The sequence below is a fragment of the Herbaspirillum aquaticum genome, assembly GCF_002213425.1.
GTDB lineage: Bacteria > Pseudomonadota > Gammaproteobacteria > Burkholderiales > Burkholderiaceae_D > Herbaspirillum > Herbaspirillum aquaticum.
The window spans coordinates 1-55,622 of sequence record NZ_NJGV01000009.1 but is presented as its reverse complement, the minus strand read 5'-3'; the positions used below and the strand labels follow the sequence as shown (position 1 = coordinate 55,622).

General features: G+C 63.7%; 53 protein-coding genes (1 of these 53 running past the window's edge). 38 read left to right on the top strand and 15 right to left on the bottom strand.

Annotated elements, in window-relative coordinates; genetic code table 11:
- From CEJ45_RS11480 to CEJ45_RS11470, 3 genes are all read right to left on the bottom strand, one after another.
- On the bottom strand, positions 1-932 hold the 5' portion of the coding sequence (locus CEJ45_RS11480) for an acyl-CoA dehydrogenase family protein (protein WP_088755245.1). The gene continues 265 nt to the left of window position 1, outside the view; only the first 932 of its 1,197 coding nucleotides appear in the window; the start codon lies at positions 930-932; the stop codon falls past the left edge of the window.
- Positions 933-971: 39 nt separating this feature from the next.
- Positions 972-2,162 (bottom strand): acetyl-CoA C-acyltransferase, encoded by a 1,191-nt coding sequence (locus tag CEJ45_RS11475; protein WP_088755392.1) that lies wholly within the window; start codon positions 2,160-2,162, stop codon positions 972-974.
- A 77-nt stretch (positions 2,163-2,239) separates the two neighbouring features.
- A complete protein-coding gene (locus CEJ45_RS11470; RefSeq protein WP_088755244.1) occupies positions 2,240-4,381 on the bottom strand; it encodes a 3-hydroxyacyl-CoA dehydrogenase NAD-binding domain-containing protein in 2,142 nt (713 codons plus the stop codon).
- A gap of 361 nt (positions 4,382-4,742) precedes the next feature.
- On the opposite strand from CEJ45_RS11470, the gene CEJ45_RS11465 reads away from it, so the two are divergent.
- The 6 genes from CEJ45_RS11465 to CEJ45_RS11440 all read left to right on the top strand — a co-directional run bounded on the left by CEJ45_RS11465 (position 4,743) and on the right by CEJ45_RS11440 (position 10,347).
- Positions 4,743-5,543, top strand: coding sequence for an IclR family transcriptional regulator (locus CEJ45_RS11465; protein WP_088755243.1), 801 nt, complete (start codon positions 4,743-4,745; stop codon positions 5,541-5,543).
- A gap of 310 nt (positions 5,544-5,853) precedes the next feature.
- Positions 5,854-7,038 (top strand): ABC transporter substrate-binding protein, encoded by a 1,185-nt coding sequence (locus CEJ45_RS11460; protein ID WP_088755242.1) that lies wholly within the window; start codon positions 5,854-5,856, stop codon positions 7,036-7,038.
- 64 nt (positions 7,039-7,102) lie between these two features.
- On the top strand, positions 7,103-7,975 hold the full coding sequence (locus CEJ45_RS11455) for a branched-chain amino acid ABC transporter permease (protein ID WP_034340218.1): 873 nt from the start codon (positions 7,103-7,105) through the stop codon (positions 7,973-7,975).
- 4 nt (positions 7,976-7,979) lie between these two features.
- Complete coding sequence (locus tag CEJ45_RS11450; protein ID WP_088755241.1) at positions 7,980-8,954, top strand: branched-chain amino acid ABC transporter permease; 975 nt, start codon at positions 7,980-7,982, stop codon at positions 8,952-8,954.
- Positions 8,941-9,645: an ABC transporter ATP-binding protein gene (locus CEJ45_RS11445; RefSeq protein WP_088755240.1), complete on the top strand. Its 705-nt coding sequence runs from the start codon at positions 8,941-8,943 to the stop codon at positions 9,643-9,645. The genes CEJ45_RS11450 and CEJ45_RS11445 overlap by 14 nt, the downstream gene beginning before the upstream one ends.
- Complete coding sequence (locus CEJ45_RS11440; RefSeq protein ID WP_088755239.1) at positions 9,646-10,347, top strand: ABC transporter ATP-binding protein; 702 nt, start codon at positions 9,646-9,648, stop codon at positions 10,345-10,347. It begins immediately after the preceding gene.
- A gap of 112 nt (positions 10,348-10,459) precedes the next feature.
- Here the strand turns inward: CEJ45_RS11440 and CEJ45_RS11435 are convergent, their stop codons facing one another.
- On the bottom strand, positions 10,460-12,736 hold the full coding sequence (locus CEJ45_RS11435) for an NADP-dependent malic enzyme (protein ID WP_039786011.1): 2,277 nt from the start codon (positions 12,734-12,736) through the stop codon (positions 10,460-10,462).
- Positions 12,737-13,260: 524 nt separating this feature from the next.
- On the opposite strand from CEJ45_RS11435, the gene CEJ45_RS11430 reads away from it, so the two are divergent.
- On the top strand, positions 13,261-13,998 hold the full coding sequence (locus tag CEJ45_RS11430) for a DUF2076 domain-containing protein (RefSeq protein ID WP_088755238.1): 738 nt from the start codon (positions 13,261-13,263) through the stop codon (positions 13,996-13,998).
- Between the two features lie 81 nt (positions 13,999-14,079).
- Here the strand turns inward: CEJ45_RS11430 and CEJ45_RS11425 are convergent, their stop codons facing one another.
- On the bottom strand, positions 14,080-14,781 hold the full coding sequence (locus CEJ45_RS11425; protein ID WP_088755237.1) for a M24 family metallopeptidase: 702 nt from the start codon (positions 14,779-14,781) through the stop codon (positions 14,080-14,082).
- A 243-nt stretch (positions 14,782-15,024) separates the two neighbouring features.
- Between CEJ45_RS11425 and CEJ45_RS11420 the strand changes: the two genes are divergently transcribed.
- The 4 genes from CEJ45_RS11420 to CEJ45_RS11405 all read left to right on the top strand — a co-directional run bounded on the left by CEJ45_RS11420 (position 15,025) and on the right by CEJ45_RS11405 (position 19,560).
- On the top strand, positions 15,025-16,005 hold the full coding sequence (locus CEJ45_RS11420; protein WP_088755236.1) for a GlxA family transcriptional regulator: 981 nt from the start codon (positions 15,025-15,027) through the stop codon (positions 16,003-16,005).
- A 134-nt stretch (positions 16,006-16,139) separates the two neighbouring features.
- Complete coding sequence (locus tag CEJ45_RS11415; RefSeq protein ID WP_088755235.1) at positions 16,140-16,577, top strand: MarR family winged helix-turn-helix transcriptional regulator; 438 nt, start codon at positions 16,140-16,142, stop codon at positions 16,575-16,577.
- A gap of 103 nt (positions 16,578-16,680) precedes the next feature.
- On the top strand, positions 16,681-17,982 hold the full coding sequence (locus CEJ45_RS11410) for an MFS transporter (RefSeq protein WP_088755234.1): 1,302 nt from the start codon (positions 16,681-16,683) through the stop codon (positions 17,980-17,982).
- A gap of 159 nt (positions 17,983-18,141) precedes the next feature.
- On the top strand, positions 18,142-19,560 hold the full coding sequence (locus CEJ45_RS11405) for a S1C family serine protease (protein WP_241517328.1): 1,419 nt from the start codon (positions 18,142-18,144) through the stop codon (positions 19,558-19,560).
- Between the two features lie 124 nt (positions 19,561-19,684).
- Here CEJ45_RS11405 and CEJ45_RS11400 read toward each other — a convergent pair whose 3' ends face one another.
- From CEJ45_RS11400 to CEJ45_RS11390, 3 genes are read right to left on the bottom strand one after another with little or no spacing between them, the layout of a single operon-like run.
- Entirely contained in the window at positions 19,685-20,104 is a 420-nt protein-coding gene (locus CEJ45_RS11400) for a GtrA family protein (protein ID WP_088755232.1), read from the bottom strand.
- Positions 20,097-21,083, bottom strand: coding sequence for a glycosyltransferase family 2 protein (locus CEJ45_RS11395; protein WP_088755231.1), 987 nt, complete (start codon positions 21,081-21,083; stop codon positions 20,097-20,099). Before CEJ45_RS11395 ends, CEJ45_RS11400 begins: the two co-directional genes overlap by 8 nt.
- Positions 21,084-21,093: 10 nt before the next feature.
- Positions 21,094-22,494: a DUF6056 family protein gene (locus CEJ45_RS11390; protein ID WP_088755230.1), complete on the bottom strand. Its 1,401-nt coding sequence runs from the start codon at positions 22,492-22,494 to the stop codon at positions 21,094-21,096.
- A gap of 103 nt (positions 22,495-22,597) precedes the next feature.
- Here CEJ45_RS11390 and CEJ45_RS11385 point away from each other — a divergent pair, with 103 nt between their 5' ends.
- The 4 genes from CEJ45_RS11385 to CEJ45_RS11370 all read left to right on the top strand — a co-directional run bounded on the left by CEJ45_RS11385 (position 22,598) and on the right by CEJ45_RS11370 (position 27,876).
- Positions 22,598-23,713 carry a LacI family DNA-binding transcriptional regulator gene (locus CEJ45_RS11385; RefSeq protein ID WP_088755229.1) on the top strand — a complete coding sequence of 372 codons (1,116 nt, stop codon included), beginning with the start codon at positions 22,598-22,600 and terminating at the stop codon, positions 23,711-23,713.
- A gap of 164 nt (positions 23,714-23,877) precedes the next feature.
- On the top strand, positions 23,878-25,257 hold the full coding sequence (gene gudD, locus CEJ45_RS11380) for a glucarate dehydratase (protein ID WP_088755228.1): 1,380 nt from the start codon (positions 23,878-23,880) through the stop codon (positions 25,255-25,257).
- 113 nt (positions 25,258-25,370) lie between these two features.
- Positions 25,371-26,726 carry an MFS transporter gene (locus tag CEJ45_RS11375; protein WP_088755227.1) on the top strand — a complete coding sequence of 452 codons (1,356 nt, stop codon included), beginning with the start codon at positions 25,371-25,373 and terminating at the stop codon, positions 26,724-26,726.
- Positions 26,727-26,952: 226 nt separating this feature from the next.
- Positions 26,953-27,876: a DedA family protein/thiosulfate sulfurtransferase GlpE gene (locus CEJ45_RS11370; RefSeq protein ID WP_088755226.1), complete on the top strand. Its 924-nt coding sequence runs from the start codon at positions 26,953-26,955 to the stop codon at positions 27,874-27,876.
- Here CEJ45_RS11370 and CEJ45_RS11365 read toward each other — a convergent pair.
- Both CEJ45_RS11365 and CEJ45_RS11360 read right to left on the bottom strand, forming a co-directional pair.
- Positions 27,858-28,244, bottom strand: coding sequence for an OsmC family protein (locus CEJ45_RS11365; RefSeq protein WP_088755225.1), 387 nt, complete (start codon positions 28,242-28,244; stop codon positions 27,858-27,860). The genes CEJ45_RS11370 and CEJ45_RS11365 overlap by 19 nt on opposite strands.
- Before the next feature lie 54 nt (positions 28,245-28,298).
- A complete protein-coding gene (locus CEJ45_RS11360; protein WP_088755224.1) occupies positions 28,299-29,090 on the bottom strand; it encodes an IclR family transcriptional regulator in 792 nt (263 codons plus the stop codon).
- A 345-nt stretch (positions 29,091-29,435) separates the two neighbouring features.
- On the opposite strand from CEJ45_RS11360, the gene CEJ45_RS11355 reads away from it, so the two are divergent.
- The 4 genes from CEJ45_RS11355 (at position 29,436) to CEJ45_RS11340 (ending at position 32,988) form a co-directional block, all read left to right on the top strand.
- The gene (locus CEJ45_RS11355) at positions 29,436-30,203 is read left to right on the top strand and encodes an ABC transporter substrate-binding protein (protein ID WP_088755223.1); all 768 of its coding nucleotides are present in this window, start codon (positions 29,436-29,438) and stop codon (positions 30,201-30,203) included.
- Positions 30,204-30,297: 94 nt separating this feature from the next.
- Complete coding sequence (locus CEJ45_RS11350; RefSeq protein WP_088755222.1) at positions 30,298-30,954, top strand: amino acid ABC transporter permease; 657 nt, start codon at positions 30,298-30,300, stop codon at positions 30,952-30,954.
- Positions 30,951-31,679: an amino acid ABC transporter ATP-binding protein gene (locus tag CEJ45_RS11345; protein ID WP_088755221.1), complete on the top strand. Its 729-nt coding sequence runs from the start codon at positions 30,951-30,953 to the stop codon at positions 31,677-31,679. The genes CEJ45_RS11350 and CEJ45_RS11345 overlap by 4 nt, the downstream gene beginning before the upstream one ends.
- A gap of 16 nt (positions 31,680-31,695) precedes the next feature.
- Positions 31,696-32,988: an NAD(P)/FAD-dependent oxidoreductase gene (locus tag CEJ45_RS11340; protein WP_088755220.1), complete on the top strand. Its 1,293-nt coding sequence runs from the start codon at positions 31,696-31,698 to the stop codon at positions 32,986-32,988.
- A gap of 102 nt (positions 32,989-33,090) precedes the next feature.
- Here the strand turns inward: CEJ45_RS11340 and sodB are convergent, their stop codons facing one another.
- Positions 33,091-33,669, bottom strand: a complete 579-nt coding sequence (gene sodB / locus CEJ45_RS11335) for a superoxide dismutase [Fe] (RefSeq protein WP_088755219.1) — start codon at positions 33,667-33,669, stop codon at positions 33,091-33,093.
- Positions 33,670-34,006: 337 nt separating this feature from the next.
- A complete protein-coding gene (gene xseA, locus CEJ45_RS11330; protein ID WP_088755218.1) occupies positions 34,007-35,413 on the bottom strand; it encodes an exodeoxyribonuclease VII large subunit in 1,407 nt (468 codons plus the stop codon).
- A gap of 171 nt (positions 35,414-35,584) precedes the next feature.
- Here xseA and CEJ45_RS11325 point away from each other — a divergent pair, with 171 nt between their 5' ends.
- The 16 genes from CEJ45_RS11325 (at position 35,585) to CEJ45_RS11250 (ending at position 50,633) form a co-directional block, all read left to right on the top strand.
- Positions 35,585-36,190, top strand: coding sequence for a MotA/TolQ/ExbB proton channel family protein (locus CEJ45_RS11325; RefSeq protein WP_034339345.1), 606 nt, complete (start codon positions 35,585-35,587; stop codon positions 36,188-36,190).
- 21 nt (positions 36,191-36,211) lie between these two features.
- Positions 36,212-36,640, top strand: a complete 429-nt coding sequence (locus tag CEJ45_RS11320; protein WP_034339343.1) for an ExbD/TolR family protein — start codon at positions 36,212-36,214, stop codon at positions 36,638-36,640.
- Positions 36,641-36,753: 113 nt separating this feature from the next.
- Complete coding sequence (gene lpxK / locus CEJ45_RS11315; protein WP_088755217.1) at positions 36,754-37,782, top strand: tetraacyldisaccharide 4'-kinase; 1,029 nt, start codon at positions 36,754-36,756, stop codon at positions 37,780-37,782.
- Positions 37,763-37,951 (top strand): Trm112 family protein, encoded by a 189-nt coding sequence (locus CEJ45_RS11310; RefSeq protein WP_088755216.1) that lies wholly within the window; start codon positions 37,763-37,765, stop codon positions 37,949-37,951. Before lpxK ends, CEJ45_RS11310 begins: the two co-directional genes overlap by 20 nt.
- Positions 37,952-38,007: 56 nt before the next feature.
- The gene (gene kdsB, locus CEJ45_RS11305) at positions 38,008-38,823 is read left to right on the top strand and encodes a 3-deoxy-manno-octulosonate cytidylyltransferase (RefSeq protein ID WP_088755215.1); all 816 of its coding nucleotides are present in this window, start codon (positions 38,008-38,010) and stop codon (positions 38,821-38,823) included.
- A 283-nt stretch (positions 38,824-39,106) separates the two neighbouring features.
- Complete coding sequence (gene adk, locus CEJ45_RS11300) at positions 39,107-39,763, top strand: adenylate kinase (protein ID WP_008326404.1); 657 nt, start codon at positions 39,107-39,109, stop codon at positions 39,761-39,763.
- 276 nt (positions 39,764-40,039) lie between these two features.
- Positions 40,040-42,079 (top strand): sodium-translocating pyrophosphatase, encoded by a 2,040-nt coding sequence (locus tag CEJ45_RS11295; protein WP_088755214.1) that lies wholly within the window; start codon positions 40,040-40,042, stop codon positions 42,077-42,079.
- 204 nt (positions 42,080-42,283) lie between these two features.
- Entirely contained in the window at positions 42,284-43,042 is a 759-nt protein-coding gene (locus CEJ45_RS11290; RefSeq protein WP_088755213.1) for an SDR family NAD(P)-dependent oxidoreductase, read from the top strand.
- Positions 43,043-43,103: 61 nt separating this feature from the next.
- Positions 43,104-44,309: a patatin-like phospholipase family protein gene (locus CEJ45_RS11285; protein WP_088755212.1), complete on the top strand. Its 1,206-nt coding sequence runs from the start codon at positions 43,104-43,106 to the stop codon at positions 44,307-44,309.
- Positions 44,310-44,434: 125 nt separating this feature from the next.
- Entirely contained in the window at positions 44,435-44,830 is a 396-nt protein-coding gene (locus CEJ45_RS11280; protein ID WP_088755391.1) for a guanyl-specific ribonuclease, read from the top strand.
- On the top strand, positions 44,827-45,360 hold the full coding sequence (locus CEJ45_RS11275) for a barstar family protein (protein WP_420913290.1): 534 nt from the start codon (positions 44,827-44,829) through the stop codon (positions 45,358-45,360). The genes CEJ45_RS11280 and CEJ45_RS11275 overlap by 4 nt, the downstream gene beginning before the upstream one ends.
- A gap of 100 nt (positions 45,361-45,460) precedes the next feature.
- Positions 45,461-46,072: a phosphoribosylglycinamide formyltransferase gene (gene purN, locus CEJ45_RS11270; protein WP_154133723.1), complete on the top strand. Its 612-nt coding sequence runs from the start codon at positions 45,461-45,463 to the stop codon at positions 46,070-46,072.
- 66 nt (positions 46,073-46,138) lie between these two features.
- Positions 46,139-47,398 carry an RsmB/NOP family class I SAM-dependent RNA methyltransferase gene (locus CEJ45_RS11265; RefSeq protein WP_088755211.1) on the top strand — a complete coding sequence of 420 codons (1,260 nt, stop codon included), beginning with the start codon at positions 46,139-46,141 and terminating at the stop codon, positions 47,396-47,398.
- The gene (locus CEJ45_RS11260; protein ID WP_088755210.1) at positions 47,395-47,967 is read left to right on the top strand and encodes a phospholipase D family nuclease; all 573 of its coding nucleotides are present in this window, start codon (positions 47,395-47,397) and stop codon (positions 47,965-47,967) included. The genes CEJ45_RS11265 and CEJ45_RS11260 overlap by 4 nt, the downstream gene beginning before the upstream one ends.
- Positions 47,968-47,995: 28 nt before the next feature.
- Entirely contained in the window at positions 47,996-49,354 is a 1,359-nt protein-coding gene (locus CEJ45_RS11255; RefSeq protein ID WP_088755209.1) for a mechanosensitive ion channel family protein, read from the top strand.
- Between the two features lie 82 nt (positions 49,355-49,436).
- Positions 49,437-50,633 carry a DesA family fatty acid desaturase gene (locus CEJ45_RS11250; RefSeq protein WP_088755208.1) on the top strand — a complete coding sequence of 399 codons (1,197 nt, stop codon included), beginning with the start codon at positions 49,437-49,439 and terminating at the stop codon, positions 50,631-50,633.
- Between the two features lie 227 nt (positions 50,634-50,860).
- Here the strand turns inward: CEJ45_RS11250 and rpmG are convergent, their stop codons facing one another.
- The 3 genes from rpmG to radC form a co-directional block, all read right to left on the bottom strand.
- Entirely contained in the window at positions 50,861-51,028 is a 168-nt protein-coding gene (rpmG, locus tag CEJ45_RS11245; protein ID WP_006463731.1) for a 50S ribosomal protein L33, read from the bottom strand.
- Between the two features lie 24 nt (positions 51,029-51,052).
- The gene (gene rpmB, locus CEJ45_RS11240; protein ID WP_006463730.1) at positions 51,053-51,289 is read right to left on the bottom strand and encodes a 50S ribosomal protein L28; all 237 of its coding nucleotides are present in this window, start codon (positions 51,287-51,289) and stop codon (positions 51,053-51,055) included.
- A 206-nt stretch (positions 51,290-51,495) separates the two neighbouring features.
- Positions 51,496-52,170, bottom strand: coding sequence for a RadC family protein (radC, locus tag CEJ45_RS11235; RefSeq protein WP_167386296.1), 675 nt, complete (start codon positions 52,168-52,170; stop codon positions 51,496-51,498).
- Positions 52,171-52,439: 269 nt separating this feature from the next.
- On the opposite strand from radC, the gene CEJ45_RS11230 reads away from it, so the two are divergent.
- The 3 genes from CEJ45_RS11230 to CEJ45_RS11220 all read left to right on the top strand — a co-directional run bounded on the left by CEJ45_RS11230 (position 52,440) and on the right by CEJ45_RS11220 (position 55,468).
- A complete protein-coding gene (locus CEJ45_RS11230) occupies positions 52,440-52,895 on the top strand; it encodes an FKBP-type peptidyl-prolyl cis-trans isomerase (protein ID WP_088755206.1) in 456 nt (151 codons plus the stop codon).
- A gap of 59 nt (positions 52,896-52,954) precedes the next feature.
- Positions 52,955-53,923, top strand: coding sequence for a 4-hydroxy-3-methylbut-2-enyl diphosphate reductase (gene ispH / locus CEJ45_RS11225; RefSeq protein WP_088755205.1), 969 nt, complete (start codon positions 52,955-52,957; stop codon positions 53,921-53,923).
- A gap of 615 nt (positions 53,924-54,538) precedes the next feature.
- Positions 54,539-55,468 (top strand): branched-chain amino acid ABC transporter permease, encoded by a 930-nt coding sequence (locus tag CEJ45_RS11220; RefSeq protein ID WP_088755204.1) that lies wholly within the window; start codon positions 54,539-54,541, stop codon positions 55,466-55,468.
- The last annotated feature ends 154 nt before the right edge of the window (positions 55,469-55,622 follow it).

Sequence of the window (55,622 nt, the reverse complement as noted above, 5' to 3'; positions counted from 1 at the left end):
GCACCACCGCCGGCGACCGCCGAGATGACCCGCAGGTTGGTGGTCTTCATGTTCTCCAGATCGATTTCCACGCGGGCCATGCGGGCCGCGAAGAGCGGGTCTTCGGCCAGCGGACGGCCATGGCTGCGTTGCGTGGCGGCGATCTTCTTGAGCCGTTGCAGTGCGGCCACCGAGAAGCCGATGCCGGCGATGTTGGTGCGCTCATAGGTCAGCAGGTACTTGGCGCAGCTCCAGCCGCGATCTTCCTCGCCGACCAGGTTTTGTACCGGTACGCGCACATCGGTGAAGAAGACCTCGTTGACTTCGTGCTCGCCGTCCAGCGTGATGATGGGACGCACTTCCACGCCCGGTGCATTCATGTCGATCAACAGGAAGCTGATGCCTTCCTGCTTCTTGGCTTCGCGATTGGTGCGCACCAGGCAGAAGATCATGTTGGCGTAGTGGCCCAGCGTGGTCCAGGTCTTCTGGCCATTGACGATGTAATGGTCGCCATCGCGGACCGCATGCGTCTTTACGGCAGCCAGGTCGGAGCCCGCGCCCGGTTCCGAATAGCCCTGGCACCACCAGTCCTCGCCACTGAGGATGCGCGGCAGCCAGTATCGCTTCTGCGCTTCATTGCCGTACTTGATCAGCACCGGTCCCAGCATGTTGACCCCGAACGGCACCACGCGCGGCGCATGCGCCAGGCAGCATTCGTGTTCGAAGATGAATTTCTCGATTACGGTCCAGCCGGTGCCGCCATATTCGCGGGGCCAGTGATTGGCCAGCCAGCCGCGTTCGTTGAGGATGGCGTGCCATTGTTCCATCTCGTCGCGGCTCAGGTGCTTGCCGCTGGCCACCTTGTCCGACAAGGCCTTGGGCAGCTTCTCGGCGAGGAAGGCGCGCACGCTGTCGCGGAAGGCTTCTTCGGCCGGGGTGAAATTCAGATCCATTCCAGTCTCCTTGGGGATGCAGTGCAGCGATGCTGCGCTTCAATAGATTTCAAACAGGCCGGCCGCACCCATGCCGCCGGCGATGCACATGGTCACCACGGCGTAGCGCACACCGCGCCGCTTGCCCTCGATGAGCACGTGCCCGGCCAGGCGCGCGCCGGTCATGCCGAAGGGATGGCCGATGGAAATGGCTCCGCCGTTGACGTTGAGCCGTTCGTCCGGAATGCCCAGGCGGCGCTGGCAGTAGAGGGCTTGCGAAGCGAAGGCTTCGTTGAGTTCCCACAGGCCGATGTCTTCCATGCGCAGCCCGTGACGCTGCAGCAGGCGCGGCACCGCGAAGACCGGGCCGATGCCCATTTCATCGGGCTCGCAGCCAGCCACGGCAAGGCCTCGGAAAGCGCCCAGCACCGGCAGTCCCGCCCGTTCAGCAGCGCGGGCTTCCATCATCACGCAGGCCGAGGCCCCGTCGGAGAGCTGGGAGGAATTGCCTGCGGTGATGAACTTGTCCGCACCCATCACCGGGGCCAGCTTGGCCAGCGCCTCATCAGTGGTGCCTGGGCGATTGCAGTTGTCGGCCTCCACCGTTACCTCGCGCAGGCTGGTCTGGCCGCTGGCCTTGTCGGTGACTTGCATGGTGGTGGTGCAGGCCACGATCTCGTCACGGTAGCGTCCGGCTTCCTGTGCCTCGGTGGTCTTGCGCTGGCTGGCTGCGGAGAAGCGATCCTGGTCTTCGCGCGAGATGCCGTAGCGTGCGGCCACGATGTCGGCGGTCTCGATCATGGGCAGGTAGAGGTCGGGCTTGTGCTCGACGATCCACGGGTCCATGCCGCTGTCGCCGCTGTCGGTGGCGCTGCGGCTGCGGATCTGCGAGATGCTTTCCACACCGCCTGCGATCATGGCGTCAGCACCATCGACCACGATGCGGCCGGCCGCCATCGCAATGGCTTGCAGGCCCGAGGCACAGAAGCGGTTGACGGTGGTGCCGGCGATGCTGATGGGCAGCCCCGCGCGCACGATGGCCTGGCGCGCGATGTTGCGCCCGGTAGTGCCTTCCGGATAGCCGCAGCCGAGGATGGCGTCCTCGATCTGGCCCGGATCGATGCGCGCACGCTCGACGGCCGCGCGCACCGCAAAGGCTGCCAGGGTCGGACCGGGCGTGACGTTGAATTCGCCGCGATGGGCCTTGGTCAAGGGGGTACGCGCAGTGGATACGATGACGGCTTCCCGCATCATGGAATTCTCCTGGAAGGATGGTGCAAGGTGGAGACCGGCGATGCGCGCGGTCTCCGGCGATTCCGGGTTGGCGATCAGCCGGCCTGGTTCAGCGATTCAAAATTGGCACCGCGTTCGACCAGCTCCACCAGCAGCGGCGAGGGTGTCCAGAACAGCGGATCTTCGGCGGCGAAGGCGCGGATGTCGGCCAGCACATTGGGCAGGCCGACCATGTCGGCGTATTTCATGGGACCGCCACGATGGCGCGGGAAACCGTAGCCGTACAGGAAGGTGACATCCACATCCAGCGGACGCAGCGCAATGCGCTGATGGACCACATTGGCACCTTCATTGATCATCGCGGCCAGGTAGCGGCGCTGGATGTCTTCCTTGCTGAAGCTGCGCGGCGTGATGCCGGCGCGTGCACGTTCCTCGTCGATGAGCGCCAGCACTTCCGGATCGGGTGCGCCGCTGCGCGGACCATCGGGATAGCGATAGAAGCCGCGTCCGCTCTTCTGTCCAAACCAGCCGCGCTCGCACAGGCGGTCGGCAATGTGGACGTAGCGCGCACGCGGATCGCGGGTGGCGGCGCGGCGCTTGCGGGTGGCCCAGCCGATGTCGCCACCGGCCAGGTCCACTACCTGGTACGGCCCCATGGCAAAACCGAAGTCACGCACGGCGGCATCGATCTCATAGGGTGAAGCGCCATCTTCCATCAAGTAATCGGCTGCCTGGCGATACACGGCCAGGATGCGGTTGCCGATGAAGCCATCACAGACCCCGGCGCGCACCGGCACCTTGCGCAGGCGCTTGGCCAGTTCGAAGGCGGTAGCCACAACCTCGCTGGCGACCTGGCGCGGTACCACGATTTCCAGCAGCTTCATCACATTGGCGGGGGAGAAGAAGTGCAGGCCGATCACGTCCGCAGGACGGGAGATGCTGGCGGCAATCGCATCGATGTCGAGGTAGGAAGTGTTGGTCGCCAGCACGGCACCAGGTTTGCAGACGCGGTCCAGTTCCGCGAAGACGGCTTGCTTCACGTTCAGATCTTCGAACACGGCTTCGATCACCACATCGGCGGCGGACAAGTCTTCATAACGGGTGCTGCCGTGCAAGCGCGCCAGCACGGCATCGCGGGCCTCTTGCGTGAGGCGGCCCTTGGCCACCTGGGCGTCGTAAGTTTTTTCCACATGGCCGCGTCCACGTGCCAAGGCTTCGTCGTCGCGTTCAATCATGGTTACCGGCAAACCGGCATCGAGCACCGCCACCGCGATGCCCGCACCCATGGTGCCACCGCCGACCACGCCGATCTGTTCAATGCGGCGCGGCTGGGCGTTGCGGGTCTCGGGGGCTTTCTGCACTTCGCGTTCGGCGAAGAAGGCGTGGATCAGGCCGGCGCGTTGCGGGCTGTCCAGGCATTGCAGGAAGAACTGGCGTTCCAGTGCGAGTCCTTCCTCGAAGGGCAGGGTGGTGGCGGCTTCCACGGCATCGATGATCTTGTGCGGGGAGAACAGGCCGCGTGATTTCTTGCCAGCCTCGGCGCGTGCGGCCGCAATGGCCGCCTGGGTGGCGGCGGTATCGGCCAGCCCCTTGCCATCGCGGCTGCGGCGTACCGGGGCGTGCTTGTCCAGCAGGGCCTGCAGTTCGCGCAAGCCGGCCGCGCGTGCGTGGTCGGCGCTGTCGCCTTCGACCAGTTGATCCACCAGGCCGAGCGAGAGGGCTTCCTTGGCGCCGAGATGTCGTCCGGTCAGCATCATGTCCAGCGCGGCCTGCGCACCGATGAGGCGCGGCGTGCGCTGGGTGCCGCCGGCACCTGGCAACAGGCCCAGTTGTACTTCGGGCAGGCCCAGGCGGGCGTTGCCGAGCGCCACCCGGTAATGCGCAGCCAGCGCCACTTCCAGCCCGCCACCGAGGGCCGCGCCGTGGAGGGCGGCCAGTACCGGCTTGCTGCAAGCCTCGATGCGATTGCACAGTTCGGTCAGCAGGGGCGATTGCGGCGGCTTGCCGAATTCGCGGATGTCGGCCCCGCCGATGAAGTTGCGCCCGGCGCCGGTCACCAGGATGGCGGCTACGCCGGCATCGGCTTCGCCCTCCTCGATGGCCGACATCAGGCCCCGGCGCACCGCCACCCCCAGCGCATTGACCGGCGGGTTGTCGATGGTCACCACCAGGATGGCGCCTTCGCGCGCCAGATGGACGGGGGGCGTTTCGCCCGCAGCCGTGGATGGCTTGGACATGCAGCAGTCTCCTGTTCTAGTTGGTTCGCATAGCGAAACTCAAGTTCGCAAATGGCTTTTGTCGGCAACGATACCGCATTTGCGCCGGATGTGTAAACCGTGCATACCGCAGCGCTCCAATCTGCACAATTGTCAGCAAGGGTCAGGCAGGGCGGGCGTTTGCGGCCGATGGGCAAAAGGGCAGGCTGAGCCGGGGGCCGCTGTTGACGCTGTTGAAACGCCACATTGGGCGCATGTGTTTTGCACAGCGGAACACGCGTTCGCAAATAATTGACACTGCGATTTCAGGTGTGTACATTCCACAGCCAATGAGGGGCGACGTGACCATGCGGCACGGCCCTGCCACGCGGAGAAGTGACGGATGGATGAGATTGTGTCGTTCAAGGGTGAGGATGAGAGCCACGACCGGCAGTTCGTCAATGCCCTGGCGCGTGGACTGGAGATCCTGCGGTGCTTCCGCCCCGGGGAGATCTACCTCACCAACACCGAACTGGCCAAGCGTACCGGCCTGCCCAAGCCGACCATCTCGCGCCTCACGCACACCCTGACCCGGCTGGGCTATCTCGAATATTCCGAAGACCAGGGCCGCTATCAGCTCGGCTCCGGCGTGCTTGCGCTGGGCTACTCGCTGCTCTCCGGCATGGATGTGCGCAAGCTGGCGCGTCCGGCCATGCAGGAGCTGGCCGACTATTCGCAATGCAATGTGGCGCTGGGCATCCGTGATCGCCTGAGCATGGTCTACATCGAAGCCACGCGCGGCCAGTCCGCCGTGACCTTGCGCCGCGATGTCGGCTCGCGCATTCCGCTGGCCACCACCTCCATGGGCCGCGCGCTGCTGTGCGCCTTGCCCCAGAACGAACGCGATTTCCTGATGGACCACATCCGCTTGCGCAATGAAGAGCAATGGCCCAAGGTCAAGGCCGGCATTGAACAGGCCTTCAAGGATTACCAGGATCATGGCTTCTGCATTTCGGTTGGCGAATGGGAAAAGACCATCAGCGCCGTGGGCGTGCCCATGATCGATGCCAACGAAGAAAAGCTCATGGCCTTCAACTGCGGTGGCCCGGCCTTCATGTTGACGCGCGAGATGCTGATGGAAGACCTCGGCCCGCGCCTGGTCAACGTGGTGCGCACGGTGGAAGCGAGCATGGGCCGCCACTGAGCGGCAGGCAGCAAAGCACGAGCAAAGAACGAGCAACAACGAGCACGGAGACAGACGCGCCGCCATGCCGCAGGCATGAGCGGTGCGCAGCAAGGCAGTACCGCAGGTCCATCACAAAAACAAAACCAGAAGTCAGCGCCATCGGGGTCATGCAGGCCCGTTTCAGCCATGGGTGTCCGGTGCGGTCCGGCCGGGATGCGCACGTTCGCAGGCAGCGTCGTGCGCCTGGCATCCATCGCTGAACCGGGACGTCCCCGGCCAGGACACAGCAACATCACTCAGATTCACTCAGATGAAAAAGGTGGAGACAATGACGAACAAGCATCAAGGCATCAAGCGACTGGCCCTGCTGGCCTGCATCGCCTCGGCACTGGCCGGTGGCGCGGGCAGTGCGGCCGCCGACGAACTCAAGATCGGCGTGGAAATCCCGCTGACCGGCAGCCTGGCACGCGTGGGCTCGGGCATGCAGGAGGGTATCAACGTGGCGGCTGACGTCTTCAACAAGACCAACGGCAAGCACAAGATCAAGCTGGTCACCATCGATGACGAATCCGCACCGGCCAAGGCCATTGCCGCCGTCGAGAAACTCGCTGGCGAAGGCGTGCTGGCCATCACCGGTGGCTACGGCTCCAACAACATCGCACCGGCTGCCGATGCGGCGGGCAAGGCCGGGCTGGTCTACATGACCTCCGGCGGCGTGGACGACAACCTGGTCAACAGCGGCCGCAAGAACTTCTTCCGCATCAACAACGTGGCCGGCTACCAGAAGGCCATGGTGGGCCTGCTCGACGACATGAATGCGCGCTCGGTCTCCATCGTCTATTCCACCAAGGAAGCCACGGCAGCGCTGGCCAAGGACCTGGAAAAAGCCTGGGGTGCCAAGGGCCTGAAGGTCACTTCGCACGCCTTCGATCCGGCCATCAGCGACTTCAAGCCCATCGTCAACAAGATCAAGCTGCAGGACAAGCCGGAAGTCATCGCCATGATCGGCTACGAGAATGACTACGTCGGCATCCTGCGCGCAGCGCGCGTGTTGAAGCCTGCGGTCAAGGCCATGGTCGGCGTGTGGTCGCTGGCCACCCCGAAGATGGCGCAGGACTTCCCGGACCTGGTGCCCAATGTGTATGGCACGGCGCTGCTGCCGTACCCGGCGCAGTTCACCACGGCTGACGGCAAGCTCTTTGAAGAAACCTATCGCCGCCTCTACAAGAAAGACCCGGACTACCTGGGCCAGTTCGGCTACGTGCAATCGATGCTGCTGTTCGAAGCCATCGCCCGCGCCGCCGACAAGGGTACGCTCAAGAAGAATGGCGTGGCCGAAGAAATGCGCAAGACCGATCGCGATACCTTGATCGGCCGCGTGCAGTTCGGTGCCAATGGCGACAACCTGAACTTCACCCACCACATGGGCCAGCACCAGGGCGACAAGGTCGCCATCGTCTGGCCCAAGGCGGCTGCCACCAACAAGATGAATTATCCGGCCGTGCCCTGGTAATGCCCGGGCGGCGCGCACCTTGCACGGACGTGCGCGCCGTTGCCCACTCCAACGGAATGCAGACATGAATGAACTGATACTGCAAGCCCTGTACTCAGGGCTGCTGCAGGGGGGCTCCTACGCCCTCATTGCCCTGGGCCTGGCGCTGGTATTCGGTGCCATGCGGGTCATCAACCTGGCGCAGGGCGAGCTGGTCTTGCTGGCGGCCTACATTGCCTACTCGGTGGAATCGGGCTTGGGCCTGAACCCGGTACTGGCCATCCCCATCGCGCTGGTGGTAGTGTGCCTGACCTCGGCCATCGTGTATTTCGTGGTCAGCCGCATCAAGAAGGACCGCGAGATCAATTCGCTGATCCTCACCTACGGCATCGGCGTGATCCTCACCAACGGCATGCTGCTGATATGGAAGGCGGACATCCGCTCCACCAGTTCCGAATGGCTGCAGGAAGCCTTCGTGCTCGGCCCCTTCTACAGCATGCGCAGCGAAGTGCTGTTCTTCGGCGTGAGCCTGTTGATGATGGCCGCGCTCTGGTGGTGGCTCTCGCGCAGCTGGTATGGCCGCGCGGTGCGTGCCGTCTCCAGCAACCGCGATGCGGCCAAGCTCATGGGCATCAATCCCGGCTATACCGAACTGGTGTCCTTCATCGTGGCGGGCATCCTGGCGTCCTTCGCCGGGGTGGCCTTGTTCAGTTATGGTGTTATCAGCCCAGCTTATGGCGGCGTGCTCACGGTCAAGGCTTTCATTATTACTGTATTGGCCGGTGTGGGATCGATTCCGGGCGTGCTGATCGGCGCGATCCTGCTGGGCGTGGCCGAGGCGCTGACCGTGACCCTGGCCAGCTCGGCGCTGCAGGAGCTGGCCGGCATGGGGCTGTTCCTGCTGGTGCTGTTCATCATGCCCAACGGCTTGTTCGGCGTGCGTGCGAGAAGGGGATGAGATCATGACGATGAACAAGAACAAGCTGCCCGCATTGCTGCTGCCGCTGCTGTTGATCGGTGCCCCGCTGTTGCTGGCGCAGGACCATTACGTGATGAGCCTGCTGGTGGCCTCGATGGTGATCGGCGGCATCGCGCTGTCGTGGGCGCTGCTGGGCAATCTGGGTGGCATGATCAGTTTCGGTCACGCGGCTTTCTTCGGGGTGGGGGCTTATACCTCGGCGGTATTGAGCATGAAATTCGGCGTGCCGGTATTGCTGGGCCTGCTGCTGGGCGGCGTCGGTGCATTGATTGCAGCACTGGCGATGCTGCCGGTATTGCGCCTGCGCGGTCCGTATTTCGCACTGGCGATCCTGGCGTATGCGCACATCTTCCGCATCCTGGCCACCGAGTGGACATCGATGACCGGTGGTTCGGGCGGGCTCTCCAACATTGCGCGCCTGCCGACGGTCATGGGGGTGGATCTGTCGAGCAAGATCGGCGCGTATTTCGTGATCCTGCTGATCGTGGCGCTATTCGCGCTGGTGTATGCGCGGCTGCGCGAAAGCCACTATGGATTGGCCCTGCGCGCCATGCATGAGAGCGAGGACGCGACCCGCGTGGTGGGCGTCAACAGCACCGTGCTCAAGGGCATGATGCTGCTGCTGTCGGCCTTCATGTGCGGTGTGGTCGGTGCCTTCAATGCGCACTACATCAGCTTCCTGGAACCGGACTATGCCTTCAGCGCCCTGTGGGTCACCATCCCCATCGTGGCGGCCATCTTCGGGGGTTATCGCAGCATCACCGGGCCGGTGGTCGGCGCAGTGGTGGTCTACCTGCTGGACCAGCTGGTGTTCAAGAACATCATTCCTTCCGGCCATCAGCTGGTGCTGGGCGCCTTGCTGGTGGCGATGATCGTCTTCAGTCCGGACGGCTTGCTGCCACTGCTGCGCAAGCTGGGCAAAGGGAAATCCGCAGGAGGCAAGCATGCTGCAACTTGAAAAAGTCTCGGTGCGTTTCGGCGGCCTGACGGCGGTCGATGAAGTCACGCTGCAGGTCGGCACCGGCGACGTGGTCGGGCTGGTCGGAGCCAATGGTGCGGGCAAGACCACGCTCTTCAATGCCATCTCCGGACTGGTGCGTCCGACCAGCGGCAGCATCCGCTTCAATGGCTCCGATATCCTCCACGCGCCGCTGCACCGTCGTGCGCGGCTGGGCATCGGCCGCACTTTCCAGATTCCGCAGCCCATGCATGAACTGACGGTGCGGCAGAACCTGGTCGTGGCGCAGCGCTTTGCCACCGGCCGGGTGGATGCGGCCAAGATCGACGAAGTGCTGGCCTTCACCGGCCTGGCCGAAAAGGCCGGGCGCGATGCCGCCACCGAACTGGCGCTGACCGAACTGAAGGCGCTGGAAGTGGCCAAGGCCCTGGCCACGCAGCCCAAGTTGTTGTTGCTCGATGAAGTGTTGGCCGGGCTGGAGACCAACGGCAAGCGCCGCTTCATGCAAATGCTCAAGGGGCTGCACGAGGCCTTCGCGGTGGGCATCGTCATCATCGAACACGACATCGAGACCATCAGCAACCTGTGTCCGCGCGTGGCCGTGCTCAACTTCGGCCAGCTCATCGCCGAGGGGGCGCCTGCGCAGGTGTTCAATGATCCGGCGGTCATCAAGAGTTATACGGGAGCGTGAATGCTTGAAGTCACCAACCTGCGCGCCGGCTACGGCGCCATCAATGTGCTGTGGGACGTCTCGCTGACGGTGGGGCAGGGCCAGCTGACCACCATCATCGGGCCCAACGGTGCGGGCAAGACCACGCTGCTGCGTGCCATCATGGGCCTGATCCCGATCGGGCAGGGCCAGGTCACGCTGGAGGGCAAAGTGCTCAATGGCATGCCGACCTGGGAAATATCCAAGGTCTCGATGGCCATGATCCCGGAAGGGCGCATGATCTTCCGTGCCATGAGCATCGAGGAAAACCTCATCGTCGGCGCCTTCGCCCCGCAGCACCGCGCGCGCGTGAAGGACAACCTGGAGCGCGCCTACACCATGTTCCCGCGCCTGCGCGAACGTCGCCGCCAGCTGGCCGGTTCGCTCTCGGGCGGCGAGGCGCAGATGCTGGCGATGGCGCGCGGGCTGATGTCCGAACCCAAGCTGCTCATCATCGATGAACCCTCATTGGGATTGGCCCCGGTGGTGGTGAACGAACTCTTCGAGATCCTGGCGCGATTGAAAGCAGAGGGCCGCACCATCATCCTGGTGGAGCAGAACACCGAACGCGCCGTGGGCGTGGCCGATCACGTCTACCTGATGCAGGGTGGCAAGGTGATCCTGTCGCAGAAGGCCAGCGAGGTGGCGCTGGATCACCTGCATGACCTTTATTTCGCACGATGAGGCGGGGCGGCGATCTGCGCCGCACAGGTCTCGCCCGGCGTGAAGCTTGCTGCAAACAACAACGCCCCGCCATCTCACGACAGCGGGGCGTTGTTCATGCTGCCTGGCGAATTCAGGCCTTGGACTTGCCGTCCTGTGCCTTGGCGGCTGCCAGTGCGGTCATGTTGATGACACGGCGCACAGTGCTCGACGGGGTCAGCACGTGCACGGGAGCGGCCGCACCCAGCAGGATGGGGCCGATGGTGGTGCCCTGGCCGCTGCTGGTCTTCAAGACGTTGAAGAGGATGTTGGCGGCATCCAGGTTGGGGCAGACCAGCACGTTGGCCGCACCCGTCAAGCCACTGTCGGCCAGGCCGGCGTTGTTGCGGATCTTCTCCGACAGGGCGGCGTCGCCATGCAGTTCACCGGCGGACTCGACGTCCGGTGCCAGCTTCTTGAAGGCTTCATGCGCGGCGGCCATCTTGCGGGCCGAAGGACGCGAGGAGCTGCCATGGTTGGAGTGCGACAGGAAGGCCACCTTCGGCGGCACACCAAAGCGCGCCACTTCTTCGGCGGCGGCCTTGGCGATGCGCGCCAGCTGCTCGGCGTCCGGGGTGTCGTTGACGTAGGTGTCGGTGATGAAGAGCGTCTGTTCCGGCAGCAGCACGGCGTTGAGGGCAGCGAATTCCTGCGCGCCGTCCTTCAAGCCAATCACCTTTTCCACATGGGCCAGGTGGCCGTCGTAGTTGCCATCCAGGCCGCACAGCATGGCGTCGGCGTCACCGGCCTTGACCATCAGCGCCGCCAGCAGGCTGCCGCTTGCGCGCACGTCGGCTTCGCTGCCGTCCTTGTATTGGGCGGCGTACTGCGCCACGCGGGCATCGCTGGCCGGATCGATCACTTGCACGTTCTGGCCGATCTTGATGCGCAGGCCGGCCTTCTTGATGCCGGCTTCGATGGCGGCGGGCTGGCCGACCAGGATCGGCGCGGCCAGGCCTTCGTCAGCCACGAACTGCACGGCGCGCAGCACGCGCTCGTCCTGGCCATCGGCGTAGACCACGCGTTGCGGCGCGACCTTGGCGGTGTTGAAGACGGGCTGCATGAACATGCCGGTCTGGTAGATGAACCGGGTCAGTTCTTCGCGGTAGGCGGCGTAGTCCTTGATGGGACGCGTCGCCACGCCGGACTCGGCGGCCGCCTTGGCCACGGCCGGGGCGATTTTCAGGATCAGGCGCGAATCGAACGGGGTCGGGATCAGGTAGTCGGCACCGAACACCAGTTCCTTGCCGGGGTAGGCGGCGCTGACTTCGGCGCTGGTCTCGGCCTTGGCCAGGTCGGCGATCTCGCGCACGCAGGCCAGCTTCATGGCTTCGGTGATCTTGGTGGCACCGCAGTCCAGCGCGCCACGGAAGATGTACGGGAAGCACAGCACATTGTTGACCTGGTTCGGGTAGTCCGAACGGCCGGTGGCGATGATGCAGTCCGGACGGACCGACTTGGCCAGTTCGGGACGGATTTCCGGTTCCGGGTTGGCCAGGGCCAGGATGATGGGCTTGTCGGCCATGGTCTTGACCATCTCGGCGGTCAGCACGCCAGGGGCCGAGCAGCCCAGGAACACATCGGCGCCATTGACCACGTCGGCCAGGGTGCGGGCTTCGGTCTTGATGGCGTAGCGTTGCTTGGAGGCGTCCAGGCCACCGGGGCGGCCTTCATAGATGACGCCCTTGCTGTCGACCATGTAGACGTTCTCGCGCTTCACACCCAGTCCGATCATCACTTCCACGCAAGCGATGGCGGCAGCGCCCGCGCCGGAGACGGCGATCTTGACGGCGCCGATGTCCTTGCCGACCAGTTCCAGGCCGTTCAGCAGGGCGGCCGAGGAGATGATGGCGGTGCCGTGCTGGTCATCGTGGAAGACCGGGATGTTCATGCGGGCCGAGAGCTTCTGTTCGATGTAGAAGCATTCCGGCGCCTTGATGTCTTCCAGGTTGATGCCGCCCAGGGTCGGCTCCAGTGCGGCGATGATCTCGACCAGCTTGTCGGGGTCGTTTTCGGCCAGTTCGATGTCGAAGACATCCACGCCGGCAAATTTCTTGAACAGGCAGCCCTTGCCTTCCATCACCGGCTTGGAGGCCAGCGGACCGATGTTGCCCAGGCCCAGCACGGCGGTGCCGTTGCTGATGACGGCCACCAGGTTGCCGCGCGAAGTGTAGTCGAAGGCCTTCAGGGGATCGGCTTCGATGTCCAGGCAGGGATAGGCCACGCCCGGCGAATAGGCCAGCGACAGGTCGCGCTGGTTCGACAGCGGCTTGGTGGGACGGACTTCGATCTTGCCGCGCGACGGGGTGCGGTGGTATTCGCGGGCGGCGTCACGCAGGAGTTGCTCGGCGGCAGAAATTTGTTGGGTCATGGTCTCGGTGAGGGATGAAAAACGGTCTTGAGGCAGCAGCTTGCACGACGTCCGACGTCGCTGCAGCCAGCTTGCGCTGTTCTGGTTTCCTGGTCTTGAATGCGGCGGGCCGATCGGAAAGGATGGTGGTTTCTCGTCGGTCCGGAGTGGGGTGCGGAAACCGGCTTCCGATATCGGTTGCCGGGTGGCCGCGCCTGCCTCCGCCCGCTCCGGGCTTGTGGCCGCGGGAACGGGTGCGGGGAGGGGGATATTACCTAAAAATTCACGCTTCGGGTTTTTTGCGGCCATGCCGTTTGAGTTCAGGGGGACGTTGGCGGCTGTTACAAGCTGTTTCCAAGTCGACGATTGTTGACACAAATCTGCAAGCAAGAGGCGCGCATAATGTCGTTGAGCCCGCTGATGAGGTGCATGCCGGTCATCCGTGGGAGCGGTGAGGCGCGTTGTGTCTACAGTCTTCGTTTCAATCGCGATTCACGCGTTTTTATCGTTTTTTTTGATTTTTCAACTTTGTCGGGAGCATCGTCATGAGTCCGCAAGAAACCCAAGCCCTTCAGGATTTCCTCCAGCAACTGACCCAGGTGCGGGGCATCAGCAAGGATGCCCAGGCCGACGCCATGATCCAGGCCGCCGTGGCCCAGCAGCCCGATGCTGCCTACCTGCTGGTGCAGCGCGCCTTGCTGATGGAGCAGGCCTTGAACGCCACCAAGGCGCAGGTGACGGCCTTGCAGAACCAGGTGCAGTCCCTGCAGGCCAATGCAGCGGGTGGGGCGCGGACCTCGGGCTTTCTCGATGGCAACGCCTGGGGCAATGCGCCGGCGGCAGCTTCGGCGCGAGCGCAGCCAGCCGCCCCGGCCTATGTGCCGGCCGCAGCGCCTGCCTATGCTGCGCCCCAGCCAGCTGCACCGGCTTACCAGGCGGCACAGGCCCCTTCTTCGGGATTCTTCGGCGGCGGCATGGGCAGCATGCTGGGGACGGTGGCCGCCACCGCAGCGGGCGTGGCCGGTGGTGCCTTCCTGTATCAGGGCATCGAGCACCTGTTCAACGGCAACAGCGGATCGGGACTGGCGCACCAGAACGGCTTGAGCGCCCCGGTGGAAAATATCGAGAGCACTACCGTCAACAACTATTACGGCAGTGAGGGTGATCGCAAGTCCGACCTGGCCAGCAATGACAGCAGCAGCGGCGACACCAGCAGCGATCTGGCTGATCTCAGCAATTTTGACCTGGATGACAGCGGCGGCTACGACGATACGCTGGTGTGAGCCGCCGCACCCTTTGCTTCACCCCTCAGCCCGCAGGCACGCGCCTGCGGGCTTTTTCATGGGCATGACCGTCTTTTTGCTTCATGTACGCGGGTAGAAGCTGTCTTCCAGCAGCATGTCCTCGAAGAAGGCGCCGAAACGGTGTTGGGGATCGCGCAGGTGGATTTCCAGGATCCAGCGCATGGCCGAGGGCGCCTGGTCGAAATCGGCCAGGGAGCCGGTGTGGATGGCCGCGTGCGGGAAGTCGGACACGCGGTGGCCCGGCAGATCGAAGTTGAGTTCCCAGCCCATGGCCTGCGCGGTCTTCTGGGCGAACGCATACAGCTGGCGACCGCTCAGGCCCTGCTGGTCCCAGACCGCGCGCACTTCATGGAACAGGGTTTCGGCGTCGCGCGCACAGCGGGCATACTCGCCATGGGAGCCGACCGTGAAGCTTTGGCCGCCGTCGCCTTCCCACTCGCCCAAGCGGGGCGCGATGTCAAGGAAGAACAGGTCGTTCTCCTGCAGGACCACGCCGGGCACCGAGGCCTGCTTCATGGGTTTGATGGTGTTGCTGCCAAAACGCACGCGGGTGGGATGCCAGCTTTGCGCCAGGCCCATGTCGGCCATCAGCTGGCGGGCCATGGCCACGGCGTCTTCTTCCACCATGCCCGGCGTGATGCGCGCGGCGATGCGCTCGATGGCCAGGCGGGTTTGCTGGCGGGCCAGCAGCATGCCGTCTACTGAAAAGGCTGGGCCGATGCGTTCGGCAGGATGGGGGGCGGGGTGATCGGTGGCTTGCATGCATTCTCCTCGGAGGGGACCCGCAGCGCGGGCAAGGACTGCAGTATCGCGGTGGGCTCCCCCGGCGTGGGGCGCTGGCAGCAGGCGATTGCGGCCAGGCAGCGCTGCTTTCGCGCCATCGCGTCGGCTGGCGTGAATGGCCTGCGATCTGGCCGGTATGCGCTCCTGTTGACCCCTGCTGCCGCTGCCTGCCCATGGCACAATGAGCGCCAGCTCCCGCTTACCTGATGACCCGGTTCCCCGATGACGATAGTGACGATGGTGGTATTCGATGGCGTACAGGCGCTCGACGTCTCTGGCCCGCTGGATGTGTTCGCCGAAGCCAACCGGTTTTTGATGCCGTCCGACCGCTATCGGCTGCAGACCGTCAGCCTCGATGGCGCGGCCGTGACCTGTTCCAATGGACTGGTCCTGCAGGCGGGGCAGACCTGGCAAGACGGCGTGCCTGTATCGGATCTGTTGCTGGTGGCCGGTGGCCCACCCGTTCCCGGACGTTTGCTGCCGCAGGATCGGCAGGCCTGGTTGCGCCAGGCCTGCCAGCAGGCGCACCGCTTCGGGGCGATTTGCAATGGCATTTTCCTGCTGGGCCATGCCGGCCTGCTGGCGGGGCGCACCGTGACCACCCACTGGAACGATGCTGCCGCCCTGGCCCAGCTCTGCCCGCACGCCCGGGTCGAGGCCGATCGCATCTACGTGGAAGATGGCAACCTCTACAGCTCGGCGGGCGTGACGGCCGGCATCGATCTGGCGCTCTACCTGCTGCGCCGCGATCACGGCCCCGAGGTGGCGCGCAATGTGGCCAAGCGCCTGGTGGTGGTGATGCAGCGTGCCGGCGGCCAATCGCAGTTCAGCCCGTGGCTCGATGCCATGGCCGACCCGGCCTCGCCAATCGCCGAGGTGCAGCGCCAGATCCTGGCACAGCTGCGCCAGCCCTGGCCGGTGGCCGAACTGGCGCGCCTGGCCAACATGAGCCTGCGCAGCTTCACCCGCAGCTTCAGCCGCGAGACCGGCATGGCACCGGCCCAGTTCATCCAGCGCGCCCGCATCGAGGCGGCGCGCAACCTGCTGGAAAGCGGCGACCAGCCCATCAAGGGCATCGCCTATGAATGCGGTTTCGGTGACGCCGGGCGCATGCGCCAAGCCTTCGTGCGCGCCCTGGGCGTGAGTCCGCAACGCTATCGCGAGGCTTTCCGGCAACACGATCCGGCCTGCAGGCTTGCTTGACTTGTGGCTGAGTCGGCCATATGATGCATACACATCGATGCATATGCATAGTTAATCGCAACTGACGGGATCGGCAGAACCGGCCCCGTCAGTTTGTTTATCCGGCTGCCGCCCGCGCCCTTTCTGGAATGCCCATGAGCAAGGACATCTGCACCTGCGCCCCCCTGCGCCGCCTCACCCGCAGGATCACCATCATCTATGACCATCACCTGCAGGACAGCGAACTGAGCATCACCCAGTATTCGCTGTTGAGCCGCATCGGTCGCAAGGGGCCGATTGCCAACATCGTGCTGGCGCAGGACATGGGCATGGACCGCAGCACCCTGAGCCGTGCCTTGAAGCCGCTGATGGCGGCCGGCTGGATCGAGACCGTGGACCTGCCCGACGAGGCCCTGCTGGACAAGCGCTCCTTCGCCCTGCAACTCTCCCGGTCCGGCCGCGCCAAGCTGGAGGAAGCCCGGCCGCGCTGGCGCCGCGCCCAGGACGAGATCGACCGCCGCCTTGGTCCCAAGCTCGCCCGTGAATTCAATGACCTCATCGAAGACGCCTATGCCCGCCTGCAGGACGCCTGAGGCGCCAGCATGCCCGCTTTGAAGGTGCAATGAACCTTGCCTCACCCGACGATTCGCTCCCACCCATCCAACAAGCTCGCTCTGCCCTCCTGACAGGATCGCAATGAACAAACTGACCCAATCGCTGGCCAACGCCGTCACGCCCCGCTTCCACTATGCCTGGGTGGTGGTGGGCGTGATCTTCCTCGTGCTGCTCTGTTCGGCCGGCATCCGCGCCACGCCCTCGGTGATGATCCTGCCGCTGGAGCAGGAATTCGGCTGGAACCGCTCCACCATCTCGGTGGTGATCTCGGTCAACATCGCCCTCTATGGCCTGATCGGCCCGTTCTCGGCGGCGGCCATGCAGCGCTTCGGCATCCGCCGTGTGGTGCTGGGCGCGCTGGTGCTGCTGGCCACCGGCACGGCGCTGTCCACGCTCATGCACATGCCTTGGCACATGCTGCTGTCCTGGGGGCTGCTGGTCGGTGCCGGTACCGGTGTGGCCGCCAATACCCTGGGCGCCACCATCGTGAGCCGCTGGTTCGAGACCCGCCGCGGCCTGGCGATGGGCTTGCTGACCGCCAGTGCGGCCACCGGGCAGATGGTGTTCCTGCCCCTGATGGCGGCCATGGTGGGCAGCTACGGCTGGCGCTCGGTGGCCTTCCTGGTGTCGGCCGTGGCACTGCTGGCGATCCCGCTGGTGTGGCTGTTGCTGCCGGAAGGCCCGGCTTCCATCGGCCAGAAAATGGTGGGCCAGACCAGCGAGACGGCCGATGATGGCCGTTCCAAACGCAATCCCCTGGCGATCGCCTTCGATGCGCTGCGCACCTCGGTACGCATGCCGGACTTCTGGCTGCTGTTCATGAGCTTCTTCGTCTGCGGGCTCTCCACCAACGGCTACATCGGCACGCAGTTCATCGCCATGTGCAATGACTACGGCATCAACGAAGTCAGCAGCGCCTCCATCCTGGCCGCCATGGGCATGCTGGACCTGGTCGGCACCACGCTCTCGGGCTGGCTCTCGGACCGCTACAACCCGCGCGTGCTGCTGTTCTGGTATTACGGCCTGCGCGGCCTGGCATTGATCTTCCTGCCCTATGCCTTCGGCCTGCAATATTACGGCCTGGCCATCTTCGCCATCTTCTATGGCCTGGACTGGATCGCCACCGTGCCGCCCACCGTGCGCCTGGCCAATGACGTCTTCGGTCGCCTGGCCGCGCCCATCGTGTTCGGCTGGATCGTGGCCGGGCACCAGCTCGGGGCCGCCACGGCGACCACCGTGGCCGGTTATATGCGGGCTACGCTGGGCAACTACACGCTCTCCTCCATCATGATGGGCATCGCCTGCCTGGTCGGTGCGGTGCTGGTGTTGCGCATCAAGGGACAAACAGGGCAGCCCCAGCAGCCGCAGGTGGCCAGCGCGTAAAACATTTCACCTGGGTGTTTTGGAGAAGGCCATCTTTCTTGTGGAAGGTGGCTTTTCTTTCACTTATCGGGCATTTGGGGCAATCGCGGGTGCAGGGTGCCCGTGCGAGAATGTGCTCATCGGCCAGCAGGGGCGCTGGCTCATTTTCCTCGCTCGATGATGATCAAGACACTCCGGCAATCCCGGCGGCCGCGCGTGGCGCTGCTGCCTCCCATGGCGGTGCTGCTGGCCTGCGCGCTCGGCCTGGCACCTGAGGCCCAAGGCAGCGAAGCGCTCATGCCCGCGGTGGAGAACAAGACGCCGCTGCAGATGCCTGCGCAAGCGGCGGCCCGCCCGGCTTACCTGGCACGTGCCCAGCGCCGCTTCGACCAGGGCAGCCAGGGCAGCCAGGTGATCGGGGAGTTGCAGGGCGGCGTTTTCTGCACCCGCAAGAACGAGATCGTCTGGAACCAGAACAGCGCCGAGGTCATGTTGCCGGCCAATGCGCTGTTCCAGCGTTTTCGCAGCGAGCTGCAGCAGCATGGCTATCCGGTGCCCTCGGCGCCGGCCGAGCCGTTGTTCCGGGAACAAGGCGCAGAGGCCGCCGGCGAGCGCGCGCGTCCGCCGGACTTCAACCTGCAGGTGGGCGTGATCATCGACCAGTTGCAGACCAACCTGTGCGGCAAGGGCAGCGACGGCTGGACCGGCGAGGCCTATGTGCGGCTGGAATGGCAGGTGTTCGCGCCCGAGCAGCGCAAGGTGATCTATCGCGGCACCAGCGAAGGCGTGTTCCGTTCGCGCGAGCGCAGCCTGCAGGGCAACGCGCCGCCGATTCCGCTGGAGGCCTTCGGCGTGGCGGTACGCAATCTGCTGGCCGACCCGCGCTTTGCACTGGCGCTGCAATCGCCTTATGACAGCGTGGCCGCCGCCAGCGGCATTGCCGACAGTGCGGTGGCGCGCAGCGCCGCGCCCCCGGGCCGGCCGCTTTCCATCGACAACCAGGCCGCCGAGCGGGGCAGCAGCGAGATCGCCAAGCGCATGCCCGAGCTGCGGTCGGCGGTGGTGACGGTGCTCACCGAGCGCGGTTCCGGGACCGGTTTCTATATCGGCAGTTCGGGCTGGCTCCTGACCAACCAGCACGTGATCGGACAGGCAGGTGTCGTGCGCGTGCGCCTGCCGACCGGCCGCGAACTGCAGGCGGAGGTGGTACGGGTTGATGCGGCACGGGACATTGCGCTGCTCAAGACCGAAGCGCCGGGCGTGCGGCCCATGCCGCTACGCATGGGTGAGCCGGGCATCGGCGAAGATGTCTATGCACTGGGTTCGCCGCTGGGGGATGCGTTCAACACGACGCTCACCCGCGGCATCCTCAGCGGGGTGCGCAAGGTGCGCGACCTGGACTTCCTGCAGAGTGACGTGGCGATCCTGCCGGGCAGCAGCGGCGGTCCTTTGCTGGACAAGTCAGGCCAGGTGATCGGCATCACCGTGGCCGGTCTGGGCGCCAAGGGCCTGGCGGGGATGAATTTCTTCATTCCGGTGGGCAGTGCCCTTGAGCGGCTGCAATTGAAGTTGCAGAACCTGGAATCCCACAAGCCTTGATCTGCTGGCCTGAGTCCGCCGCCGGGCACGCCGGACGGCCGCGCCATTCGCGGCAAAAACGTCACCGCGCCATTATTGACTCAAAGTTAAAGATGCGCGGGGAGCGTTGACGACGGCGGCTTGCCTATCTCGGTGCTGCAAATGCCCAGAGCGCGCTCAGGACATAGTTCAGCACCAGTACGAGCAGTGTGACGATCAGTTGCGCGATACGGTAATCCCATCCGGTCCAGTGCAGCAGGAGCTGCAGCAGCAGCGCATTGAGCACCAGGCTCAATGCGGCAATGAGCATGAAGCGCAGGATGGTGCGGCGATATTTTTCCTGGCTGGCAAAGGTCAGCCGATGATTGAGCACGAAGTTCAACAGCGCACCCACCAGGGCACCGCAGGCAGTGGCCATGACGGCGGGCTGCCGGAAGCATTCCACCAGGGTGAGCAGCACCGCGTAGTGCGCCAGCGTTCCCACCGCACCCACCAGTGCAAAGACCAGGAACTGCATCGGCCGCAGCCGCGCGGGCTGCTGTCCTCCGGCCTGGCGCTCAGCCATGCGTGGAGGCTTGCGTGGTATCGCTGTCCGTTGCGCTGGCCAGGGCGCGATGACAGTGACGGATCACGTAGATGGGACGCTGTTTGCTCTCCATGTAGATCCGTCCGACATATTCGCCGAGGATGCCCATGCCGACCAGTTGCAGGCTTCCCGTGAACAGGATGGCCACCAGCAGCGAGGCATAGCCTGGCACGTCGACCCCGTGCAGCAAGGTGCGGATGACGATGTAGAGCGCATAGAGGGAAGTGACCAGGGTCCCGGTGATGCCCAGGTAGGTCATGATGCGCAGCGGAACCGTGCTGAAGCTGGTGATGCCTTCGAGCGCGAAATTCCAGAGCTTCCAGCCGGAGAATTTGGTCATCCCGACCTCCCGCGCCTGGCGTGAATATTCCAGCGTCACCGTCTTGAAACCAACCCAGGCGAACAGACCTTTCATGAAGCGCTGGCGTTCGGGAAGCTGCCGCAGCGCATCGACCACGACCCGGTCCATCAAGCGGAAATCACCCACGTTCTCCGGGATCTTGAGGCCTGAGAGGGCATTGTGGAAACGATAGAACAGCGAGGCGCTCTGGCGCTTGAGGTAGGAGTCGCTGCTGCGGTCGGTCCGTTTTGCCAGGACCACTTCGGCGCCTTGCTCCCACTGCGCAATCATCTGCCCGATCAACTCTGGCGGGTCTTGCAGATCGGCATCGATGGGGATGACGGCCTCGCCACGGGCAGCATCGATACCAGCCGTCATGGCCGCTTCCTTGCCGAAATTGCGGGAAAGTTCGATGACAGTGAAGCGCGGGTCGCGCTGGTGCAGTGCCAGCAGTTCGCGCAGCGTGCTGTCGCGGCTGCCGTCGTCGATGCAGATGATCTCGAAGCGATAGGCGGGCAGGCCCGCGGCGATGGCCGAGATGGAGCGGGCGAAGCCGTCGACGCCGCCCCCTTCGTTGTAGAACGGGACGACCAGCGAAATGGTCTTGGGGCGCGTCATGATGTGGTCCTCACCGGGCGGAGACTTCTTTGAGGTGGAAGTAATTGGCAAAACAGATGTTTTCCCACTGACGCGGGTCGGACAGCACGTCATTGAAATACGTGACCGGCTTGGGCTCGCGGGTATAGGCCTTGACCACCACGGACTGGTGGTCGGACTGCTCGATCGTGACGATGCGCTCATCCATCAGGCGCCGCAAGGCTGCACTTTCTTGCAGCCCGGACCAGACGGGCAGGACGGTGGCCGCCGGGACCAGGACGGCACTGGCCACTGCGCCCAGCACCACCACCGAGAGCAGGCCAGCCACGATAGGACGTGGGGTGTCGTCGCGCGCCGAGCGCTTGCCGTTGAGCCACAGCGCCGCGATCATCGCCATCACGTTGACCAGCAGGAAGTCGATGGTGCGTGAGCGTTCCGGTCCCAGTTCATTGAGTGCGTAGGCACGCGGGAAAATGCCCGCCCACAGGGCCAGCAGCAATACGCCAATCAGAACGGCCGGCTGCCAGCCCTGCGGCCTGGTCCACGGTGCTATGCGGCAGGCCCACATGATGACGAAGAAAATCAGGGAATGCAGGATGAGCGTTGCCGCGTATTTTTTGAAGAGCAAGCCCAGCGAGAGCAGCAGCGCCGACACCAGGCTGGTGTCATGTGCGGTGGTCGCTGCACGCGCGAAGTTGCCGGGGGCCAGGCCGGCCACCAGGGTGCCTGCGAGCGCGCCGAGCGCTGCCAGCAGGTACAGTGCGCCACGGCGCTGACGCAACAGCAGCGAGCCGCTCAGCAGCACCACCAGCGTCAGATGCACCAGCGAGGCCACTTCATTGAAACCGGCCAGCAGGAAGCCGCCCAGCGCCAGCCACACCAGACGCATCCCTTTGGCCTCGACGGCACCGGAGTAGATCTTCCACTCCTGCGCCATCAGCAACAGCAGCAAGGCACATGCGGTGCCGTAGGTGGCACCGCCGGAGAGCCAGAAGAGCGACTCCCGCATCCGGAAGGTCGCCAGCAGCATCATGCAGAACAGCACGTAGAACGACCAGGATCGCAGCCCGACCGCACTCAGGAAAACTCGCGCCGCCAGCAGGTTGAGCAGCAGGATGGTGAGCGGCACCAGGTAGTAATGGTCCAGCAGCAGCGTGCGCGCGCCGGCGAAGGAAGAGATGAGCACGGTGGCAGCGAAGCGCCCGCCCCAGTTGAAGTATTCAAACACCAGGTTCGACCACAGCCCGCGCTCTTGCGCGCCGTAGCCGTAACAGAAGTCGTCGACGGCGGCGATGGCATGCCAGGCATTCCATGCGATCCAGGCGAACACCGCAACAGCACCGCTCAATAGCAGCACGTGCGCGATGGCGGCCAGTCTGGCATCCGTAAAGCGGGAGCCGGTACGGGAAAACGTCGGAAAGGTGCTTGCCATGAGAGGGGGATTCCAGTCGGTTTTTGACCGGCGACATTGTACATAAGGGCAGGCCCACCCGGCCAGCTACTGCCGTGGTATCGCTACCAGCACCGATGCTAGAATGGCACCCATGCCAGAACACCGCGCCTTTCCCGTCGATCCTTCCAGCGATCCCAGCCCCAAGTCACGCGACGACGACAGCGCCGAACCGCGCCGCCGTGGTCCGCGCAAGAGCGGCGGTGGCATCACGCTGCGCGATGTCGCCCAACTGGCGGGCGTGGCGCCGATCACCGCATCGCGCGCGCTGAACACGCCCTCGGCGGTCTCGCCCAAGGTCTTGCAGAAGGTGCGTGAGGCGGTCGAGAAAACCGGTTACGTGCCCAACCTGCTGGCTGGCGGACTGGCCTCCAACAAGAGCCGCCTGGTGGCGGTGGTGGTGCCCACCGTCATTGGTCCGGTGTTCCAGGAAATCGTCCATACCCTCACCGAAACGCTGGCCGCGGCCGGCTACCAGGTCATGCTGGGCCAGAGCGGCTACGAGAATTCGCGCGAAGATGCGCTGCTGGAAGCCATCATCGGACGCCGTCCAGATGGTGTGGTGCTGACCGGCATCATGCGCTCGGCCGAAGCGCGCAAGCGGCTCCTGGCCAGCGGTATCCCGGTGGTGGAGACCTGGGACCTGACGCCGACCCCCATCGACATGCTCGTCGGTTTCTCGCACGAAGCCATCGGCCGCGAGGTGGCGCGCTACCTGCACGCACGGGGACGCCGCAAGGTGGCCGTGGTGGGCGGACGCGATGAGCGCAGCCAGCGGCGCATGAACGCCTTCGCCCAGGAGTGCGCGGCGCTGGGCATGCAGAAGGGCAGGGGCGAGGTTCCCATGCATCACGTTGTCGCCCCGACGACGCTGGGGCAAGGCCGCCAGGGATTGGCCGAACTGCTGCAGGCGCAGCCTGACCTGGATGCCATCTTCTGCAGCTCCGACTTGCTGGCGCTGGGCGTGATGATCGAAGCGCAGAGCCGCGGCATCGCCATTCCCGGGCAACTGGCCGTGGTCGGCTTCGGCGATCTTGAATTCTCGCGCGACCTGCAGCCGCGCCTGACCACGGTGCGCATCGATGGCACCGGCATCGGGCAGCGCGCCGCGCGTTTCATTATCGACCGCGCCTCGGGCATCGAGGTCCGGGAGCGCATCGTCGATGTCGGCTTTTCCATCGTTGCGCGCGACAGCGCCTGATATTTCTCCTTCCTCCCTTGTGCTTCATAAGGTCTTGATGCCTTGAGGCAAGCAGCATTTTCCCGTTGACAGTCAAATTTGGTACCGCTACCATGCATTCAATTCGAATTTGGTACCGCTACCAAATTGCAGCCTGATCGTTTTTGTCCCGGAGAAAACGCGCCATGACCCAGAACCCAGCTTCCGCCTCCTCCCTTGCATCTTTGCCCTCCCAGCACAAGGGCGCGCCGCGCGTGACCGACATGCGCGTCATCCCGGTGGCCGGGCATGACAGCATGCTGCTGAACCTGTCGGGAGCGCATGGTCCGTATTTCACGCGCAATATCGTCATCCTCACCGACAGCGCCGGCAACACCGGCGTGGGTGAAGTGCCGGGCGGGGAGGGCATCCGCCAGACGCTCGACGATGCGCGCTCGCTGGTGGTGGGGCAGCCCATCGGCAATGTGCAGGGCATCCTCAACCGTGCGCGTACTGCCTTTGCCGACCGCGATGTGGGTGGACGCGGCCTGCAGACCTTTGACCTGCGCATCGCCATCCACGCCGTGACCGCGCTGGAGGCGGCCCTGCTGGACCTGCTGGGCAAGTTCCTCGACGTGCCCGTGGCCGCCTTGCTGGGCGAGGGCCAGCAGCGCGATGAGGTGGAGATGCTGGGTTATCTCTTCTACGTGGCCGATCGCCACAAGACCGACCTGCCATATCTGGCAGCAACGGACGCCGACGATGACTGGCTGCGCCTGCGTCACGAAGCAGCCTTGACGCCGGAAGCGGTAGTGCGCCTGGCCGAAGCGGCCTATGCGCGCTATGGCTTCAACGACTTCAAGCTCAAGGGCGGCGTGATGCGCGGCGAGGAAGAGATCGCCGCCGTCACCGCCTTGGCCGAGCGGTTTCCCAAGGCGCGCATCACGCTCGATCCGAACGGCGGCTGGCTGCTCAAGGATGCGATCCGCCTGTGCCGCGACCAGCATGACGTACTGGCCTATGCGGAAGATCCCTGCGGTGCCGAGGATGGTTATTCGGGCCGCGAAGTGATGGCCGAATTCCGCCGTGCTACCGGCCTGCAGACAGCGACCAACATGGTAGCGACCGACTGGCGCCAGATGGGCCATGCGATCTCGCTGCAATCGGTGGACATTCCCCTGGCCGATCCGCATTTCTGGACCATGCAGGGCTCGGTTCGCGTGGCGCAGATGTGCCATGAGTGGGGCCTGACCTGGGGTTCGCATTCGAACAACCACTTCGACATCTCGCTGGCCATGTTCACCCACGTGGCGGCAGCCGCGCCGGGCAAGATCACGGCCATCGATACCCACTGGATCTGGCAGGACGGCCAGCGCTTGACGCGTGAACCGCTGCAGATCGTCGGCGGCAAGGTCAAGGTGCCGGCCAAGCCGGGCCTGGGTGTGGAGCTGGACATGCAACAGGTCGAGGCGGCGCATCAAACCTATCGCAACATGGGCCTGGGCGCCCGCGACGATGCGGTGGCCATGCAATACCTGATCCCCGGCTGGAGGTTCGATCCCAAGAAACCTTGCCTGGTGCGTTGAGCACAGGTCTTCATCCCTTTTGACGAGGCCGTGACAAGAGCGCGCTGAACGCGCCAGCGGCCTGCACTTTCTTTCATCAACCGGTAGTACGGGCTCAAACGAGGAGACAACCCGTGAATCCATCCCAGTCCTCCCCCGCAGCGAACCAGGTCCTCACCTCGGCGGTGAGCAAGATCAAGTGGCGCATCCTGCCGCTGTTCGTGGCCATGTTCATCATCAACTACATCGACCGCGTCAACATCGGTTTCGTACGCAGTCACCTCTCGACCGATCTCGGCATCGGCGCCGCAGCCTTCGGGCTGGGTGCGGGCTTGTTCTTCGTCGGCTATGCCATCTTCGAAGTCCCTTCCAACATGCTGCTGCAACGCTATGGCGCGCGCGCCTGGCTCACGCGCATCATGTTCACCTGGGGCCTGGTAGCGGCGTGCATGGCCTTCGTGCACAGCGAGACCAGTTTCTATTTCATGCGTTTTTTGCTGGGTGTGACCGAGGCCGGTTTCTTTCCGGGCGTGGTGTATTACTTCACGCAGTGGCTGCCCAATCACGAGCGTGGCCGGGCGATGGCGGTATTCCTCTCGGGCTCGGCGATCGCTTCGATTCTCTCCGGTCCGATCACCGGTGCGCTGCTGTTGATTGAAGGTGGCGGACTGCATGGCTGGCAATGGATGTTCATCATCGAGGGCGGTGCGTCGATGCTGTTCTGCGTGGTGGTGTGGATGGTGCTGGACTCTACGCCACGCGATGCCAAGTGGCTCTCGCCGGAGCAACGCGAGGCTCTGGTCACGGTCATCGCGGCCGAGCAGGAGCAGCGTGCGGCCAACCGTCCGCCGCACGTCTCGGCGCTGACCTTGTTGCGTGATCCGCAGATCGTGCTGTTCTGCCTGATCTATTTCGCCATCCAGCTGACCATCTATGGCGCCACCTTCTGGCTGCCGACCATCATCAAGAAGATGGGGCACTTCAATGACTTCCAGGTCGGGCTGTTCAATTCGATCCCGTGGATCGTGGCCATTGCAGCGATGTATGTCTTTGCGGTGCTGGCCGCGCGCTACAAGAAGCCGCAGTTCTGGGTGGCGACCACGCTGGTGATTTCGGCCGCCGGCATGGCCATCTCGGCCTCGGCCGGCCCGGTGATCGGTTTCGTGGCGGTGTGCTTTGCGGGCATCGGTTTCAAGGCGGCTTCCTCCTTGTTCTGGCCCATTCCGCAGGCTTACCTGGATGCGCGCATTGCAGCGGCGGTGCTGGCGCTGATCAATTCCCTGGGCAACCTGGGCGGCTTCTTCGCGCCGGCGACCTTCGGCTACCTGGAGCAGAAGACCGGTTCCATCCAGGGCGGCCTGTATGCCTTGTCGGCGGCTTCGCTGGTGGCGGCGGTGCTGGTGTTCCTGGCACGCACGCGGCCATCGGTGCAGGATGGCGACGGTTCGGCTGAAGGTCGCACGGAGCCGCTGGCAAAGCACGCGCTCTGAGCACATTGCGTCATTGATTTCTCCGAGGTCTTTCCTCGTTTGCGTCCGCTCGCCCGTCTTCTCGCGGTGCGCCGGGCGCATTTTTGTGCCGCTTTGTGGCGATGGCGCACGCCGCATTTGTCCAAGCGCTGGGGCAGGTCACGCGCCTATAATGGCATCCTGCAATCCGCCATCACGGCGGAACAGTCGCCGCCTCCCAGGCGGTGAGACATCAAGGCAGCCGGCCATGGACACCCTCTACCACCTGATCGAGCAATACGGTCTGATCCTCGTTTTCATCAACGTGCTGGTCGAGCAGCTGGGCGCGCCGGTGCCGGCCTATCCCACGCTGATCATCACCGGTGCGCTCTCGGCAACCGGCCGCTATTCGCCGGCGCTGCTGCTGTTGCTGGCGGTGAGCGCGGCCCTTATTGCCGACTACTGCTGGTATCTCGCCGGGCGCCGTTACGGGCGCCAGATCATGTCGCGGCTGTGCCGTATTTCGCTCTCGCCCGACTCCTGTGTGCGCCAGACCGAATCGATCTACCTGCGCTGGGGCGCACGCTCGCTCCTGCTGGCCAAGTTCATCCCGGGCTTCGCCTCGATCGCCAGCGCGCTTTCCGGCACCATGGGCACGCGCCGCATCAGCTTCGTGCTGTGGGATGCGGCCGGCAGCGCATTGTGGGCGGGACTGGGGATCTTCCTCGGTTCGCTCTTCAGCTCGGCCGTGGATGACCTGCTCAACGTGCTGGCACAGTTGGGGCATTACGGCATGCTCATGATCGCCGTGGCACTGGCGGCCTTCGTGGCCAACAAGTGGTGGCAGCGCCGGCGTTTCCGCAAGTCGTTGGAGATGGCGCGCATTTCGGTCGATGAATTGAACACGATGCTGGAAGAGGGCAATGCGCCCACCATCATCGATGTGCGTTCTCCGCTGTCGCAGCAGGATGGCCGCATTCCGGGAGCGGTCACGATTTCCAACCAGGAGATCCAGACCTTCGTCTTCGATGGTCCCGTCGAGGGGGAGGTGGTGGTCTATTGCGCCTGTCCCAACGAGGCCTCGGCGGCCATGGTGGCGCGCCAGCTGATGCGGCGCGGCTATACGCGCGTACGGCCGCTCACCGGCGGCATTGATGCCTGGCGCGCTGCGGGTTACGCCATCGATGTCTGAATCGCGGTGCCCTGGCGGATGGTCTTGGTGACCGGGGTCTTTTCGCAGATCTCGGCCAGGCGCGTGAGCTGTTCTTGCGAGAGCGCATTGCCGAAGCTGATCTTGCGGGTGATGGTTTCCAATCCGCTGTCGTCTCGCCCGAAGTGGGCATCCACCGAAATGCTGCCCAGGTCCCAGCCCTTGCGGTCGGCATACATGCGCAGCGTCAGCGAGGTGCAGGAGGCCAGTGCGGCCAGCAGCAACTCATAGGGGGCGGGACCGGTGTCCTTGCCGCCATTGCTCTCGGGTTCGTCGGATTTGAGCTGGTGGATGCGCGCCTTGATGTCCTGGGCGTAGCCGGCGGCGTTGTGCAGGGTGACGTGGGCCATGGGGGGTCTCCGTTGGGCAAGTGATCAATGTGACCGGTGATTGTGTCACAAGGCTCACACCAGCGTGCGTACCGAATTGGAAATGGCGCGCGCGCACTCCAGCACCAGGGGACCCAGCTTCTTCTCGGCATCTTCCACATTCCAGCGACTGGTCGGTGCAACCACATGGACCGACGCCACCGGCCGACGCTCGCTGTTGAACACCGGGGCGGCGATGGTCATGTCTCCCAGGAACAGCTCTTCCCGGTTGCTCGCAAAGCCGCGTTCGCGGCTGGCTTCCAGCAACTGCATGATGTCTTCCACGTTGGTACGGGTGTGCGGCGTGTGCTGCGTGCGTTCGCTGGCGGCCAGGATGGCTCGTGCCTCGGCAGGGTCGAGGCCGCTCAGGTAGGCGCGTCCGGAGGCCGTGCAATACATCGGGATACGGCTGCCAATGGGCATGTGGATGGGGATGAATTTGCTGGCCACGAAGCGCGCCACGTAGACCATCTCGCAGTCGTAGGGCTCGGTCAGGTTGACGGTTTCACCGGTGATGTTGGCCAGCTCAGAGAGAAAGGGATTGGCCACGTCCACCAGGATGTCGGCAGCCAGATAGTTGTAGCCCACTTCCATGACCTTGGGCGTGAGCTGGTAGCGGCGCGTCTTGGGATGCTTGCAGACATACCCCAGCATTTCCAGCGTATGCACCATGCGCTGTGCCGAACTCTTGGACATGCCAGTGGCGCTGGCAACGTCGCCCAGCGTCATGGTGCGGTGCTGGGCATCGAATGCGCGCAGCACTGCCAGCCCCTTTTCCAGCGATTGATTGAACAGCAGGTCCGAGGCGGTCTGGTCGGGCTCGTTCATGCGCGCTCCTGGAAGAGTGAAGTAGATAAAGAGTACAGGCGCTGATTCTACGGTAATTCACGTCTACCGTATCGAATATCGATACATAAATATCTGTTGACGATTCGAGTAAATTAAATATACTTATTTCAACGCGTCATATTGATATTTTCGCCACGCATCGAGGCCATACCGGGTAGTTCGATGCGAGGCCGCTTCCAGTGTTGCAGCATCGGCTCCGTGAGGGGTCGCCGCAGTCCTTGCAGGTCCACGCACCGCCGAGGGTTTTTCCAACACCGTCGCGCGGACTTCCAGCCGTCCATTCTGATCGCGCCTGGTCGCGGTCTAGCGCCAAAGGGGAGTCGTATGAAGCCGTTCCATTGCCTGTTCAAACACCTGCTGGGCAGCGTCGCCCTGGCCGCTACGCTGGGTGCCGTGCCCGCCATGGCCCAGTCGAGCTACAACGTAGGGGCGACCTCCACCGGTGTGCCCTTCACCTTCCTCGACATCAAGACCAACAAGCTGCAGGGCATGATGGTCGATACCGTCACGGCCGTGGGCAACAAGGCCGGTTTCTCGGTCAACATCCAGCAGACGCCCTTTGCCGCGCTGATCCCTTCGCTGACCGGGAACAAGATCGACATCATCGCCGCGGCCATGTTGAAGACCGAGGCCCGTGCCCAGATCGTGGACTTCAGCGATCCGGTGTATTCCTATGGTGAGGGCCTGTTCGTCAATGCCCAGGACACCAAGAGCTACAAGACCCTCGATGATCTCAAGGGTGAAATCGTCGGTGCCCAGGTCGGTACCGTGTTCGTCGATGCCTTGAACAAGAAGGGCGGTTTCAAGGAAGTGAAGACCTATGATTCGGTAGCCGACATGATGCGCGACGTTGGCCTGGGCCGCATCAAGGCTGGCTTCGGCGACCGTCCCATCGTGGCTTACCAGTTGTCGCAAGGCGCCAATCCGCAGGTACGCCTTGTCAAGGAATACCAGTCCACGCTCATGGGCGATGTCTGCCTGGTCATCCGCAAGGCTGACCCCAAGCTCATGGAACGCTTGAACAAGGCCATCTCCGAACTCAAGGCCGATGGCACGCTGGCACGCATCGTGGAGCAGTGGAAACTGAACTGAGCCCGACGCCCGGCGTTTTCATCCTCCGCCCAAGAGGCGCCGCTCCACCGGCGCCCTGCTGGCCTGCTCCCATTCCTGCCGCCCTACTGCGCCCATGCTTCTGCAAACCGTGCTGGACTTCCTGCCGATCCTCCTGAAGGGAGCGTTGGTCACCGTCGAAGTCACGATCGCTTCGTTCCTGCTCAGTTCAGTGATCGGACTGTTGCTGGCCCTCATGAAAGTCTCCCGCTTGAAGCCGGTGGCACTGGCCGGCGCCACCGTCATCAACATCATCCGCGGGCTGCCCATCATCGTGCAGCTGTTCTACATCTACTTCGTTCTGCCCGACATCGGCATCCAGCTCTCGGCTTTCCAGGCAGGCGTGGTCGGCTTGGGCATCGCCTACTCGGCCTATCAGGCAGAAAACTTCCGTGCCGGCATCGAGGCGGTGGATGTGGGACAGATCGAGGCGGCACAGTCGATCGGCATGCGCGGGCCGCTCATCATGCGTCGCGTAATCCTGCCGCAGGCCTTTCGCATCGCCTTGCCGCCCTATGGCAATACGCTGGTGATGATGCTCAAGGATTCCTCACTGGTGTCCACCATCACGGTGCTGGAAATGACCCGTGCCGGTCAGATGATCGCCTCCAGTACCTTCCAGAACATGACGGTCTACACCACCGTGGCGGTACTGTATTTGCTGCTGTCGCTGCCGCTGGTGTTCTTGATCCGCCGCCTGGAGATCCGTCACGGCAAGGGGAGGGCACGATGATCGAGGTCAAGCATATTTCCAAGTGCTTCGGGCAGCACGAAGTGCTCAAGGATGTTTCCCTGTCGGTGGCCGAGGGGGAGGTGGTCTGCCTGATCGGACCGTCCGGCTCGGGCAAGTCCACGGTACTGAGGTGCATCAACGGACTGGAGTCCTACGAGCGCGGCGATATCTTCATCGACGGCCAGCGCGTTGACCGCGAGGGTGCCGACATCCACCGCTTGCGCACCCGCGTGGGGATGGTGTTCCAGCGCTTCAACCTGTTCCCGCATCGCACCGTGCTGGAAAACGTCACCGAGGGGCCGGTCTTCGTCAATGGTGTGCCGCGCGATCAGGCCCGGGCCCAGGCCATGGCGCTGCTGGACAAGGTGGGCCTGGCCGCGCGCTGTGATGCCTATCCTTCCCAGCTCTCCGGTGGCCAGCAGCAGCGCGTGGCCATTGCGCGCTCGCTGGCCATGCAGCCTGAAGCGATCCTGTTCGACGAGCCGACCTCGGCGTTGGACCCCGAGCTGGTGGGCGAAGTACTGGCAGTGATGCGTACGCTGGCCGCCGATGGCATGACCATGATCGTGGTCACGCACGAAATGGGTTTTGCGCGCGAGGTGGCCGACCGCGTGTGCTTCCTGCACAGCGGCAGCATCGTCGAATCCGGCGCGGCAGCCCAGGTGCTGTCAGAACCGCAGCATGCGCGTACACAGGATTTCCTGCGGCGCGTGATCAGCAAGTGAGAACGAGACCTGAGCCATGACACAGCAATCCAATGCGGCCTTCCCGCCGTCCCTGTGGGCGGCTACCGGCGGTGATCCGCTGGAGACCCCGCCCCTGCAGGCCAGCGCGCGCTATGACGTGGCCATCGTCGGCGCCGGCTACACCGGCCTGTCCACTGCGCTGCACCTGGCCGAGGCCGGTGTGTCGGTGTGCGTGCTGGACGCCCATGCGCCGGGCTGGGGGGCGTCCGGTCGCAACGGCGGACAAGTCATCCCCGGCCTCAAATACGATCCCGACCAGTTGCGGGTCATGTTTGGCAGCGCCAAAGCCGATCCCCTGATTGCGGCGATTGGTTCGGCAGCCGATACGGTGTTCGACCTGATCAGCCGATACGGCATCGATTGCGAAGCACAGCGTTCCGGCTGGATCCAACCCACGCATTCGCCAAAGGTCATGCGCGCGCTGGAAGCACGTGCCCATCAATGGATGGCCGAAGGCGCGCCGGCCCGCTTGATGGACGCGGCTGAAGTGACGCGCCACATCGGCACCGGCGCCTATGTCGGAGGATGGAAGGATGAGCGGGCAGGCAGCCTGCATCCCCTGAAGTATTGCCGTGGACTGGCGCAAGCGGCGCAGCGGCTGGGCGTGGCCATCCATGGCGGCACCCCCGTGGCGCGCCTGGAGCGCCGCACCAGCGGCTGGCGCCTGCATTGCGCACACGGACCCCATATCGACGCCGAGCGGGTGGTCCTGGCCACCAATGGCTATACCGATGACCTGTGGCCGCATCTGCGCCAATCGGTCATCGCCGCCAACAGTTTCATCGTCGCTACCCGGCCGCTCCCGCCAGCGCTGGGGGCCAGCATCTTGCCCGGTGGCGAGGTCACTTCGGATTCACGCCGCTTGCTGTTGTATTACCGGCGCGACGCGCAGGGCCGCCTGCTCATGGGGGGACGCGGCCCCTTCCGCGATCCGCGCGGACCAGCCGATTTCGCCCACCTGGAACGCTCGGTGGCCCTGCTGTTCCCTCAACTGGCCGGAGTGGAGTTCGACTACCGCTGGTCGGGGCGGGTGGCCATCACGCGCGACTTCCTGCCGCACGTCCATGAACCTGCTGCCGGGCTGAGCATTGCATTGGGCTACAACGGCCGTGGCATCGCCATGGCCAGTACCATGGGACGCTGCCTGGCGCAGCGCCTGAGCGGCCAGGCGGGCAGCGTGTTTCCTTTCCCGGTTAGCACCATCCAGCCTGTTCCGCTGCATGGCCTGCAGCGTTTCTACATCGCGGCCGGCGTAGCCTGGTACAGTGTGCTGGACCGCTTTTCCTGAGCACTGCGGCAGTTGCGGCATTTGCAGCAGTTGCGACCGTTGCGGCAGACGAAAAAAAAACCACGCTCACGCGTGGTTTTTTTTCGCCGGGAGGCAGGGTGATCAAGCGAAGTTCTTGGCCACGAAGTCCCAGTTGATGATGCCCCAGTAGTTCTCGACGTACTTGGCACGTGCGTTGCGGTAGTCGATGTAGTAGGCGTGTTCCCACACGTCCACGGTCAAGAGCGGCTTGCTGTCGGTGGTCAGCGGGGTGCCGGCGCCGGTGGTGTTGACGATGTCCAGGGAACCGTCAGCCTTCTTGACCAGCCAGGTCCAGCCGGAACCGAAGTTGGCCAGGCCTTGCTTGGTGAACTCGGCCTTGAAGGCGTCGAAGGAACCCCACTTGGCGTTGATGGCATCAGCCAGCGCGCCGCTCGGAGCGCCTTGGCCCTTCGGGGTCAGGCCGTTCCAGTAGAAGGTGTGGTTCCACACCTGGGCAGCGTTGTTGAAGATGCCGCCGGAAGATTTCTTGATGATCTCTTCCAGGGACAGGTTTTCGAATTCGGTACCCGGGATCAGGTTGTTCAGGTTGGTCACATAGGTCTGGTGGTGCTTGCCATAGTGATACTCCAGGGTTTCCTTGGAAATCGTGGGCGCCAGCGCGTCCAGATCGTAAGGCAGTGCCGGAAGGGTATGTGCCATGATGAATCCTTTCAGTCTTGTTGGTTTGCTACGAAGGGGTCTTTTCCGAACCTGCGATTCTAAAGCGGAAGACAATTCTTTGCACTCGGTCAAATCTGACGCGCGTCAGTCGCGCACCGGCCTCCAGTGCGGAAATGCGAATGGTTCCCAATGGGAGTGGCCGGTCGCCGGCGCAGGCAAAACCGTAGATGCCAGTCCCCACAAGACGTTCCAGCTCATCCGCACATTCGCATCCGGCCGCAACAGGTGTCATACGGCAGGCTGGCCTGTATTTCACCGGAAAATGCTTATGCCAAAAAAGTCTGCCACAGCTGTCAAGCCGGACGGCCGAACCGGCTCAATCCAGCCGTGGCTGCACGCTGGCAATGCCGACCTCGGCACTGCCTTCAGCCAGGCGGATGGTGACCTCGCTGCGGGCGGCCAGCTCGGCCGGGGTGTGCAATACACGGCCCTGGCGATCGCTGACGATGGCGTAGCCGCGTTCCAGCGTGCGTTGCGGATTCAGTAGTTCGAGCTGCGTAGCCAGTCCCGCCAGCGCCTGCCGCTGGCGCAACTGCCGGGCGGCCTGGGCCCCTTGCAGCCGTCGCGTCAGGTCCAGCAGGTCGCGGCGGGCGTGGGCGGTGTCGGGGATCTGGTGCGACAGGTGGGTGGCCAGTTGCTGCAGGCGATGGCGCATGCGGGTCAGCGGTACGCGGGTGGCGTGGGCGAGCCGGGTTTGCAGTGCGGCCAGCTTGACGCGTTCGTGCTGTATATACGCGCTGGGGTTGACCAGGCGGCGCGAAAGCCAGTCCACGGTCTGCGCTTTATCGGTCAGGCTGCGGCGCAGCGCGCGCGTGAGGTCATTGGCGTGGCCGCGCAGTTCAGCCAGCCAGTCCTCGCGGGCGGTGGCGGCCAGCTCGGCGGCGGCCGTGGGGGTGGGCGCGCGCAAGTCGGCGGCGAAGTCGGCGATGGTGAAATCGGTTTCGTGGCCGACACCGGAAATCACCGGCATGCTGGCCTCCACGATGGCACGCGCCACCACTTCTTCATTGAACGACCACAAGTCCTCGATGCTGCCACCGCCCCGGCAGACCAGCAGTACATCGCATTCGGCGCGCCCGGAGGCGGTCCGGATGGCATTGGCGATGCGCTGGGCCGCGCCTTCGCCCTGTACCGGCGTGGGGTAGAGCACCACTTCCACGTGCGGTGCGCGGCGGCGCAGGGTGGTGAGCACATCGCGCAAGGCGGCGGCCTGCGGGCTGGTGACGATGCCGATGCGGCGCGGGAAGCCCGGCAGGGGGCGCTTGCGGTCGCGGTCGAACAGGCCTTCGCGTTCCAGTCTTTCCTTCAGCTGCACGAAGGCGGCGTAGAGGTCGCCCACGCCGGAGCGGCGGATCGCTTCCACGTTCAACTGGTAGTCGCCGCGCGGGGCGTAGAGCGTCACCAAGGTGCGGACTTCAACCTTGTCGCCTTCGCGCGGCATGAAGCCGGCGTATTGCGCGCGGCCCTTGAACATCACCGCGCGCACCTGGGCGCCGTCATCCTTGAGGTTGAAATACCAGTGGCCGGAGGCGGCCCGGGTGAAATTGGAGATCTCGCCCTTGACCCAGATCAGCGGGAAATTGCGCTCCAGCATGCGTGCGACCGCCTGGTTCAGGCCGGAGACGGTCAGGATGGGCGGACCGCCCTCGCCAGTGGCGGCGGCCGGTATGGCCTCCGGACGCGGGCGGGCAGCAGGGAAGGGCGGGAACTTGTCGGCAGGCATGGGACGCGGGGACTCCAGGGGCGATACAATGCCGCATTGTAAAGCCAAGCTGGCTGCGCTTGCCGAGCCGCACGCAACCGGCTACATTCTGCACCGCAGAAACGGACGTGCCTGGAAAGACCGCCGGCTGCACCAGATTCACCGCTCATCCGCATTTCTTAGGAGTACGTTTTGCTCGCCATCATCCTCGCCGCCGGCTGGCCGATCTGGCCTTTGCTGATCGCTTCCATCATCGGCCTGGCGCTGGTCATCGAAAGACTGGCCTACCTGCGCCGCGCGCGCATCCTGCCGCCGGACCTGCTGGGCGAAGTGGTCCGGGTCTACCAGAGCGGACGCGTCAACGAGGACGTGATCGACAAGCTGGAGCAGAACTCCCCCCTGGGCCAGGTGCTGGCCGCCGGCCTGCGCAATGTCGATGCCCCGCGCGAAGTCATGAAGGAAGCCATCGAGGAAGCCGGCCAGGCCGCCGCGCATCGTCTGGAACGCTTCCTGACCACACTGGGGACGATCGCCTCGCTGGCGCCGCTCATGGGCCTCTTCGGCACGGTGGTCGGGATGATCGAGATCTTTGCCTCGCAGAACGCCGCCGGAACCAATCCGGCGCAGCTGGCGCACGGCATTTCCATCGCGCTCTACAACACCGGCTTTGGCCTGGCCATTGCGATGCCGGCGCTGGTGTTCTATCGCCACTTCCGCGCCCAGGTGGATGGCTTCGTGGTCGACATGGAGCAGCAGGCCGTCAAGTTCGTGGACATCGTCCACGATGTGCGCCGCTGATCCTGGACGCTGGAGAACCGCATGAACTTCCGCAAGGGCCGTCCCCGCGAAGACCTGGAGATCAACCTGATCCCCTTCATCGACGTGCTGCTGGTGATCGTGATTTTCCTCATGGTGACCACCACCTACAGCAAGTTCACCGCCCTGCAGGTCACCCTGCCCACGGCCGATGCCCAGAAGGCGCTGGAACAGCCCTTCGAGATCAACATCGCCATCGACGCCAATGGCCGCTACGCCATCAACAACAAGCGCATCGCCGCGCGCGATGCCCAAGGGCTGTCGGAAGAAATGCAGGCAGCAGTGCGCAGCAGTGGCAGCAAGGCCGACCCGGTCATCATCATCAATGCCGACGCGCTGGCCACGCACCAGACCGTGGTCAACGTGATGGAGGCGGCACGCATGGCGGGTTATCCCAAGCTGACCTTCGCGGCGCAGTCCAGCAGCAAGTAGCCGGTCGCGCGCCATTCTGTAAATTTGCCAATAGCTTCACGTCATCCCGTAGCGATGGCGCCCCGGCCAGGTCCCGCCTGGCCCGGATTTTTTTTATTCACTGGAACCCGAAAATGGCCGAATCCAGGCCCACTGCCGAAGCCATCCTGACCCGCGCCTGGCAACGGCGCGGCCTGCTGGCTTGCCTGCTGTGGCCGTTGTCGCTGCTCTTTGGCGCCCTCGCGGCGCTGCGCCGGGGGCTCTTTGCGCTGGGCATCAAGCGCGCCGAACGGCTGCCGGTGCCGGTGATCGTGGTGGGCAACGTCTTCGTTGGCGGTACCGGCAAGACGCCCTTTGCGATCTGGCTCATCGAGGCCTTGCGCATGGCGGGCCTACATCCCGGCGTGATTTCGCGCGGTTATGGCGGCGGTGTGGCGCAGACGCTGGCGGTCACGGCTGATTCGGCAGCGGCCCAGGTGGGCGACGAACCCTTGCTGATCGTCCAGCGCACCGCTGTGCCGCTGGTGGTCGGGCGGCGCCGGGTGGAGGCCGGGCGCGCCTTGCTGGCGGCGCATCCCGAGGTGGATGTGATCATTTCCGACGATGGCTTGCAGCATTACGCGCTGGCGCGCGACATCGAAATCGTGCTCTCCGATGCGCGCGGCGTGGGCAACGGCTGGCTGCTGCCGGCCGGGCCGCTGCGGGAACCGGCGTCGCGCCGGCGGGATTTCTCGGTGGTCAATGTCGGCGCGCAGGGCAGCGCCTCCGGTGGCGCGCACGCCATGCGGCTGCAGGCGGACCAGGCCGTGCAACTGGCCCCGCCCGGTGCGCACAAGCCGCTGGAACGGATGGGCGAGGGTGGCGTGCGGCTGGCGGCCGTGGCCGGGATCGGCAATCCCGAACGTTTTTTTGCCACCCTGGCAGCGGCGGGTTTGTCCTTTGCGCGCCATCCCTTGCCCGACCATTTTGATTTTGCCATCGATCCTTTTGCAGGCCTTGCGGCCGATGTCATCCTGATCACGGAAAAGGATGCAGTAAAATGCAGGGCTATCGAGGCCATCCGAAACGACCCGCGCATCTGGGTCGTGCCTGTCTCGGCGCGCATCGATGGCGCGCTGGCTGAACATATAGTGGAGAAACTCCGTGAACGCCCGACTGCTTGATATCCTGGTTTGCCCCATCTGCAAGGGCCCGCTGGACTACGACAAAAAAGCCCAGGAACTGATCTGCAAGGCAGACAAGCTGGCTTACCCCATCCGCGATGGCATCCCCATCATGTGGGCCGATGAAGCGCGCGAACTGTCGGCAGTGCCGGCAGCGCCTGCGGCCTGACGCTGATCCGCGAACTTTTGATTCCTGATTTCTGCCTTCCTGCTGCGGTTGATTCCATGACCTTTACTGTCATCATCCCTGCGCGCCTGGCTTCCACGCGCCTGCCCAACAAGCCCCTGGCCGACCTCGGCGGCAAGCCCATGATCGTGCGCGTGGCCGAGCGTGCCGCGCTCTCCGGGGCCAGCCGCATCATCGTGGCCACCGACCATCACGACATCCACGCCGCCTGCGAGCAGCATGGCATCGAAGTGGCCATGACCCGCGCCGATCACCCCTCCGGCACCGACCGCATCGCCGAAGTCGCCGCTGCGCTGGGGCTGGCCGAGGATGAGGTGGTGGTCAACGTGCAGGGTGATGAACCTCTGATCGATCCGGGTCTCATCGCCGCCACCGCCGCCCACATCAAGGACGGCGTACCCATGGCCACGGCTGCCCACGCCATCGGGACCGCCGAGGACGCCTTCAATCCCAATGTGGTCAAGGTGGTGTTGAACAAGGAAGGCTGCGCCATGTATTTCTCGCGCGCCACCATCCCCTGGCATCGCGATGCGTTCGCCAGGTCGCGCGAGTCCCTGCCCGACGCCAGCGGTCCGGATCATGCCAATGAGTACGTCCCGCTGCGCCATATCGGCCTGTATGCCTACAGCAACCGCTTCCTGCAGCTCTACCCGACGCTGGCCCCGGCCCCGCTGGAACGCATCGAGGCGCTGGAGCAATTGCGCGTGCTGTGGCACGGCCATGCCATCGCCGTGCACGTGACCTCGCTGGTGCCCGAAGCCGGGGTGGATACGCCCGAAGACCTGTTGCGCGTGCGCAAGCATTTCGAGGCCCCGCCGGATAGCCCGCTGGTGCAGACCATCTCCGCGCTCTGATCCCTAGTCCGGACGGCAGGCATGATCCGGCGCAAGGGTGGCCGGATCGGCTTGCTGTAAGTTCCATGTCAAGCTGACACGACACAATCAGAGTCCGGAGACTGCTTAAAAATCAGGCGTTTGTCATGGTTCGGTAAGATTTTGTGGTAAGTTTCGTCCCAGAGCTGATGCAAACGGCGCGCAAACAAGCTGCATAACCGTCCAGATGGTAGCGATCCTCTGCCATCACGTCGCAAAAGAATTCAAGCATTCATATTCAGAAACCCTCAATTTAGGAAACGACATGCGCCTCATCCTTTTAGGAGCGCCTGGTGCCGGTAAAGGCACGCAAGCCACTTTTATCAAGGAAAAATTCAACATTCCGCAGATCTCCACCGGCGACATGCTGCGCGCGGCCGTGGCTGCGGGCACCGAGCTTGGCATCGCTGCCAAGAAGGTGATGGATGCGGGCGGTCTGGTTTCCGACGACATCATCATTGGCCTGGTCAAGGATCGCCTGCAACAGGCTGACTGTGCCAATGGCTACCTCTTCGACGGCTTCCCGCGTACCACGCGCCAGGCCGATGCGATGAAGGAAGCCGGCGTGGCCATCGACTACGTGCTGGAAATCGACGTCCCCGACAGCGCCATCGTCGAGCGCATGAGCGGCCGCCGCGTGCACCCGGGTTCGGGCCGCACCTATCACGTCAAGTTCAACCCGCCCAAGGTCGAGGGCAAGGATGACCTGACCGGCGAAGCGCTGATCCAGCGTGACGACGACAAGGAAGAAACCGTCAAGAAGCGTCTGGCCGTGTATCACGAGCAGACTGAAGTGCTGGTGGGCTATTACGGTGATTGGGCCAAGTCGGGCCAGCCGGGTGCGCCGAAGTATCGCAAGATCGCCGGCGTCGGTCCGGTGGAAGAAATCAGGGATCGTGCATTTGCCGCCCTGGCGGAGTAAAGTGAAGCGGACTTCGGTCCGCTTTTTTTATGCTGTCGCTGTTGATGCAGTCAGCACGGCAGTACGCAAAAACTAAGTAAATAAACCGATCACCGGTAGTGACGCCCGCCCGAGGGCGTAGCACCGGCGGCCCGGCAAGGCACAACAACTCCAATAAAGAAGGGCGACGCAATTTGCAGGCGCAGTATCGGCCGCGACGAACCGGAACAGCAGAACCCGGACGGCGCGGCGGATGTTCGTGATTGTTGATGAGTCGTGATAACAAAGGAGACGAAGATGGCACTTGCCCTGTGGTTTGCCATTGCCTGCGGCTTGGTCGCGGTGATCTATGGCCTGGTTTCTCGACGCTGGATTCTCAAGCAGGACCCCGGCAACCCCCGCATGCAGGAAATCGCGCTGGCCATCCAGCAGGGGGCTGCGGCCTATCTGGCGCGGCAGTACCGCACCATCGCCATGGTGGGCGTGGTGCTGCTGATCCTCATTGCACTCATCCCCGGGTTGGGCTGGCTTACCGCCATCGGCTTCCTGCTGGGAGCGGTGTTGTCCGGGGCTTGCGGTTTCATCGGGATGAACGTGTCCGTGCGCGCCAATGTGCGCACCGCCCAGGCCGCCACGCGCGGCATGAACGAGGCGCTGGGCGTGGCTTTCCGGGGCGGGGCCATTACCGGGATGCTGGTGGTGGGGCTGGGTTTGTTGGGGGTGTCACTGTTCTTCTGGGTCCTGTATGTCTACGGACAGGGACGCGCCGTCAGCCTGCACGATGCCATCCAGCCCTTGATCGGACTGGCGTTCGGGGCGTCGCTCATCTCGATCTTCGCGCGGCTGGGCGGGGGCATCTTCACCAAGGGCGCGGACGTGGGGGCCGACCTGGTGGGCAAGGTCGAGGCCGGCATTCCTGAGGATGATCCGCGCAATCCTGCGGTCATCGCCGACAACGTCGGGGACAACGTGGGCGATTGCGCCGGCATGGCCGCCGACCTGTTCGAGACCTATGTCGTCACGCTGGTGGCGACGATGCTTTTGGGCAGTCTCATGCTCAAGGGACTGGAAACCCTGGCGGTACTCTATCCGCTGGCGCTGGGCGGGGTGTCGATCCTGGCCTCCATCGTCGGTTGCGCGATGGTCAAGGCGCAGCCGGGCAGGAAGATCATGTCGGCGCTCTATACCGGGCTGTGGTGGTCAGCCGGCTTGTCGCTGGTCGGCTTTGCGGTCGTCACCTGGCTGCTGTTGCCGCCCGAACTGCGGGTGCCGCTGATGGGCGCGGCCGTGGTGGGCATCGTGCTCACCGGTCTCATGGTCTACATCACCGAGTACTACACCGGCACCGACTTCAAGCCGGTGCGCCATATTGCCGAAGCTTCCACCACCGGGCATGGCACCAATATCATCGCCGGTCTCGGGGTGTCGATGAAGTCCACCGCGTATCCCGTGCTGGCGGTGTGCGCGGCGATCCTGGCATCCTACTGGCTGGCAGGCTTGTACGGCATTGCGATTGCGGCGACCTCCATGCTGTCCATGGCTGGCATCGTGGTGGCGCTGGATGCCTATGGACCCATCACCGACAATGCGGGCGGCATTGCAGAGATGTCGGGATTGCCCGATTCGGTGCGCGCCATCACCGATCCGCTCGATGCGGTGGGCAATACCACCAAGGCCGTCACCAAGGGCTATGCGATTGGCTCGGCAGGCCTGGCAGCACTGGTGCTGTTTGCCGATTACACGCATGCGCTGGAGTCCGTCGGCAAGACCGCCAGCTTCGACCTGTCCAGCCCGGCGGTGATCATCGGGCTCTTCATCGGCGGGTTGATTCCCTATCTCTTCGGTGCCATGGCGATGGAAGCCGTCGGGCGAGCGGCCGGTGCCGTGGTGGTGGAAGTGCGTCGCCAGTTCCGCGACATCCCCGGCATCATGGACGGCAGCGGCCGTCCCGAGTATGACCGCGCGGTGGACATGCTGACCTCGTCGGCCATCCGTGAAATGATCCTGCCGTCGCTGCTGCCGGTGATCGTGCCTATCCTGGTCGGGCTGCTGCTGGGGCCGTCGGCACTGGGTGGCCTGCTGATGGGGACCATCGTCACCGGACTCTTCGTGGCCATCTCGATGACCACCGGCGGTGGTGCCTGGGACAACGCCAAGAAATACATCGAGGACGGCCACCACGGCGGCAAAGGATCGGACGCCCACAAGGCCGCCGTCACGGGCGACACCGTGGGCGATCCTTACAAGGATACGGCCGGGCCGGCGGTCAATCCGCTCATCAAGATCATCAACATCGTGGCGCTGCTGCTGGTGCCTTTGCTGCCGGTGGTCTCCTGACCCGATCTGACCGCAGTGCTGATTGTCGCCGCACGGATAGTCTGTCGTGCGGCGACCTGCGCATAATCCTCCACCGCGAAGGGAAAGCCTGCATTGCCAGGCTGGCCGATTCGTCAAATAATGGCCCCTGATGTATCCCATCATCAATGGCTCGCCGGCCTGGCCATCCGCCTGGCTGCGCGCAGAGAAAAAACAGGAGACTCCATGCGTATCGAAGGAAATGTATTCATCGTCACCGGCGCAGCATCCGGCCTGGGCGCGGCCACTGCCCGCATGATCGCCGCCGCCGGTGGCAAGCCGGTGCTGGCCGATCTCAACGAGGAGGCCGGCAGTGTGCTGGCCCGGGAACTGGGCGGTGTCTTCGTGCGCTGCGATGTCAGTTCGGAAGACGACGCCCAAGCCGTGGTGCATGCAGCGCAAGAGGCCGGCAGCCTGCGCGGACTGGTCAATTGCGCCGGCATCGCCCCGGCCGAGAAGCTGGTCGGCAAGAACGGCCCGCACAGCATGGCGCTGTTCATGAAGACGCTCAACATCAACCTGGTCGGCAGCTTCAACATGGCCCGCTTTGCGGCCGACGCCATGGCCAAGACCGAGGCGCAGGAAGAGGGCGAGCGCGGCATCATCATCCACACCGCCTCGGTGGCCGCCTACGATGGCCAGATCGGACAGACGGCCTATTCGGCTTCCAAGGGGGCCATCGTTGCCATGACCCTGCCGATGGCGCGTGATCTCTCGCGCAGCGGCATCCGTGTCATGACCATCGCCCCCGGCATCTTCGAAACCCCCATGATGCTGGCCATGCCGCAGGAAGTGCGCGATTCGCTGGGGCAGGCCGTCCCCTTCCCGCCGCGCCTGGGCCGTGCCACCGAATACGCGCAGCTGGCCCGAACCATCATCGAGAACGTGATGCTCAACGGCGAGACCATCCGCCTCGATGGTGCCATCCGCATGCAGCCCAAATAGACGGCATTTGCCTGCCAATTCTCTTGTCCACAGTGAGGGGGCTGCTGATAAGCTCCCCCTCATGGAGACCATGGAACACAAAACAGGCTTGATCCTGACCGGCGGCGGTGCGCGGGCGGCTTACCAGGTGGGTGTGCTCAACGCCCTCTCGATGATCCTGCTCGAAGCCGGCTGGCCGGTGCACAGCAATCCCTTCCCCATCATCTGTGGTACCTCGGCCGGGGCCATCAACGGCACCGCCCTGGCCTGCCGGGCGGACGACTTCGGCGAAGCCGTGCGCGAGCTGATGGCGGTGTGGAGCAATTTCCAGGTGGAGCAGGTGTACCGCGCCGATTCGCTGGGGGTGATCCGCTCGGGGGCACGCTGGCTGTCGCTGTTTTCCTTCGGCTGGCTGCTGCGCAAGTGGCGCGCCAATCCGCCCAACTCCCTGCTGGACAACACTCCCCTGGTGAGCATGCTGCATCGCCTGCTGGACCTGCCACGGCTGGATGCCGCCCTGGCCGAAGGGCAGTTGCATGCGCTGGCGGTGACCGCCTCGTCCTATACCAGCGGCCAGCACATCACCTTCTACCAGTGCGCACAAGAGATCGAGCCCTGGCGACGCACCCAGCGGCTGGCCATGCGCGACCAGATCGGCATCGACCATTTGCTGGCCTCTTCTGCCATTCCTTTCATCTTCCCGGCCATTCCGGTGTACATCGACGGCCGCTGCGAGTATTGCGGCGATGGCTCGATGCGCCAGATCGCCCCGATTTCCCCGGCCATCCACCTCGGTGCCACCAAGGTACTCATCATCGGCGCCGGCCGCATGGGCGAGAAGGGCGAGCAGGCCCCCACCAATACCCCGCATTACCCCAGCCTGGCACAGGTAGCCGGACATGCGATGTCGGGGATCTTCCTCGACGGCTTGTCGGCCGACATTGAACGCATCAACCGGGTCAACCAGACCTTGTCGGTCTTGAACGATGAGCAGCGCCGGCATACGCCATTGAAACCCATCCGTACCCTGGTGATCTCGCCCTCGCAGCGCATCGACAGCATCGCCAGCCGCCACGTCGGCAACCTGCCGCGCCCGATCCGCACCATGCTGGGCGGTATCGGTGCCACCGAGGCGCGTGGCTCGGCGCTGGCGTCCTATCTGTTGTTTGAACAAAGCTTCACACGCGAGCTGATCGCCCTGGGTGAAAGCGATACCTACGCCAAGCGCGAGGAGGTGCTGGCCTTTTTTGAACCGGATACCGCCCAGCTGCTCCAAGCCTCTGCCTGATTTGCTGCCGGTCAAGTTCCTGGCCTGCCGTGGTTGCCTAGCCGAAAGCAACGCGTTAATCTACCGAGTGCTGTTGCCATTAATTGACAAAATTGCAATTAACAGAATCAATGCAGACGATGCAGATGCGAGCCCGCTTCATTTCTTCCTTCTTCACCCGTTACTGGCTGGTGCTGCTGACGGCCCTGATGCTGGCCGCGCCGGTGCAAGCCAAGGGGCCGGTGCCGGGCAACTTGCCCGAGGTCAACCTCGACCAGCTGCCGCGCGAAGCCCAGCAGACCATGGCCCTGATCCGTCAGGGCGGGCCCTTCCCGTATGAAAAGGATGGCTCGGTCTTCGGCAACTATGAAGGGGTTTTGCCCAAGCAAAAGCGCGGGTATTATCGCGAATACACGGTCAAGACGCCGCGCGCCCGCAATCGCGGGGCCCGTCGCATCATCAGCGGGGGGGAGCCGGCCTCTTCCGGCGAATACTATTACACCAGCGATCATTACAAGACCTTCCGCCGGATACGCGACTGATCGCCTCCGGGAGCAGGGCAGGGCGCGCCGGTCCCTGTTGCAGCCAGAGACAGCATTCCAGCCAGCACCATCACGACAATTACGACAACCACGACAGCCACACAGCCCCGCCTATGGATACTGAAGGGAAAATGAGTTTGTTCAAAACGGTGCCGCCCAATATCGTGCAGTCGATCCGCGCTTTCCGCGTGACCGAGTTGCAGCAGGAGGCCGCGCACCTGCAGCAGCATTTTCTCTATGCCTATTGCGCCGAGGCCGTGACCAAGCAGCAGGTGCTGACCACCATCGCCACCGCCTTCCAGTTTCCCCGGCACTTCGGCAAGAACTTCGATGCCCTGCATGACTGCCTGACTGACCTGACCCACAAGGCCGGCAAGCAGATCGGTTTCGTCGTGGTGCTGGAACAACTGCCCAACACCCAGAAATTCGACAAGGAAGCGCGCGAGACCTTGCTCGACGTCTTCCGCGATGCGGCCGATTACTGGGCTGAGAAGAAGGTGCCGTTCCGCGTTTTCTATTCCTTCCAGTAAATTTCCTTCACATTTTGATAAAGCTTTTACGCCACGCCGGCCCTTTCACATCGTGAAAACCGGCGGCGGAGGGGCCGTCAGCAGGTACAATGCGCACACCATGAGAAGCATTGTCATCCTGATTTCCGGACGAGGCAGCAATATGGAAGCCATCGTCCGTGCTGCACAGGCCGAGCGGTGGCCTGCCCGAATCGCCGCCGTCATCAGCAACCGCGCCGACGCCAGCGGCCTCGAATTCGCCGCCAGCCACGGCATTGCCACGGCCGTCGTGGCCAACCGCGACTATCCCACGCGCGACCAGTTCGATGCCGCCCTGCGCGAGCAGATCGACGCGTTCGCGCCGGACCTGGTGGTGCTGGCCGGTTTCATGCGGATCCTGACGGCACCGTTCGTCAATCATTACCAGGGCCGCATGCTCAATATCCACCCGTCGCTGCTGCCCAGTTTCCCGGGGCTGGCGACGCACCGGCAGGCACTGGCGGCCGGCGTGAAGCTGCACGGCGCAACCGTGCACTTCGTCACGCCCGACCTCGACCACGGTCCCATCGTGGCCCAGGCTGCCGTGCCGGTGCTGGAAGAGGACAGCGAGGAGACGCTCGCCGAGCGTGTCCTGGAACAGGAACATGTGATCTATCCGCGTGCCGTGCGCTGGTTCGTGCAAGGCCGCCTGGCACTGGACGGCGCGCGCGTGCGCCTGGCCGCCGACGCCTGAGGCGCAACGAGCAAGCGCCGCCGCGCACCCCTTATCTTGAATTGAATTGAATCTGAAGGACCTAGCATGAGATTGCCTCCCGCGATCATCCCCCATACCGAAGAACTGCTGCGCGAAGTGCTGCGCTTCACCGGCCCGGCCGACGTGACCCTGTCGCGCTACTTCCGCGACAATCCCCGCCTGGGCAGCCGCGAGCGCGGCGTGATCGCTGAAGCGGTCTACGGCCTGCTGCGCAACAAGACGGTTCTGACCAACTTCGCCGAATCCGGCAGCGGCCCGATGATGCGCCGCCTGGCGTTGCTGGGCCTGGCCGATGCGGTCGGCGCCGAATCCATCGCCGGCCTGCAGGAAGGCGAAGCCGAGTGGCTGGAGCGCGTGGCCCAGATCGACCGCACCCAACTGGCGCCCCAGATGCGCAGCAACCTGCCGCCCTGGCTGTGGGAAAAGCTGGTCGCCCGCATGGGCGAGGAAGCCACCCTGCAACTGGCCGATGCCATGAACCGTCCGGCGCCGCTGGACCTGCGGGTCAATGCCTTGAAGGCCGACCGCGATACCGTCATCGCCGAACTGGCCAAGGCGCCGGTGGCCTGCGAACCGACCCCGTATTCCCCGCTGGGCCTGCGCGTGTTCAAGAAGCCGGCCCTGCAGAACCTGCCGCTGTTCAAGGATGGCGCCATCGAAGTGCAGGATGAAGGCAGCCAGCTGCTGGCCCAGATCGTCGGCGCCAAGCGCGGCGAAATGGTGGTCGACTTCTGTGCCGGCGCCGGTGGCAAGACCCTGGCGCTGGGCGCGCTGATGCGCAATACCGGCCGCCTGTATGCCTTCGACGTGTCCGAAAAGCGCCTGGCCAAGCTCAAACCGCGCCTGGCGCGCAGTGGCCTGTCCAATGTGCATCCGGTGGTGATCGCCCACGAGAACGACGCCAAGGTCAAGCGCCTGGCCGGCAAGCTCGATCGCGTGCTGGTCGATGCACCCTGCAGCGGCTTGGGCACCCTGCGCCGCAACCCCGACATGAAGTGGCGCCAGAGCGTGGAGACGCTCACCGAGATGCGCGCCAAGCAAGGCTCGATCCTGGCCAGCGCCGCGCGCCTGGTGCGTCCGGGCGGCCGCCTGGTGTATGGCACCTGCAGCTTCCTGGAAGAAGAGAACGATGAAGTCATCGCCGACTTCCTGGCCTCGCATCCCGACTTCACGTTGCGCCCCATGAGCGAAGTGCTGGCCGAGCAGAAGATTGCGCTGGATACCGGCGATTACCTGAAGCTGCTGCCGCACCAGCACCAGACTGACGGTTTCTTCGCGGCCGTCCTGGAGCGCCGCGCTGCATGAGGCGGCGGCTCCTGCTGCCTGGCCTGGCCGCCGCCCTGCTGGTAGCGGCCGCCCCTGGCCTGCAGGCCGGGGAAGCGCTGCCGCCACCGCCGGTGATGGCTGCGCAGGGGACGGTGCAATCCGCTTTCGCGCCTTGGGATGACATCGAAGCCCTGATCGTCGGCCAGCTTCAGGCCGCGCAACGCCAGATCCTGATGCAAGCCTATCTGCTCACCAGCCGTCCTATTACGGACGAACTGGTGGCCGCCCGCAAACGCGGCATCGACGTGCGCGTGCTCATGGATGCGGGCCAGCTCGACAAGAACTCCGAAGACCGCCTGCGCCAGCTGCGCGCGGCCGGCATTCCGGTCTGGCTGGAAACGGCTTACCGCAATGCCCACAACAAGGTCATCATCATCGATACGGCCTTGCCGACGGCCACCGTCATTACGGGCAGCTACAACTTCACCTGGTCGGCCCAGCACAAGAATGCCGAGAACGTGCTCATCCTCGGCAAGAACCCGCCGCTGGCTGCACGCTACGCCAGCAACTGGCAGCGCCATCGCCAGGATGCCCAGGCGGCGCCCTGATTTGCCCTGATTCTTCATCCGGCCAGCCATGACCGATCATTTCCTTTCCCTCTTCACCGATATCAGCGCCGTTGACCTGCTGCGCCAGCTGGTCGTCATCGCGCTCTCGTTGCTGGGCGGCATCGGCCTCTCGCGCTGGCTGCGCGCGCGATTCGTGCTGCCCGCCGATGGCGAGGAGCAGTCGCTGGTCATGCAGATCGGCGTCAAGAGCTTTGCCCGCGTGCTCTCGCCGCTGCTGGCCCTGGGCTTGCTCACGGGAGCCTATTACATTCTCAAGCGCGGCCACCATGCGGTCACTTTGTGGGAAATCATGTTTCCCCTGACCATTGCCCAGGTGGCGATGCGTTTCGTGTTCTACGTATTGCGCGGCATCTTCGTGAAGGATGCGACAGTGGGCGCGCTGCTGCACCTGTCGGAAAAAGTCATCGCGCTGCTGGTCTGGCTGTGCGTGGTGCTGTGGATTACCGGCCTGTGGCCGGATTTCGTCGATTACCTCGATACCACCACGTTCCCGCTGGCACGCCACAAGGTGTCGTTGTTGACGATGTTACAAGGTGCGGCCTCGGTGCTGGTCACGCTCATCATTGCCCTGTGGATAGGGACGGTGGTCGAAAACCGCCTGATGAAGTTCAGCGGCATGCATTCCTCGCTGCGCACGGTGGTGGCGCGCATGATGCGGGCCTTGCTGATCCTCATCGCTTTCCTGGTCAGCCTGTCGCTGGTGGGGATCGACCTGACGGTGCTCTCGGTCTTCGGCGGCGCGCTGGGCGTGGGGATCGGCCTGGGTTTGCAGAAGATCGCCAGCAGCTATGTCTCCGGCTTCGTGATCCTGCTGGAGCGCAGCATGGTGATCGGCGACATGGTTGCAGTCGAGAAATACTTCGGCAAGGTCACCCAGATCAATACCCGCTACACCATCCTGGAAGGGCTGGACGGTATTGAGTCGGTGTTGCCCAATGAGCTTTTTGTCTCCAATCCGGTACAAAACTATTCCTTGACCCATCGCATTGTACGTTTGGCTACACAGCTTACAATTCTGTACCAGGACGATGTGGAAACGGTCTTGTCCATCATGGAACAGGCCGCACTTGGGGTACAACGGGTCTCCCAGCAGACCGCCCCGCAGGCCTTGCTGATCAAGATCGGCGCCGACGGGCTGGAGCTGGAACTGGGATTCTGGATCACGGACCCGGAAAATGGACGGCTCAATGTGCTGTCCGACGTCAATCGCGCCATCTGGGCCGCCTTCAAGCAGCACGGCATCCAGGTGGCCCATCCCAAGCGCGACATCCGGATCATGGATGAGCGCAGCTTCCGCCAAAGTACGCGCCAGGAAATTCCTGATGGCCCAGAGTCGCAGAATTCGCGTACAATGCCCGGCAATTAAAAGAAAATAAAACCATTTTCACGGAACAAGTAATAATCCTGTTTTGTAGTCCGATAGTTGTTTTCTATTTGGAGTTGTACTGATGACCCTTGATGCGATCCTCGACTTTGTTGCCAACGGCCTGCTGCACGCGTCCGGTTGGCAGATTGTCATTTACACACTGGTGATGACGCACATCACCATCGTGGGCGTGACTCTCTACCTGCATCGTTGCCAGGCGCATCGCGCGCTCGAACTGCACGCGATCCCCAGCCACTTCTTCCGTCTCTGGCTGTGGATGACCACCGGCATGGTGACCAAGGAATGGGCCGCCATCCACCGCAAGCACCACGCCAAGTGCGAGACCGAAGAAGATCCGCACAGCCCGCAGACCCGCGGCATCAACAAGGTGATGTGGCAGGGTGCCGAGCTGTACCGCATGGAGTCCAAGAATGCCGAGACCATGGAGAAGTTTGGCCACGGCACCCCGGACGACTGGATTGAACACAACATCTACAGCAAGTACGGCTGGCAGGGTGTGGGCATCATGCTGATCATCGACGTGCTGCTCTTCGGCGCCATCGGCCTGACCGTGTGGGCCGTGCAGATGGCCTGGATCCCGTTCTGGGCGGCTGGCGTGGTCAATGGCCTGGGCCACTTCTGGGGCTACCGCAACTACGATTGCAACGATGCAGCGACCAACCTGTTCCCGATCGGCATCATCATCGGCGGCGAGGAAATGCACAACAATCACCATACCTTCGGCACCTCGGCCAAGTTCTCGGCCAAGTGGTATGAATTCGACATCGGCTGGATGTACATCCGCATCCTGGAAACCTTTGGCCTGGCCAAGGTCAAGAAGGTGGCACCGGTGCCCAAGTTCGACAGCCAGAAATCGGTGATCGACTTCGATACCCTGCAGTCGGTGATCGCCAACCGCTACGACGTGACCGCCAAGTACGCCCGTTCGCTCAAGAGCGCCTGGAAGGACGAGCTGGATCACCTGATCGAAAAGGCCCAGCTGGAATCGCGTTTCCTGAAGTCCTCCAAGAAGCTGCTGCAGCGTGAGCCGGCTCGCCTGGAAGATGGCCAGAAGCAGCAACTCTCGGAGCTGTTCGCCCACAGCAAGGCCCTGCAGACCATGCATGAAATGCGCATTGAGCTGGGCGCCATCTGGGAGCGTTCGCACTCGACCCGCGAACAGCTGCTGCAGCAACTGCAGGACTGGTGCACCCGCGCCGAAGCCTCTGGCGTGAAGGCCCTGCGTGACTTCGCCCTGCGCCTGCGCAGCTACGCCTGATCTTCGCTGGCTGACCCGGTTGAAACCGGGAGCTGAATAAAAAATCCCCGCAGAGCGATCTGCGGGGATTTTTCTTTGGGCACTGGAACGGGATGGTGAAGATTTCTTCCCGGCCGGTTCGGCCAGGGAACATCGGCGACCATCCCTGTCAGCACAGGCAAGAAAACACGGGCAATAAAAAACCCGCAGAGGACTCTGCGGGTTTTTCATCGGGAGACCGGGATCAATTACTTGATCTTGGTTTCCTTGTATTCGACGTGCTTGCGCGCCTTGGGATCGAACTTCATGATGCTGATCTTTTCGGGCGTAGTACGCTTGTTCTTGGTGGTGGTGTAGAAGTGACCAGTACCTGCGGTCGACTCCAGTTTGATTTTGTCGCGGCCGGATTTCGCCATGATAGATTTCCTTTACTCTGCTAATTAGACTTTTTCGCCACGAGCACGCAGATCGGCCAGAACGGCATCGATGCCGATCTTGTCGATCACGCGCAGGCCGGCGTTGGACAAACGCAGCGAAACCCAGCGGTTCTCGGATTCGACGAAAATGCGGCGGTTCTGCAGGTTGGGCAGGAAACGACGCTTGGTCTTGTTGTTTGCATGGGAAACGTTGTTGCCGACCATCGGCCCCTTCCCGGTGACTTGGCAGACACGTGCCATGTGAGACTCCTTAAAAATTTCCGAATTTGGGAAAAACGAGAGTATATGGAAAAAACTCAGGTTTTTCAATGACTTGCGAAAAACAATTGTGTCTTCAATGGTTCCATTGATTTAACAATTGCGGAAACATTCAGTCCGCGGCCCTGGCGCAGGAAGGTTCCGCCCAGTCCTGGCAAGGGTTTGCGGCCGATTGCCGGGGCTGCACATCAGACCTGGGCATGGTCGGCAAAGGAGTAATGGCGTGTCCCGGCCACCACGACATGGTCCAGCAATTCCACATCGATGAGTTCCAGCGCCTTCTTGAGCGTGCGGGTCAGGGCCAGGTCCGCCTCGCTGGGCCGCGGGTCGCCCGAGGGGTGATTGTGGGCGACGATGACCGAGGCGGCATTGTGCCGCAATGCCGCCTTGACCAGTTCACGGGGGTAGACCGTCGTATGGTTCAGCGAGCCCCTGAACATTTCTTCGGTGGCCAGGAGCTGGTTGCGCATGTTCAGGAAGACGGCGACGAAACATTCATGTTCCTTGCCCGCGAAGATCAGTTTCAGGTAGTCGCCCACGGCACGGGTGGAATTGAGCGCGGACTCCTGCCTCAGGTTGCCGTTGATGGCGCGCTTGGCCAGTTCCAGGGAAGCCCATATCTGCGCGCATTTGGCCGGCCCCAGGCCATTGCCCAGGCAAGGGTCGCGCTGGACCGCATTGCACAGGGCCCCGAGCGAGCCGAAACGCTGCAGCACGTCCATGGACAGCTCCATCACGCTTTTGCCGGGCGTGCCCACGCGCAGGAAGATGGCCAGCAATTCCGCATCGGAGAGGGCGGCCGGGCCCAGCTCCAGCAAGCGTTCGCGTGGCCGCTGTTCCTTGGGCCAATCCAAGAGGGTCATGGTCATGGTGTGAGTCTCCTTAGACTTGAGGGGGGATAACGCTGGCGACCCCGCCCGGGATCGCGCCGAAAAGAACGTTTGGACCGCCGCAGTCCGCTTGCGCCGGCGCAAGGAAAGGCAGGATGCTGCATCCGGCAGCGTGTGGCGATGAAGCTGCCGGCGGCGTATCGGGCCAACGTGGCTTACAATAGCGGGCTCTTGTGCAGGCTCCGGTATTGCTGCCTGTTCCCTGCCCGTATTTCAGCCCGTCTTTCAGTCTGCTTCCAGCCATGTCCAGCCCAACTGTCCCCGTCGTCACCGAAAACGCCTACCTCACCTTGCATTACCGCCTGGCCTCGCTGGACGGAGAAGACATCGTCAGCACCTTCAACGAGAACCCGGCCACCCTGCAGTTCGGCCAGGGCCAGCTGGCTCCTTTCCTCGAAGCCTGCCTGCTGGGCCTGCCCGAAGGCACGCACCAGACCTTTGAACTGAGTCCGACCCAGGCTTTCGGCGAGCGCAGCGAAGAGCTGATCCAGCGTATCTCGCGCGCCACGCTGGAAGAAAACTCCTCCATGGATGAGGACTATCGCGTCGGCGACCTGGTTGACTTCGCCGCCCCCGGTGGCGGCCGCTTTGCTGGCATCCTGCGAGCGATCGATGATGATGGCGCAATTTTCGACTTCAATCACCCGTTGGCCGGCCAAACGCTGAAGTTCGAAGTAAAAATCATCGGAATCCTGTAAGAGCCTCGTCATTTGGCGAGTTGGCCCTCGCAATGTTTTGAAGAATCAAGGAAATGACCATGACCATGGAACAAGCCGAACCTGAAATCCTGCTGGCCCAGCCCCGTGGTTTCTGTGCGGGCGTGGACCGCGCCATCGAGATCGTCGAACGTGCGCTGGCGCAGTTTGGCGCCCCCATCTACGTACGCCATGAAATCGTGCACAACGCCTACGTCGTCAACGACCTGCGGGCCAAGGGCGCGGTCTTCATCGAGGAGCTGGCCGACGTGCCGGCCGGCAATACGGTCATCTTTTCGGCCCACGGCGTATCCAAGGCGATCCAGGCCGAGGCGGCCGAGCGCGGCCTGACGGTGTTTGACGCCACCTGCCCGCTGGTCACCAAGGTGCATATGGAAGTGGCCAAGATGCGCCGCGAAGGCCGCGAGATCATCATGATCGGCCACGCCGGCCACCCCGAGGTCGAAGGCACCATGGGCCAGACCGAGGCCGGCATGCACCTGGTGGAAACCGTGGAAGACGTGCAGCGCCTGCAGGTAGCCGATCCCGGCCTGCTGGCCTATGTTTCCCAGACCACGCTGTCGGTGGATGACACGGCCGACATCATCGCGGCCTTGCGCGCGCGCTTCCCGGAAATTGCCGAACCCAAGAAGGGCGACATCTGCTACGCCACCACCAACCGCCAGGAAGCCGTGAAGTTCATGGCCCCGCAGGTGGAGGTGGTGATCGTGGTCGGCAGCCCCAACAGCTCCAACTCCAACCGCCTGCGCGAGCTGGCCGAGAAGAAGGGCGTGCCCGCCTTCATGGTCGACAACGCTGCCCTGATCGACCCGCAATGGGTACAGGGCCGCCAGCGCATCGGCGTCACCGCCGGTGCCTCGGCGCCGGAAGTGCTGGTGCAGGCCGTGATCGATCGCATCAAGGAAATCGGTGCCCGCAGTGTGCGCGTGCTGGACGGCATTGAAGAAAACGTCACCTTCCCCCTGCCCAAGGGACTGGGTTCCCGCGCGCCCTCGGCCGAATCGGCGTGAGGCTGCATCGACCCTGTGACCAAGGGTGAATTTTCGGACGAAATCCTCGTCCGCCGTTTGCGCAAAGAGGCCTGCTGATGCAGGCCTTCTTCATTTGCGCGACAGGTGTTGTGAAGTCACCGACGATTCATTGGTCTTACCGCACTTTCTTCTGTAACAGGCGATTGTTTGTGCTCGATTGTTGGAATCTTCTGCGTATAATTCCGCACCATTATCGACGGCCCGCCCAAAAGGCGGCCGAGCGCTAGCCCTCACCAAAGAGGGCAGGGCGCCGCCAACGCGGCGTCAACCAGAGACGGGAGACATTCATATGCAAGAGCATCTGCCCACCGGCTCCATCCGGTGCATCCGGCGAAGACCTCCCAGGCGAACGCCCAACGCGTACGCCGCCCATGGCCCAAGCCGCTTGTGCGGCCACAGCGGCTGATTTTCCCTTCATTTCCCCTGCCAGCGAGCGATGCTCGCGCGGAACGCCTGCACCCTTTTTATGAAGAGTGATAACGCGATCCCGGCTTGCGGGAACGGATTTTGCTAATCGACATGCTTTCGCGCGGTGTCCGCTTTGGTGCAGGCCCACGTGTTTTTCTTGTTTCCATTTAGATCGAAGAGTTATTCATGGACATTTTCATCCAGCAGATCATCAACGGATTGGTGCTAGGCAGCATGTACGCACTGATCGCCCTGGGCTACACCATGGTGTACGGGGTGCTGAACCTGATCAACTTTGCCCACGGCGACATCCTGATGGTAGGGGCCATGGTCGGCCTGTCGATCCTCAAATTGGTGCAGCAGGTGGCGCCTGACCTGCCGGGCATCGTCAAGCTGATCATCGCCATCGTCGGGGCCATCCCGGTGTGCGTGATCGTGAGCTTGCTGATCGAACGCATCGCTTATCGTCCGCTGCGCAATGCACCGCGCCTGGCGCCGCTGATCACCGCCATCGGCGTGTCGATCCTGCTGCAGACCTTCGCCATGATGATCTGGGGCCGCAGCCCGCTGCCGTTCCCGCAGATCATGCCGTCGAACCCTGTCAACATCGCCGGTGCCCTGATCTCGCCGACCCAGATCATGCTCTTGATCCTGGCCCTGGCCGCGATGATCGGCCTGGTGCTGATCGTGGAGAAGACCAAGATGGGCCGCGCCATGCGCGCCACCGCCGAGAACCCGCGCATCGCCGGCTTGATGGGCGTGGACGCCAACCGCGTCATCATCGTCACCTTCGCCATCGGCGCCGCACTGGCCGCCATCGCCGGCGTGATGTGGGCCGCCAACTATTCCACCGCGCAATTCGCCATGGGCTTCGTGCCGGGCCTGAAGGCCTTCTCGGCAGCGGTGCTGGGCGGTATCGGCAACATCTACGGCGCCATGCTGGGCGGCATCCTGCTGGGCCTGATCGAAAGCCTGGGCGCCGGTTACATCGGCGACCTGACCGGCAACTTCCTGGGCAGCAACTACCAGGACATCTTCGCCTTCATCGTGCTGATCATCGTGCTGACCCTGCGTCCGTCCGGGATCATGGGTGAGCGTGTTGCGGACCGTGCCTGAGTTTTTAAGATTTGAAACCTTAAAACTTAAAAACTTAAAAACAGAAACTTAGAAACTTAAGAAATCGGAAGAGAACACTATGGCTCTCATGACCTTCGACATGAAGCGCAACCCCCAGCAGGCGCGGTTCAGCCTGCTGGCGCTGTTGGCGCTG

What these genes read in the sequence shown, in the direction of transcription:
- CEJ45_RS11405 (WP_241517328.1), top strand. Translation starts at nt 18,142, where the DNA reads ATGATCAAGACACTCCGGCAATCCCGGCGGCCGCGCGTGGCGCTGCTG.
- CEJ45_RS11395 (WP_088755231.1), bottom strand. Translation starts at nt 21,083, where the DNA reads ATGACGCGCCCCAAGACCATTTCGCTGGTCGTCCCGTTCTACAACGAA.
- CEJ45_RS11265 (WP_088755211.1), top strand. Translation starts at nt 46,139, where the DNA reads ATGAGATTGCCTCCCGCGATCATCCCCCATACCGAAGAACTGCTGCGC.
- CEJ45_RS11385 (WP_088755229.1), top strand. Translation starts at nt 22,598, where the DNA reads ATGGCACCCATGCCAGAACACCGCGCCTTTCCCGTCGATCCTTCCAGC.
- xseA (WP_088755218.1), bottom strand. Translation starts at nt 35,413, where the DNA reads ATGCCTGCCGACAAGTTCCCGCCCTTCCCTGCTGCCCGCCCGCGTCCG.
- CEJ45_RS11450 (WP_088755241.1), top strand. Translation starts at nt 7,980, where the DNA reads ATGACGATGAACAAGAACAAGCTGCCCGCATTGCTGCTGCCGCTGCTG.
- CEJ45_RS11365 (WP_088755225.1), bottom strand. Translation starts at nt 28,244, where the DNA reads ATGGCCCACGTCACCCTGCACAACGCCGCCGGCTACGCCCAGGACATC.
- CEJ45_RS11425 (WP_088755237.1), bottom strand. Translation starts at nt 14,781, where the DNA reads ATGCAAGCCACCGATCACCCCGCCCCCCATCCTGCCGAACGCATCGGC.
- CEJ45_RS11460 (WP_088755242.1), top strand. Translation starts at nt 5,854, where the DNA reads ATGACGAACAAGCATCAAGGCATCAAGCGACTGGCCCTGCTGGCCTGC.
- CEJ45_RS11455 (WP_034340218.1), top strand. Translation starts at nt 7,103, where the DNA reads ATGAATGAACTGATACTGCAAGCCCTGTACTCAGGGCTGCTGCAGGGG.
- radC (WP_167386296.1), bottom strand. Translation starts at nt 52,170, where the DNA reads ATGACCCTCTTGGATTGGCCCAAGGAACAGCGGCCACGCGAACGCTTG.
- CEJ45_RS11445 (WP_088755240.1), top strand. Translation starts at nt 8,941, where the DNA reads ATGCTGCAACTTGAAAAAGTCTCGGTGCGTTTCGGCGGCCTGACGGCG.
- CEJ45_RS11290 (WP_088755213.1), top strand. Translation starts at nt 42,284, where the DNA reads ATGCGTATCGAAGGAAATGTATTCATCGTCACCGGCGCAGCATCCGGC.
- CEJ45_RS11280 (WP_088755391.1), top strand. Translation starts at nt 44,435, where the DNA reads ATGCGAGCCCGCTTCATTTCTTCCTTCTTCACCCGTTACTGGCTGGTG.
- CEJ45_RS11400 (WP_088755232.1), bottom strand. Translation starts at nt 20,104, where the DNA reads ATGGCTGAGCGCCAGGCCGGAGGACAGCAGCCCGCGCGGCTGCGGCCG.
- CEJ45_RS11470 (WP_088755244.1), bottom strand. Translation starts at nt 4,381, where the DNA reads ATGTCCAAGCCATCCACGGCTGCGGGCGAAACGCCCCCCGTCCATCTG.
- adk (WP_008326404.1), top strand. Translation starts at nt 39,107, where the DNA reads ATGCGCCTCATCCTTTTAGGAGCGCCTGGTGCCGGTAAAGGCACGCAA.
- gudD (WP_088755228.1), top strand. Translation starts at nt 23,878, where the DNA reads ATGACCCAGAACCCAGCTTCCGCCTCCTCCCTTGCATCTTTGCCCTCC.
- CEJ45_RS11340 (WP_088755220.1), top strand. Translation starts at nt 31,696, where the DNA reads ATGACACAGCAATCCAATGCGGCCTTCCCGCCGTCCCTGTGGGCGGCT.
- CEJ45_RS11410 (WP_088755234.1), top strand. Translation starts at nt 16,681, where the DNA reads ATGAACAAACTGACCCAATCGCTGGCCAACGCCGTCACGCCCCGCTTC.
- lpxK (WP_088755217.1), top strand. Translation starts at nt 36,754, where the DNA reads ATGGCCGAATCCAGGCCCACTGCCGAAGCCATCCTGACCCGCGCCTGG.
- CEJ45_RS11435 (WP_039786011.1), bottom strand. Translation starts at nt 12,736, where the DNA reads ATGACCCAACAAATTTCTGCCGCCGAGCAACTCCTGCGTGACGCCGCC.
- CEJ45_RS11250 (WP_088755208.1), top strand. Translation starts at nt 49,437, where the DNA reads ATGACCCTTGATGCGATCCTCGACTTTGTTGCCAACGGCCTGCTGCAC.
- CEJ45_RS11285 (WP_088755212.1), top strand. Translation starts at nt 43,104, where the DNA reads ATGGAGACCATGGAACACAAAACAGGCTTGATCCTGACCGGCGGCGGT.
- CEJ45_RS11320 (WP_034339343.1), top strand. Translation starts at nt 36,212, where the DNA reads ATGAACTTCCGCAAGGGCCGTCCCCGCGAAGACCTGGAGATCAACCTG.
- CEJ45_RS11255 (WP_088755209.1), top strand. Translation starts at nt 47,996, where the DNA reads ATGACCGATCATTTCCTTTCCCTCTTCACCGATATCAGCGCCGTTGAC.
- purN (WP_154133723.1), top strand. Translation starts at nt 45,461, where the DNA reads ATGAGAAGCATTGTCATCCTGATTTCCGGACGAGGCAGCAATATGGAA.
- CEJ45_RS11420 (WP_088755236.1), top strand. Translation starts at nt 15,025, where the DNA reads ATGACGATAGTGACGATGGTGGTATTCGATGGCGTACAGGCGCTCGAC.
- sodB (WP_088755219.1), bottom strand. Translation starts at nt 33,669, where the DNA reads ATGGCACATACCCTTCCGGCACTGCCTTACGATCTGGACGCGCTGGCG.
- CEJ45_RS11350 (WP_088755222.1), top strand. Translation starts at nt 30,298, where the DNA reads ATGCTTCTGCAAACCGTGCTGGACTTCCTGCCGATCCTCCTGAAGGGA.
- CEJ45_RS11475 (WP_088755392.1), bottom strand. Translation starts at nt 2,162, where the DNA reads ATGCGGGAAGCCGTCATCGTATCCACTGCGCGTACCCCCTTGACCAAG.
- CEJ45_RS11355 (WP_088755223.1), top strand. Translation starts at nt 29,436, where the DNA reads ATGAAGCCGTTCCATTGCCTGTTCAAACACCTGCTGGGCAGCGTCGCC.
- CEJ45_RS11465 (WP_088755243.1), top strand. Translation starts at nt 4,743, where the DNA reads ATGGATGAGATTGTGTCGTTCAAGGGTGAGGATGAGAGCCACGACCGG.
- CEJ45_RS11360 (WP_088755224.1), bottom strand. Translation starts at nt 29,090, where the DNA reads ATGAACGAGCCCGACCAGACCGCCTCGGACCTGCTGTTCAATCAATCG.
- CEJ45_RS11230 (WP_088755206.1), top strand. Translation starts at nt 52,440, where the DNA reads ATGTCCAGCCCAACTGTCCCCGTCGTCACCGAAAACGCCTACCTCACC.
- rpmG (WP_006463731.1), bottom strand. Translation starts at nt 51,028, where the DNA reads ATGGCGAAATCCGGCCGCGACAAAATCAAACTGGAGTCGACCGCAGGT.
- CEJ45_RS11370 (WP_088755226.1), top strand. Translation starts at nt 26,953, where the DNA reads ATGGACACCCTCTACCACCTGATCGAGCAATACGGTCTGATCCTCGTT.
- CEJ45_RS11390 (WP_088755230.1), bottom strand. Translation starts at nt 22,494, where the DNA reads ATGGCAAGCACCTTTCCGACGTTTTCCCGTACCGGCTCCCGCTTTACG.
- rpmB (WP_006463730.1), bottom strand. Translation starts at nt 51,289, where the DNA reads ATGGCACGTGTCTGCCAAGTCACCGGGAAGGGGCCGATGGTCGGCAAC.
- CEJ45_RS11260 (WP_088755210.1), top strand. Translation starts at nt 47,395, where the DNA reads ATGAGGCGGCGGCTCCTGCTGCCTGGCCTGGCCGCCGCCCTGCTGGTA.
- CEJ45_RS11440 (WP_088755239.1), top strand. Translation starts at nt 9,646, where the DNA reads ATGCTTGAAGTCACCAACCTGCGCGCCGGCTACGGCGCCATCAATGTG.
- CEJ45_RS11430 (WP_088755238.1), top strand. Translation starts at nt 13,261, where the DNA reads ATGAGTCCGCAAGAAACCCAAGCCCTTCAGGATTTCCTCCAGCAACTG.
- CEJ45_RS11345 (WP_088755221.1), top strand. Translation starts at nt 30,951, where the DNA reads ATGATCGAGGTCAAGCATATTTCCAAGTGCTTCGGGCAGCACGAAGTG.
- CEJ45_RS11295 (WP_088755214.1), top strand. Translation starts at nt 40,040, where the DNA reads ATGGCACTTGCCCTGTGGTTTGCCATTGCCTGCGGCTTGGTCGCGGTG.
- CEJ45_RS11415 (WP_088755235.1), top strand. Translation starts at nt 16,140, where the DNA reads ATGAGCAAGGACATCTGCACCTGCGCCCCCCTGCGCCGCCTCACCCGC.
- CEJ45_RS11220 (WP_088755204.1), top strand. Translation starts at nt 54,539, where the DNA reads ATGGACATTTTCATCCAGCAGATCATCAACGGATTGGTGCTAGGCAGC.
- kdsB (WP_088755215.1), top strand. Translation starts at nt 38,008, where the DNA reads ATGACCTTTACTGTCATCATCCCTGCGCGCCTGGCTTCCACGCGCCTG.
- ispH (WP_088755205.1), top strand. Translation starts at nt 52,955, where the DNA reads ATGACCATGGAACAAGCCGAACCTGAAATCCTGCTGGCCCAGCCCCGT.